Origin of the sequence: Stenotrophomonas sp. FR024 (assembly GCF_047500745.2) — a bacterium.
GTDB classification, from domain to species: Bacteria; Pseudomonadota; Gammaproteobacteria; order Xanthomonadales; family Xanthomonadaceae; genus Stenotrophomonas; species Stenotrophomonas maltophilia_A.
Map to the genome: position 1 here is coordinate 595 of NZ_JAXAXM020000008.1, position 57671 is coordinate 58265.

Here is a 57671-nt window from a genome sequence, read left to right on the forward strand (position 1 = left end):
CCCCCCCCCCCCCCGCCCCCCCCCCGCGACGATAATCAAGACGCCGCGGGGCAACGCTTTCGACTTAGAACTCTGCCGCCACCGTCATGAACAACTGCCGCGGTGCGCTCGCATGGATCGCATAACGCGTGCCCTTCGGATCAGTCGGTGCGAACGAACTCAGCTGGCCCGCATAGCGCTTGTTGGTCAGATTGGTCGCGTTCAACGACACCCGCACATTGCGCAGGCCCAGGCCCGGGCCGAAATCGTAGCCCGCACCGGCGTCGAAGGTAGTCACGCCCGGCACCGACTGGTCGTTGGTGTAAGTGTAGTAGCGCTTGCCGGTGTACTTGGCACGCAGGCTGGCGAAGAAGCCATCGCGGTTCCAGCTGATTTCACTGGAGGCCATGCGCTGCGGCGTATCCACGGTGATCTTGCCGGCCACCGGCACTACCGCGCCGCCGGACAGGTAGTCGTCCTCGTAGGTGGTCTTGTTCCAGGACAGCGCGTTGTACCACTGCAGGCCGTCGATCGGCTTGAGGATGAAGGTCAGTTCCGCGCCGTAGCTCTTCACCGAACCGACGTTGATGAAGCGCGTCACGCACTCCGGACGCGTGCCGACTTCGATGCTCGAGCACGGGTTCAGCGACAGCAGGCGGTTGTCGAACTTCACGTTGTAGCCCGCGATCGACGCCTGGTACTTCTCGCCGAAGGTACGGAAGCCGGCTTCCAGGCTCTTGGACTTCTCCGGCTCCAGCCCGGCACTGGCCGCGAACGATTCCGGCGACACCTGCAGCGGGCCGCCGCTGCCACCGCCGACGAAGGCGGCGATGTTTTCGGCATACGAGGCGAACAGCTCGTTGTTGGCGTTGAGCTTGAAGCCCAGGCCCAGCTGCGGCAGCACCGATTCCTTGGCAGTCAGCGTGCCTGAGGCGATGCTGGTTTCCACGCCCGGGTTGGCGGTGGCGCGCATGCGGGTGTTCGGGCTCTTGATGCCCACGTCCACGGTCAGGCGCTGGTCCAGGAAGCGCATGCGGTCCTGCGCGTAGAACTGGCGCGTGCGGATGTCGAAGTCCTGGTTGAACAGCAGGCGGTCCGGGTTCTTCAGGTACAGGTCGTCCAGGAACGGGCCGCTGATGTAGTAGAAGTTGCGCGACACGTTATGGTCGTTCTGCTCGTACCATAGGCCGGCTTCCAGTTCGTGGATGCCCACCGTCCACGACAGCGCGGCGGTCAGGCCATCGCGGTTGATCGTGTAGTTGGTGCTGCGGATCGAGATCGGCAGCATCCTGTCGGTACCCGGGTAGGACGGCTGGCCCGGTGCCCACCAGTGGCCCTGGCCACGGTTGTCGTGGTGATAGGCCAGCAGCTTCAGGCGGCCCTGCTCGCCCAGGCGCAGGTCGGCATCCACCGAATACAGGTTGTCGTCGCGCAGCGCACGGCTCTGGTAGTACGCATCGTCGATGCTGTTGACGCCGCCGCTGAATGCGCAGCGCGCCTTGTTGTAGGTGCCCGGCGCGCAGTACGCGGCGGCGACGGCGCGATCCCAGTCCGGTGCATAGATGTTCCAGTCATAGCCCAGGCCGCGGGCCAGCATGTCCTTGGACAGGTAGGCGTAGTTGGCCTGGCTGGCGCGCGAGGTGGCCACGAACGCACCGAAGCGGTGGTCGCCGACATTCCACACTGCCTTGGCATTGAACTGGCGGGTGGTCTGGTTCTGGTACGGCGCGGCCCACATGTCCTGGTCCTGGTGCACGCCGGACACATAGGCCGAGAAGCCGTTGATGTCGCCGGTATCCACGCGCAGGTAGCCACGGCGCTGGCTGTTGTCGCCGACGGTGACGCTGGCGCGGCCACCGAATTCGGTGGACGGGTCCATCGAGAAGTACTGGATGGTGCCGCCCAGGTTGCTGGTCGAGGCCACGCCCAGCGAACCGATGCCCTGCGACAGCTCGGCACCGGCCAGGTTCTCGGCGATGATCGCGCGGGCGATGCTCAGGCCGTTGTAGTTGCCGTAGCTGTTGTCGCCCAGCGGGATGCCGTCCAGCGTGTAGCCCAGGCGGCTCTTGTCGAAGCCACGCAGGCTGATGGTCTGCGATTCCTCGTTGGCACCGAAGGCGTCGTTGGACTGCACCGACACGCCCGGCAGGCGATCGAGGATCTTCTGGCCGCTGGTGCCCGGCGGCAGCACCTGCTTGTCGACGGTGGTGATGCGCTGCACCTGGCGGGTCTCGCCCTGGCCGATCACGGAGACGGTATCCAGCGTCTGCGCGCTCAGCGCGGCATCGGTGCTGGCGCCGGCATCGGCGGCGGTGGCGGCATGGGCGCTGGCGGCGGCGGAGAGCGCGATCGCCACGGCGATCGTCAGGTGTCGGGTCTGCATGGTGGTCCGTTGCATTGGGGGTGGTCACCGGCACGCGTGCGCGGTGCATGGCCACTATGCGAACGGAACATGAAACCTTCTTTACGGAAAACCAACGAACGGTGCAGGACAGTGGTGTGCGTCCTGCAACCTGTTCGTCATGGTGGTATGCCGGAGAGAATCAGAAGCGCTCACCGGGCCAGCTGAATTTGAGCTGGTCCATGCAGTCACGATCATGTTCGGAGAATGAGAACCCGATCTGGATGCCGTTCAGTACCGTGCCGAACACCGTCGACTCGTCCAGACTATGCCCTGACGGGACGGAAAGGACGTTGAAGTCGGGGTAGCGACGACCCATCTGCTTTCGCGAGATGCAGGCGCCGCCCAGCGACAGCGTAATGCCTTTGATGATTCGCCCCGACGCGTCGGTGTGGATCTGGCCAGAAGGCCCCTTGATCCTTCCGGCGACCACGAATGGCGCCAGATCGATGGTGGCGCTGTCGCCCCGGCCCCTTCCTGCTTCCGAACGCGAGCCGGCCGGAGCCAGTGGTGACAGCTGCGCGACAAGGTCAGAGCGTGCCAGTTGGAAGGACCAGCGCTCCACGAGCCGCCAGGTTGCGTCCGCCTCTTCTGCAGTGGCAGCGGGTGGGGTTGCCGCCAGTGGCGTGGTGGCGACCGCAAGAAGCGCAATCAGTATTGCACGCATGCCAACCTCCTTGATCCGCGATGTCAGCCGTTCGTCCATTGGGCGCGGCAAGCGCTGGCAGGTATAGCACCGGTTCTGCCGATGCATCGGGAAGTGCATCTCAGAAATGCAGAAACAAAAAGGGGCCGGATCCCCCTCGCAAGCGAAGGTTCACCGGCCCCGCGCACTCCGTGGGGGAGGCGGTCCACGCGCTGCGTGGAGACGGGCTCAACCCATGTACAGGCCACCGTTGACCGGATAGTCGGCGCCGGTCACGTACGAGGCTTCATCCGAGGCCAGCCATGAGCACAGGCCGGCCACTTCTTCCGGACGGCCCAGGCGTCGCACCGGCACCGAGGCGGCCAGCCGGTCCAGCACGTCCGGCGGGAAGCTGCTGATCGCCTGGCTGGCGATGTAGCCCGGCGACAGCGTGTTGACGGTGACCCCGCGTGAGGCCACTTCGGCGGCCAGCGCACGGCTGAAACCATGCATCGCGGCCTTGGCGGTGGCGTAGTTCACCTGGCCGATCTGGCCCTTGTGGGCGCTGACCGAACCAATGTTGATGATGCGGCCCCAGCCACGCGTGGCCATGCCATCGACCACCTGCTTGGTGAGGTTGAACAGCGCATTGAGGTTGGAGGCAATCACCGCGTTCCAGTCCTCCACCGTCATCTGCCGGAACAGCAGGTCGCGGCTGCCACCGGAGTTGTTGACCAGCACGTCCACTTCACCGACTTCGGCGCGGACCTTGGCGAACGCCGCGCTGGTCGAGGCCCAGTCGGTCGCGTTGCCTTCGGAGGCGATGAAGTCGAAGCCCTGTTCGCGCTGCTCGCGCAGCCAGTTGGCCTTGCGCGGTGAGTTCGGCGCGCAACCGGCAACCACGGTGTGGCCGCTGCGGGCCAGGCTCTGGCAGATGGCAGTACCGACACTGCCCATGCCGCTGGTGACGTAAGCGATTCGAAGCGTCATTGCAGAAGGCTCCTTTGGTAAGGGATCAGGCCGCGAGCGGGTACAGGCCGAACAGCAGGCTGCCGACCATCAGCAGCATCGAGATGGCGATGGCCCACTTCAGGGTGAACTTCTGGTGGTCGGCGAACTCGACCTTGGCCAGGCCCACCAGCAGGTAGGTGGACGGCACCAGCGGGCTGAGCAGGTGCACCGGCTGGCCGGCCAGCGAGGCGCGCGCCATCTCCACCGGGGTGATGCCGTAGTTGCCGGCGGCCTCGGACAGGATCGGCAGCACGCCGAAGTAGAACGCGTCGTTGGACATGAAGAAGGTGAACGGCATCGACGCTACTGCGGTGATCACCGCCAGGTACGGGCCCCACGATTCCGGGATCACCGCCAGGAAGCTGTGCGACATCGCTTCGACCATGCCGGTGTTGTTGAGGATGCCGGTGAAGATGCCTGCGGCGAAGATCAGCGACACCACCGACAGCACGTTGCCGGCGTGGTTGACTACGCGGCGGCGCTGTTCGGCCAGGTTCGGGTAGTTGATCACCAGGGCGATGGCGAAGCCGACCATGAACAGCACCGGCATCGGCAGCACGCCGATGATCAGCGCCGTCATCAGCGCCACGGTCAGGGCCAGGTTGACCCACAGCAGCTTCGGACGCTTGATGTCCTCGGCGTCTTCCACGGTCGGCAGCGGGTTGCTGTCGTCGGACACGCTGTTGTCCATCCAGCTGCCACCCTTGGGCAGGGTCACCACGCCGAGGCGACGGCGTTCCTTCAGGCCCAGGTACCAGGCCAGCAGCAGCACGCCGGCACAGGCGATCACCATCGACGGGATCAGCGGCACGAACACATCGGCGGGGTCCACGTGCAGCGCGGTGGCCGCGCGGGCGGTCGGGCCGCCCCACGGGGTCAGGTTCATCACGCCGCCGGCGAGGATGGTCACGCAGGTCATGTTCAGCGCGTTCATACCCAGCCGCTGGTACAGCGGCAGCATCGCCGAGACGGTGATCATGTAGGTGGTCGAGCCATCACCGTCGAGCGAGATCAGCATCGCCAGCACCGCGGTGCCGAGCACGATCTTCATCGGATCGCCCTTGACGAAGCGCAGGATCACCCGCACCAGCGGATCGAACAGGCCGGCGTCGATCATCACCCCAAAGTAGAGGATGGCGAACATCAGCATCACACCGGTCGGCGCGATCTTCTTGATGCCCTCCAGCATCATCTCGTCGATGTTGGCGCCGAAGCCGCCGATCAGCGCGAACAGGATGGGGATGGTGATCAGGGCGACGAGCGGCGACAGGCGTTTGCTCATGATCAAGTACATGAACGTAATGACCATGCCAAAGCCGAGGATGCTCAGCATCATCTGCGGACTCCTTGCGAATACAGGACGTGGGGGAGTGGAAGGGGCCCGGGCGGAATGCCCGGAATGTCGGGCTTAGAAGTCGTACTGCAGGCGGCCGGTGACCGCACGCGTGCGGTCCACCGTGACCCCGGCGAGGCGGTCGCGGTTGCGGCTTTCGATCACGTTGAGCATGAAGCGCAGGTTGTCGCGCAGGTACCAGTTGCCACCCAGCGTCCATGCTTCGGTGCTGCCGCGGCGCAGGTCGGGGGCACCGTCGAGGTGCTGTGCGCCCCACATCTGGTCGTAGCGCAGCGCCACTTCGAAGGCACCGGCCCTGTGGCGGATGTCCTTCACCCGCGCGAAGCGGCCGGTCTTGCGGTCGTAGGCGCGGCTTTCGCCGGTGATGAACCAGCTGAGCATGCCGTAGGCGGCCATCACGTCGCCGCGCTGCGCGCCGTCATCGAAGGTGGCGCCACTGAACTCGCCCTGCCACGACAGCGGGCCGCGCACCTGCGCGTATTCCAGCGACCACTTGTTGACGTCGGTATCGCGGCCGGCGGAGAAGTCGACCAGGGTCAGGCGGCTCTCGTCGGACAGGTGGCCGGCCGGGCGCGGGCGGATGCGCAGGCCAGGCACGCCATTGGCGCCGGGGTTGTCGTAGGCCTCACGGGCCAGCGACAGGCCCAGGTGCAGCACGTCGCCATCGCTGGGCGAGGGCGCCCAGGTGACGCGGCCACCGGCGGCGCGGCCCTTCACCTGCCAGGCGTCGATGCTTTCCAGGCTGTAGATGCTGGCCGCCCAGGTGAAGTCGCCGGGGTTGGCCTGCCACGATGCGCCCAGGCGATACAGCGGCGCCAGCGTGGTGCCGGCGTTGCCGCGCTCCAGGAAGCTGCCGTAGTTGGAGCTGGTGCGGTCATCCAGCGAGAAGTACTGCTTGAACTGGCCCACGGTGAGCTTGCCGGCCTTGCCGAAGCTGCGTGCCAGGTACACGTCCTTGGCCTCGACGCGGTCGCCGGAGAAATCGGCTTCCAGCTTGTAGTCGACCACGAAGAACTTGCCGGACACATCGACCCAGGCACGGCGGATCTCGGTGTCATCCTTGTTCGGCGTACCGCGGTTGTCGTTGTCGAAGGTGGCGAAGTCCAGGTGCAGGCGGCCTCCGAGCGAAGCCGTGACCGGACGATCGTCTTCGGCGGCAAAGGCCGGCGCCGACAGGGCAGCCAGCGCCATCATGGCGGCAGGGCGCCGCCAGGCAAACGTGAATTCCACAAACCCTCCCAGGTGCGCGCCAGGCGCGCGGCAATCGTGGGCACCGGACGGTGCGCGGCCGCAGTCTGGGTTGCCGTAGCTGTCATCGTCCTGTCAACGGATTGTGCGGTGCAGCGTAAAACCGGCCACTGCGCTCACTGGGCCACGCCCGGCAAGCGCGGCGGCGGCATGCGGTAGCATTCGTTTCCCCTCCCACCCCCGTGCCCATGCGCCTGCTGCTGGTCGAAGACAACCCGGATCTGGCCGATGCGATCATCCGCCGCATGCGCCGCAGTGGGCACGCCGTGGACTGGCAGGCCGATGGCCTGGCCGCCGCCAGCGTGCTGCGCTACCAGAGCTTCGACCTGGTGGTTCTGGATATCGGCCTGCCCAAGCTCGATGGCCTGCGCGTGCTGGCCGGCATGCGCGAGCGCGGCGACAGCACACCGGTGCTGATGCTGACCGCGCGCGACGGCATCGAAGACCGTGTGCAGGCGCTGGACGTCGGCGCCGACGATTACCTGGGCAAGCCGTTCGATTTCCGCGAGTTCGAAGCGCGCTGCCGCGTGCTGCTGCGACGCGCGCGCGGCCAGGCCAGCGAAGTGGTGCAGATCGGTGGCTTCCAGTTCGACAATGCCGCGCACCGGGTCAGCCTCGACGGCGAACCGATCGAACTGCCGAACCGCGAGTACCGGCTGCTGGAGATTCTGGTCGGCCGCCTCGGCCAGGTGGTCGGCAAGGATGAGATAGGCAATGGCCTGTTCGGCTTCGACGACGAGGCCGGCCCGAATGCCATCGAGCTGTATGTGGGGCGCCTGAGAAAGAAGCTGGCAGGTGCACCGCTGCGCATCACCACGGTGCGCGGCGTTGGCTACCTGCTGGAAGCCAGTGATGACAGCGCCGACGCCAATGGCTGACGCGCGGACCGCGAACGCCGCACCGGGCTCGCTGCGGCGCACGCTGCTGCTCTACCTCGGCGCGTTGCTGGCGGTGTTCGCGGTGGCTCTGCTGTTTGCCGCGCGCGGCTATGGCCAGCGCGCCGCCAACCGTTCCTACGATCACCTGTTGGTGTCCTCGGCGTTGTCCATTGCCGATTCGGTGGCCCTGGTCGATGGCCAATGGCAGGTCGATCTGCCCTATGCGGCGCTGGACCTGCTGGCGATGGCCCCGGAAGACCGCGTGTTCTATCGGGTCGCCGACAGCCGTGGCAACCTGATCACCGGCTATGGCGACCTGCCGGCGCCGCCGCGCCGGCCCGGCACGCAACCGCAGCTGTTTGATGCGGCGTACAGTGGCGAGACCGTGCGCTTCGTGGTGGTCGGCCGCAGTTTCGCCGCCGCCTCGGCGCAGGGCGAAGTACAGGTGCAGGTCGGCCAGACCCGGCGTGCGCGTGAAGCGGTCGCGCAGGACATGGTCAACCGCGCACTGCTGGCGGTCGGTGTGCTGTCCGGCCTGCTGCTGGCGCTGGTGGCCTTTGGCGTGCATCGCGCATTCCGGCCATTGGTGCGGGTGGAACGCGAGCTGTCACGCCGCGAGCCCTCTGACCTGAAGCCGCTGGATGCCCGTGTACCGCGCGAGATGGACCAGATGGTGGCGGCGTTGAACCGCTTCATGGAACGCCTGTCCAGCAGCAACGAGACCTTGCGTGCGTTCATGGCCGAGGCCGCGCACCAGATGCGCACGCCGTTGGCGGCATTGCGTGCGCAGGCACAGCTGGCGCTGGATGACGACGATCCCGAAGACATGCGGCGCAGCCTGCAGGCGATCGAGCGCAACGCCACCCACATGAGCCGGTTGTTGAATCAGTTGCTCAGCGATGCCAGCGTGATCCATCGTTCGCATCTGCAGCGCTTTGCTGCAGTGGATCTGGCCGAGACCGTGCACCAGGCCCTGCATGAAGCGCTGCCGCAGGCCGGCCCGGCGCCGCGCGTGCAGCTGGCGATGACCGCCGAGCCGGTACAGGTGCATGGCGATGCGCTGCTGCTGCGCGAGGCGATCAAGAACCTGGTCGACAACGCGTTGAAGTACGGTGGTGATGGGCCGTTGCAGATCGCATTGACCGTGGAAGGCGGGCAGGCCGTGCTGACTATCGCCGACCACGGTGCCGGCATTGCCGCCGCCGATGCCGAACGCGTGTTCGAGCGCTTCGCCCGTGGCGAGGGCGCGCCGTCCGGCGGCGCCGGGCTGGGCCTTGCCATCGTCAAGCGTGTGGTCGACAGCCACGGTGGCCGCATCGACCTCAGCAATCGTCCTCAGGGCGGGCTGATCGCCACCATCCGCCTGCCCCGGAGCAGTCCATGATCCGCCTGTTCACTGCTGCCGTTGCCTTGCTGTTGGCCCTGCCGGTGCTGGCTGCGCCCGGCGATGTGCGCCGTTTTCCCGCACAGGCAAAGACCACGGCGCAGCTGCGCATCCACGGCACCACCGACATCGAAGTGTTCGCGGTGGTCATCGCCGATTACCAGCGGCTGCACCCGGGCACCGAAGTGGTGTACGAGGACATCATCACCCAGGACCTGTACGCGCGGTACCTGCACGACCGCGGCGGACCGGCATCGCCGGACCTGCTGATCTCCAGTGGCATGGACCTGCAGACCAAGCTGGTCAACGATGGTCATGCACTGCCGCACCGCTCCGCGCAGACCGCCGCGCTGCCGGCCTGGGCGCAGTGGCGCAACGAGGCATTCGGCATCAGCTACGAGCCGGTGGTGATGGTCTACAACACCCGCGCGCTGACGGCTGCGAGGGTGCCGCACACGCGCCGGCAACTGCTGGACCGGTTGCGCGCCGAAGGCGCACCGCTGCGCGGCAGGGTCGGCACCTATGACATCGAACGCAGCAGCGTCGGCTACCTGCTGTCAACGCAGGATGCGCAGCGTGGCAGCATCGCCGGTGCGCTGCTGGGCGCGCTGGGCGACAACGATGTGGTGCGCGAGGAGCGCACCGGCGTGCTGCTGGACAAGGTGGCCAGCGGACAGCTGTCGCTGGTCTACAACGTGCTCGGCTCTTACGCGCAGGCGCGCATCGACGCGGGTGCTCCGCTGGCGATTGTGGAGCCCGAGGACTACACGCTGGTGGTACTGCGTACCGCGGTGATTCCACGCACCGGCCCACACCCGGAAGAAGCCCGGCGCTTCCTCGACTACCTGTTGTCGCCGCGTGGCCAGCAGGTGCTGTCACGCGAGGCACGGCTGATGCCGATCGTCACCGGCAGCGCACGTGGCGACGATGCGCCCGGCCGCAGCCGCCGCCCGATCCAGCTGGGCCCGGGCCTGCTGGTGTACCTGGATGCACTCAAGCGCCGCCAGTTCCTCGATGCCTGGCGCAGCAGCGTGGAGCCGGCAGGGCGCTGAGGCGACGGCCTGCCCGTACAATGGCGGCATGAGCGAATACACCATCCTGATCGCCGATGACCACCCGCTGCTGCGTTCGGCGGTGGTGCAGTCATTGCGGCAGAGCCTGCCGCTGGCGCAGGTGCGCGAGGTCGCCAGCGCCGAGGCATTGGCCGAAGCCCTCGACGCGCACCCGGACGTGGACCTGGTGCTGCTCGACCTGACCATGCCCGGTGCACACGGTTTCTCCGCGCTGCTGCACGTGCGCGGCTCGCATCCGGACATTCCGGTGGTGATCCTCTCGTCCAACGACCACCCCCGTGTGATTCGCCGCGCCCAGCAGTTCGGTGCCGCCGGTTTCATCCCGAAGTCGGCCCCGGCCGAGACCATTGGCGAGGCCGTGCAGGCGGTGCTCGATGGTGGATTGTGGTTCCCGGCGATGGCCGCCGAACGCTCCGAGGCCGACGCCCTGCTGGCCAGCCGCCTGGCCCAGCTGACCCCGCAGCAGTTCCGCGTGTTGCTGTGCCTGGCCGATGGCCTGCTCAACAAACAGATCGCCTATACGCTGGGATTGGCCGAGAACACGGTGAAGGTGCATGTCACCGCGATCCTGAAGAAGCTCGAATGCCATAGCCGCACGCAGGCGGCAGTGCTGGTGAAGGCGCTGGAGCCGGAAGGCGACGCGGGCATCGGGTTGTAGTTTCCAGCCAACGGCGCAGCCCCTCGTGGGTGGACACGTAGAGCAGTTCATGGGTGAGGCCGGGCAGGTGGACTGCACAGGGGCCGCTGCAAGTACGTCCATGTAAGCTCGGTCGCCGCTTGCTCGTGTGCGCAGTCCTGCGCACACGGCAAGACCGGGGTTGGGCGTCCTGCCCAACCCGCCCGAGGCATGCCTCGGGCCCATGCGGCTCACGCCCCTACGCAGCCCACCTGCCCGGCCACGGACAGGTTCCGTGCGCATCCATCCACGGAAGAGAAAAGAACATCAAAAGCAAAGGCAGCCTGGCAGGCCGCCTTTTGTAGAGCCGAGCCCACGCTCGGCTGCTTTGCGGCCGGTCCGCGATGCCGAGCATGGGCTCGGCTCTACACGAGCAAGCGCAGCGCGCGACCGGCTTTTGTTCTTCTTTTTCTTCTCCGTGGGTGGCAGGCCACCGAAATCTGTCAGAGGCCGGTCGGGTTGGGTTCGCGGGGGTGTCAGCCGCATGGATGCGGCTGCCAAGCCTCCAGGGATGGATTCACGGCGTCCCCCGTGCACCCAACCCGACCGGCCCACCACGGCTTCTGCTTTCCACGACCAACCAGACACCACCCACGAGGGGCTGCGCCGTTGGCTGGAAACTACCCGCGATGCCGGATCAACAACTGACTCATCAGCGCCCGCAGCGCCGGCGGCTTCACCGGCTTGGCCATCATTCCCCAGCCACGCTCGGCAGCCATCTCACGCAATCCCGCATCGCGCTCGGCAGTGACCAGCACCACCGGCGGGCGGGCCCGCCACAGCTCTGCCAATGTCTCGTACAGCACCGGCCCGTGGTGATCGCCCATGCGCACATCCAGCAGCACCAGCTCCGGCACGGTTGCCGTCGTGGCCAACTGCAGCGCTGCCTGCGGGCCATCGGCCAGCAGCACCTCGCAGCCCCAGCGCTCCAGCAGCGCGCGGCTGGCCGCGCACACGTGCGGATCGTCATCGATCACCCACACCCGGCGCCCTCGCAGCGGGTTGTCCGCCGCCGGTTCCTGCGCCAGCACCGGCGCGGGCGCGGTGGCGGGTATCGCGCTGGCGTCGCCGAACGGCACGCCCACGGCGAACACGCTGCCCTGGCCCAGCTGCGAGCGCAGCCGGATCGGATGTCCGAGCAGGCGGCCGATGCGGTCGACGATGGCCAGGCCAAGGCCGGCACCGCGCTGCTGGCCGTCGTGCAGGCGGCGGAATTCCTCGAAGATCTCGCCCTGCAACGCATCGGGGATGCCGGGGCCCTGGTCGTGCACTTCGATCCACAGCAGGCCTTCGCGGCGACGGCAGCCCAGAAGCACGCGGCCACGTTCGCTGTAGCGCAGCGCGTTGGACAGGAAATTCTGCAGGATGCGGCGCAGCAGCGCTTCATCGCTGACCACCACCGCATCGGTATCGACCCAGTCCACCACCAGGCCACGTGACTGCGCGGCGATGCCGAATTCGCGCGCCAGTGTCTGCAGCAGCGGCCCGAGCCGGAACGCCTGCACACGGGTCGGCAGGCTGCCCGATTCCAGCCGCGCGATATCCAGCAGGCTGTTGAGGATCGCATCCTGCGCGGCCAATGCAGCGTCGATGTGATCGCTGGTCTGCTGCTGCGCCGGGTCGCTCAGCTTGCCGCGCAGCACCGAGACGAACATGCGTGCTGCGTTGAGTGGTTGCAGCAGGTCGTGCACGGCCGAGGCGACGAAGCGGGTCTTGTAGCGGTTGGCCTGTTCGGCCTCGCGGCGTGCTTCGTCCAGGTCGTGGGTACGTTCGGCGATGCGGTGTTCCAGTGCATCGGCCAGCGAGCGCAGTTCGCGTGCAGCATTCTTGTAGCTGGTGATGTCGGCGTAGCTGGTGACGAAACCGCCGTCGGGCAGCGGGTTGCCGCGGATTTCCAGCACCGTACCGTCGTCCTTCTCACTTTCGCGCATGTGCGGACGGCCGCTGCGCAGGTGGTTGAGGCGACGCTCGATGGCCTCGTCGACTGGGCCGGGACCGAGCAGGCCACGGCGTGCGTTGAAGCGGAACAGTTCCTCGATGGGCCGCCCCACGCGCACCAGGTCCAGCGGGAAACGGAACAGTTCCAGGTAGCGCGAATTCCATGCGACCAGACGCAGGTCCCGGTCGATCACCACCACGCCCTGCGGCAGGTGTTCAAGGCTGCGGCTTAGGCCGCTGTCGGCATCGGTGGCGGCCTGCAGCAGGCCATCCTGTGCGGTGCGCAGTTCCTGTGCATGCTGCTTGAGCAGGGTTTCCAGCTCGCGGCGGCTGCGCAGGCGATGCTTGGCCAGGCGCCGGCGCTGCTGCACGAACAGCACCAGGAAGCCCAGCGCCAGCCACGCAGCACCTCCGGTAAGCGCGGCCGCGCGACCGGCGGCGGTGGCGGCGCTGGCGTCGTGCAGCAGATGCAGGTTCCAGCCTTCGGCGGGCAGCGGCAGGCTTTGCCACAGCATCGGCTGCGGCAGTGCGGGATCGAGCAGGCGCACCATGCGGCCACCATCGGCAAGCACGTCTTCAGTACGCGCGCGCAATGGCTGCAACGCGCGGTCGGCGTACTGGCGGGCGTCCAGCATTTCGCGGCGCTCATCGGCGCCCAGCGGGCGCAGCAGGCGGTAGCGCCAGCTGTCACGGTTGGCCAGGAACACCACGTCATGGTCGTCGCTGGCCAGCACCACGTCCGGGCTGCTCAACCATTCCTGTTCCAGCGCCGACAGCTCGACCTTGATCACCACCACGCCGAGCCGCTTGCCATCTTCCTCGATGGCCTGCGACAGGTAGTAGCCGGGTACGCCGGTGGTCATGCCGATGCCGTAGAAGCGGCCGCGGCCCTGCGCCAGTGCCTGCCGGTAGTAGGGGCGGTAGCTGTAGTTCTCGCCGACGTTGCTGGTCGGCTGGTCCCAGTTGCTGGCCGCCACTGCCACGCCGTCATGGCCGACCAGGGTCAGGGTCGAGGCACGGGTGACTTCATTGGCGCGTTGCAGCTTGAGGTTCAGCCGCTGCTGTTCGGTGGGCGAGGGCGGCACACGCAGGGCGTGCAGCAGATCCGGATCCAGCGCCAGTACCTGCGGCAACGTGCCGAAGCGGTCGATGCGCTGCTGCAGGCCCTGGCCGTACAGCTGCAGCTGGCGTTGCACCTGGCTGCTTTCCTCGCCGAGGGCGCGCCGCCAGGCGTAGTGGCCGGCGGCGACCGCACAAAGCACGGTGCCACCGACCATCACCAGGATGGTCAGCAACAGCATCCGATGGCGGCTGAGCCAGTACATGGCGGCAGTCTACGCAGGGCCGGCGGGCGTGACGTGCACGCCCGCCGGGATCTGACGTGGAAGGGGTCAGAAGTGCATCTGCGCGCGCAGCTCGAAGATCTCCGGCGTGCTGTGCACACCGCGACGGCTGGCGTCGACCTTCACGTAGTTGGCCTGGAACTTGAAGTGGCTGGTCAGGTACCAGTTCGCGCCCAGGGTCAGGTCGTGCTGGCGGCCACCAAGGATGCTGCCATCGTCCAGGTCCATGCGGCTGTAACGGGCCACCAGTTCCACCGCGCCGTAGTCGTGCGCCGGCTTGATGTTGGCCACGGCACCTGCGTTGTACGGGCGCGACTCGCCGGTCAGCACCCAGCTGGCCATCGCGTACTGGCCGCTGCCGGTGTAGTCGGGCTTGCCGTCATGGCGGGTGACCGTGGCGCGCAGGGCTTCGGCCTGCAGCGAGAACGGGCCGCGGATCCAGATGCCTTCCAGGCCGGTGCGGCGGATCTGGTCGGCGGTGACCAAGGCGCCGGAATCGACGTAGCGGATGTCGGTCAGGCCGGCTTCCGGGCGTGCGCGAAGGCGCGCGCTGGCCTCGTGGTGCACGTCACGGCCATCGCTGTAACCGCGCGGATTTTCCTGCGAGTAGGCCAGGCCCAGGTGGATCACGTCACCCGGCGCCTTCACCGGGGTCCACACCGCACGTACTGCCTGGGTGGTGCCGGGGTTGTCACCCTGCAGGTCCTTGCCGCCATAGGCGCCGGCCTGCAGAAGGTACTGCGGGCGCTCCAGCACCCATTCCACGCCGGTGCGGCGGCCTTCGTAGAAGGCCTGCACGGGCAGTGCGGTTTCCAGGAAACTGCCGGCGCGCGAAGAGGTGTTCGCATCCAGGCCGACCGGGGTCTTCATATAGCCGAAGCGGAAGCGACCGATGTCGCGACCGAAGAAGGCCTTGCTCTCGAAGCGCACGAACACGTCCAGCCAGGTATCGGACTGGAAGTCGTAGTAGACCATCGCGTCGTAGACCCCCTTCTTCTTCAGCGTCGCACCGAACTCCTTGCGGCGCACGGCGTCGTCGTCCTCCAGGCCGCTGCCCGAGGAGAAATCGTTGTAGTCGTAGGCGATGTTGGCGGTAGCGGCCAACTCGGTGCCGTCGCCGAAGGCGTACTTGGTCGGCCAGTTGTCGAAATCGGCAGCCGAAGCGAAGGCGGGAAGCGCGGCCAGCGACAGGGCCAGCAAGGTGGGAATCGGGCGCATGTTGGGTGCGGCTCTCTCAGATTGCGTGTGGACAGGACAACAACGGCCGCAGGGGCCGAAACTTTCGCAATGACGCGCCCGGCCGTTCAGCACGGGCCACCGGCCTCCCCAGGATCGGGCGGTGCGGCGCCAGTGTAGGCATCGCCGCCACCTGAACCGGGAGGCTAGTACCAATAGGTTATCTGCGCCGGCGTGCCCGGCGCGTACAAAGGCGTCCATTGGTCGCACCTCCTGCGCATGCAGCACAGGGCCTGCGATCAGTTTCCACGGTAACGGTTCCCGTGCTGTCCCGGGGCCGTACGTGCCTGAAAACGCCCCTTCCGGAGTCCGCCATGCACATCCCGACCGCAGCCCCGGCGCCTGCAAAGCCGTTGCCGATCTATCGCCAGCTGTATTTCCAGGTGATCGTGGCGATCGTCCTGGGCGCCATCCTCGGCCACTACGAACCGCTGATCGGCGAGAAGATGAAGCCGCTCGGCGATGCCTTCATCAACCTGGTGAAGATGATCATCGCGCCGGTGATCTTCCTCACCATCGTCACCGGCATCGCCAGCATGACCCACCTGCGCACGGTGGGCCGGGTGTTCGCCAAGGCGATGGCGTACTTCCTGTTCTTCTCCACGCTGGCACTGATCGTGGGCATGATCGTGGCGCACGTGGTACAGCCCGGCGCCGGCATGAACATCAACCCGGCCGAGCTGGACCAGACCGCGGTGCACAGCTACGTCGAGAAGTCGCACGACCTGACCCTGGTCGGTTTCCTGATGGACATCATTCCGAAGACGCTGGTGAGCGCCTTCGTCGACGGCAACATCCTGCAGGTGCTGTTCATCGCGGTGCTGTTCGGCATCGCGCTGGCCTCGGTGGGCGAGAAGGGCAAGCCGATCCTGAACTTCCTGGAGGCGCTGGTCGCCCCGGTGTTCAAGCTGGTGCACATCCTGATGAAGGCCGCCCCGATCGGTGCCTTCGGCGCCATCGCCTTCACCATCGGCAAGTACGGCGTCGGTTCGCTGGTCAACCTGGCGTGGCTGGTGGGCTCGTTCTACCTCACCGCGTTCCTGTTCGTGGCGGTGATCCTCGGTGTGGTCTGCCGACTGTGCGGCTTCTCGGTGTTCAAGCTGGCGCGCTACCTGAAGGCCGAGCTACTGCTGGTGCTGGGCACTTCCTCGTCGGAGTCGGCGCTGCCGTCGCTGATGGAGAAGATGGAACGCGCCGGTTGCAGCAAGTCGGTGGTGGGCCTGGTGGTCCCGACCGGCTACTCGTTCAACCTGGACGGCACCAACATCTACATGACCCTGGCGGCACTGTTCATTGCCCAGGCCACCAACACCGAACTGACCCTGGGCCACCAGATCGCCCTGCTGCTGGTTGCCATGCTCAGCTCCAAGGGTGCGGCCGGCGTCACCGGTGCCGGCTTCATCACCCTGGCCGCCACCCTTGCCGTGGTGCCGGAGGTACCGGTGGCCGGCATGGCGCTGATCCTGGGCGTGGACCGTTTCATGAGCGAATGCCGCTCGCTGACCAACTTCATCGGCAATGCGGTGGCCACCGTGGTGGTTTCGCGCTGGGAAGGCGCGCTGGACCGCAACCGCCTGCAGCTGGCGCTGGATGGCCGCGAAAGCGAGCTGCCGCCGCCGGTGGACGCACTGCCCGAGGCGCTGCCGGCCAAGGGCTGACCCAGGTGTGTGGTACCGCGGGGCCGATCACGACAGTGGTACGGCCCCGCGGCGTTTCAGGGCGTCCCATGGCTGTCATCGGGGGCGCCGATGCTGGCATCCCGGTACCGTCGCATACGGCACGGAATTGTGCAGTCGCAGCATGCCTGCGACAGGATAGCGACAGGTCCAGACGCTCCAACGGGGGTATCATCCCCTGTCCCTTCTGCCCATTCATGTAACCCACATCGATGTCCAACGAAGATTTCAAACAGGCCGCCCTCGATTACCACCGGATGTCCCCGCCGGGAAAGATCAAGGTTTCCGCTACCAAGCCCATGCTGACCCAGCGCGACCTGTCGCTGGCGTATTCGCCGGGCGTGGCGTACGCCTGTGAAGCGATCAAGGCCGACCCGCAGCAGGCCAGCGAGCTGACCGCCCGCGGCAACCTGGTGGCGGTGATCTCCAATGGCACCGCGGTGCTGGGCCTGGGCAACATCGGCGCGCTGGCCGGCAAGCCGGTGATGGAAGGCAAGGGCGTGCTGTTCCAGAAGTTCGCCGGCATCGATGTGTTCGACATCGAAGTGGATGAAACCGACCCGGACAAGCTGGTCGACATCATCGCCTCGCTGGAGCCGACCTTCGGCGGCATCAACCTGGAAGACATCAAGGCGCCGGAATGCTTCGTGGTCGAGCGCAAGCTGCGCGAGCGCATGAAGATCCCGGTGTTCCATGACGACCAGCACGGCACGGCGATCATCGTCGGCGCGGCCGTGCTCAACGCCATGGCGATCACCGGCAAGAAGATCGAGGACGTGAAGCTGGCGACCACGGGCATGGGCGCAGCCGGCATTTCCTGCGTGAACATGCTGGTGCAGCTGGGCCTGAAGCCGGAAAACATCCTCGCCTTCGACCGCGAGGGCGTGATCCACACCGGTCGTACCGACCTGGATCCGGAAAAGCAGCGCTATGCGCGCGACACCGACAAGCGCACCCTGGCCGAGATCGTCGACGGCGCGGACATCTTCCTGGGCCTGTCGGCACCGGGCATCCTGACTGCCGACATGGTCAAGACCATGGCGCCGGACCCGGTGATCTTCGCGCTGGCCAACCCGACCCCGGAAATCATGCCGGAGGTGGCGCGCGCCGCCCGTCCGGACGCGATCATCGGCACCGGCCGTTCGGACTACCCGAACCAGGTCAACAACGTGCTGTGCTTCCCGTACCTGTTCCGCGGTGCGCTGGACGTAGGCGCCACCGCGATCAACGAGGAAATGAAGATCGCCTGCGTGCGCGCCATTGCGGCGCTGGCGCGTCGTGCGGCCACCGACATGGGTTCGGCCTATGGCGGCGAGACCCCGAGCTTCGGCCGCGAATACCTGATTCCGCGCCCGTTCGACCGCCGCCTGCTGGTGGAGTTGTCGGCCGCCGTGGCCCAGGCCGCGATGGACTCGGGCGTGGCCTCGCGCCCGATCGAGGACATGGGCGCCTACCGTGACAAGCTGGCCCAGTTCGTCTACCGCACCAGCCTGATGATGAAGCCGGTCTACGACCGCGCGCGCAGCGACAAGCAGCGCGTGGTGTACGCCGAGGGCGAAGAGGAAGTGGTGCTGCAGGCGGTGCAGAACGTGGTCGACGACGGCCTGGCACACCCGATCCTGATCGGCCGCCCGGAAGTGATCGAATCGCGCATCGAACGCCTCGGCCTGCGCCTGAAGATCGGCGAGAACGTTGAAGTCACCAACATCAACGACGACCCGCGCTTCAACGAATACTGGCAGTACTACCACGGCCTGACCGGCCGTCGTGGCGTGACCGTGGCCGCGGCGAAGAACCTGATGCGTTCGCGCCCGACCCTGATCGCGGCGGTGATGGTGGCCCGTGGCGAAGCCGATGCGATGCTGACCGGCATCGTCGGGCGCTTCCACAAGAAGCTGGGCTACGTGCGCAGCGTGCTGCCGCTGGAGCCGAAGGTCACCTCGACCTCTGCGATGACCGGCGTGATCAACCAGCAGGGCGTGTTCTTCTTCGTCGATACCCACGTGCAGGAAGACCCGACCGCCGAGCAGCTGTGCGAAGCGACCCTGCAGGCGGCCTACCGCATGAAGCTGTTCGGCATCGAGCCGAAGGTGGCGCTGCTGTCGCACTCCAACTTCGGCAGCCACGATTCGAAGGACGCGCTGAAGATGCGCCAGGTACGCGAGCTGCTGCTCAAGCGCAACCCGCGTCTGAACGTGGACGGCGAAATGCAGGGCGACACCGCATGGGATGAAGCGCTGCGCCAGAAGCTGCTGCCGGGCTCGACCCTGCAGGGTCGCGCCAACCTGTTCGTGCTGCCGAACCTGGAAGCGGCCAACATCGCCTACAACCTGGTGCGTGTGTTCACCGACGGCGTGGCGATCGGCCCGATCCTGATGGGCGTGAACAAGCCGGTGCACATCCTGACCACCAGCGCGACCTCGCGCAGGATCCTGAACATGACCGCGATTGCGGCGGTCGATGCGCAGATCAGGAAGCAGCTGGAAGCGGAAAAGAAGGCGTAAGCCTTCTTTCCGGCGACAGCTGCAGAAACGCGCCCTACGGGGCGCGTTTCTGTTTCCGCAAAGCGGAAACGGGTAGTGCCGGCCGCTGGCCGGCAACCCCCAATGATGTTCAGGCGCACAACGGCAGCCGGCCAGCGGCCGGCTCTACCTCCGGGCTGTGCCGCACGCGCTACGCAACCCGGTCATTTCGCAATCGCCGCGGTCGCTGCGCGTTTCTGTTTCCGCAAAGCGGAAACGGGTAGTGCCGGCCGCTGGCCGGCAACCCCGATGATGTCCAGGCGCACGACGGCAGCCGGCCAGCGGCCGGCTCTACCTCCGGGCTGTGCCACACGCGCTACGCAACCCGGTCATTTCCCTGCAACGCCATTGCGGCCCAATACGCCCACGCGGCCCGGCCGTGGGAAGGGACCGGACCGGCCTTCCCACCCTGGGCCCGACCACCTCCCCATCGGCGAAAGTGTCATGCGCAATCGAGTGACCCGGCGGTATTTCCAGCAGCTGTTCGCGCTCTACGCAGGTTTCGTGCAGTCGCGCTGAGGCAGCAATGCGGTAGCGCCGGGCAATGCCCGGCGAACGTGCGGTGCGTGGGTGTCAGTGCCGCTTGCCGCGCCGTGCCGGCGCCGGCGGCGGTGCGTCCGAACGCGGCTTGGCGTACTGCGTCCACAGCGCCGGCAGTGCCTTGCCGGTGTGCTTCTGCCACAGCGCCGGCGTATAGCGGCCGTCGCGCAGGGCCTTGTCCAGTGCCAGCACCAGGCCGGGATGTTCCGCCTCCGCCCACTTCAGGAACGCACCGGTCACCCGGTAGCCGCTGTCCACGTTCTGCCCCTTCTCGACCTTGCCGGGCAGTGCCCAACCGGCCGCGGCATTGTCCATGCCGTAGCGGTCGCGCGCGTAGTCGGCGATGCCTTCCACCAGCCAGCCCGGTACCCGTGCATCGCCATAGCCGGGATACCCCTGCACGATGTGCATCGCCTCATGGGTGACCAGGTCGATGTCGTTCGGATGCTGCTCCAGCCAACCCGGATTGATGGTGATCGTCGCTGCCTGGTCCTTGTCGCCGACGAAGGCGATGCCGGTGTAGGCCGGATCGATCACGATACGCACCATTGACGGCGCAGCGGGATGGAAGTCCGCACGTTCGCGCAGGTACGCGAAGAAGAACGTATCGATCACCCGCTTGCGCTGCGGTGCGGCCAGGGCGCCACGGGCGTCCTGGTAGTTCAGCGTCACGCCGTCGCGGGTCAGCTGCGTATCGAACGCCTGGGTCTGGCCGAAGCTTGAGAAGGACAGGGCAACAAGGGCCAGAGGCAGTAGACGGAAGCGCATGCAGCTCATTGTACGGTGCCGGCCGCCAGCAGTTCGATCTCCGCCAGCGGCAGCCGTGCCGGTGCCGCCAGGCGCAGGCGGTACTCGCTGTAACGACCGGGTTTGGCGATGCGGAACGGACGGGTCTGGCGGGCGGATTCGAAGTCTTCGCCGCTGCGCTGGTCGAGCACGGCCCAGCTGCCGCCGCCGTTGCGCGCCTCCAGCGTCCACTCACCGCCCTGGATGCGGCCGTCACCGCTGGTCAGCGTGTACATCGTCGGGGTGCCCTCGGCCAGGCCGGTCAGCGCGATGGTTGCACCGGCGACCAGACCCACCGTGGTGCCGGCATCGTCATCGACCAGCGCGGGCAGGGCACGGCCATCGGCCAGCGTCGCCTTCGCGCCGCTGCCGAGCAGGTCGTGCAGCAGCTGCGGGTGCTGGCCGCGCGCGGTCAACGAGCGCGGCACATCGTCCACGCCGCTGCCCCAGCGCGAGGGGCGGGGTCCCATCACGAAGTCGAGGGTCGCGCCCTTGGCGATCAGGTCGTGCGGCACCCAGGTCTTCGTCCACGGCGTACCGTTGATCTTCAGCGACTGCACGTAGACGTTCTCACGCGAGTTGTTGGCCGCGTTCACGGTCAGCACCGCACCACCCTGCAGCTCCACCCGTGCATGCTCGAATGCCGGCGAGCCGATCACGTACTCCGGGGCGCCCATGCGCAGCGGGTACAGGCCCAGCGAGGCCAGTACGTACCATGCCGAGGTTTCACCGTTGTCCTCATCGCCCGGGTAGCCCTGGCCGATCTCGCTGCCGACGTACAACCGCGACAGGATCTCGCGCACGTGCTGCTGGGTCTTCCACGGCTGCCCGGCGTACAGGTACATCCACGGGATGTGGTGCGCCGGCTGGTTGCTGTGCGCATACATGCCCATGCGCACGTCGCGCGCTTCGGTCATCTCGTGGATGGTGCCGCCGTACGAGCCGGCCAGTGCCGGGTCCGCGGTTTCAGGTGTGGCGAAGAAGGTATCCAGCTTCGCCGCCAGCTTTTCGCGGCCGCCATACAACGCGGCCAGGCCTTCGCCATCGTGGGCGGCGGTGAAGGCGAAGGTCCAGCCATTGGATTCGGTGTAGTCGTGGCCCCACACGCGCGGATCGTAGGCCTTTGCGTCCACGCGCCAGCGACCATCGGCCTTGCGGCCCTGGAAGAAGCCTGCCGCCGGATCGAACATCGTCGCGTAACTGGCGGCGCGATGGCGGAAGTAGTCGGCCTCGGTGCTGTAGCGCTCGCGTGCGGCGGGCGCGGTCGCGCGCTTGGCCAGGGCATCGGCCATGTTGGCGATGCCAAAGTCATTGAGTGCGCCTTCCATCGTCCACGACATGCCTTCGTGCACGTCGGCACTGGCATAGCCGCGGAAGGTCGAACGGTTCATGCCCTTGCGGCCGACATGGCGGTCCGGCGGCACCACGGTCGCGTTCTTCAGCGCGGCGGCATAGACCTCGGCCGGATCGAAACCGCCGACGCCCTTCAGCCATGCATCGGCGAAGGCCACATCGGAGCTGGTGCCGACCATCAGATCAGCGTAGCCCGGCGATGACCAGCGTGCGATCCAGCCGCCGGCGCGGTACTGCTCGATGAAGCCCTGCACCAGCTGCCCGGCATCGTCGGGCGTGAACAGCGCATAGGCCGGCCAGGTGGTGCGGAAGGTGTCCCAGAAGCCGTTGTTGACGAATACCTTGCCGTCGCGCACGGCGGCATAGCTGCGGGTCGCGCTGCCCTCGGTGTTGTCATCGCTGGCGCTGGCCTGGTTGGCGTAGCGCCACTCCGGTGCGGCGGCGCTGCCCACGTTCTCATGGCCGGAATTGGGGTACAGGAACAGCCGGTACAGGCTGGAGTACAGCGTGGTCTTCTGGTCGTCGCTGGCATCGCCGATGTCGAAACGGGCCAGGCGCGCATCCCATGCATCCTGCGCACGGCCGGCCACGCTTTCCAGCGTATCGGCTGCGGCGATTTCCAGGGCAAGGCTGTGCCGTGCCTGCTCCACCGAGATCAGCGAGGTGGCGATGCGCATGGTCACCCGCCGGTCGCTGCCGGCATCGAACTTGATGTAGCCGGTCGGTCGGCCGGTGTTGAGGCGCCCACTGCTGCGCCACGGCCTGTCGAAGCTGGCCACCACGTACATGCGACTGGCGCCGTTGGACAGCCCGCTGCGCGTATCGGTGTAGCCGGACAGTGTCTGCGTGGCAGCGTCCAGGGTCAGGCCACCGCGTGCATCGACATTGTCGAACAGCAGGTTGGCGTCGCCGCCCTCGGGGAACTCGAAGCGGAACAGCGCGGCATGATCGGTCGGCGCGATGGCGGCCGCGATGCCGTTGTCGAAGCGCACGTCGTAGCGATACGGGCGCGCGCTTTCATGCCTGCGCTCGAATGACAGCGCGCGCTTGCGACGGTCGGCCTCCGGCACGCCACGGCTGGCCGAGGGCATCACCTGGAAGGTCTGGCGGTCGCCCATCCACGGGCTGGGCTGATGGCTCAGTGCAAGCGCCTGCAGCTGCGGGCGGTTCTGTGCGTCGTTCTGTTCGTTCCAGCGGTACAGCCAGTTCAGTGCGCCAGCATCGGTCACCGGGGTCCAGAAGTTGAATCCGTGCGGTACCGCGGTGGCCGGGAAATTGTTGCCGCGCGAGAAGGTGCCGTTGGCCTGGGTGCCACGGGTGGTCAGCACCCAGTCGGAGACGCGCGCTGGCTGCTGACGTGGCACTGTGTCCAGGCGCACGTCATCGATCCAGCCCGAGACCGGTGCACCGTCGGCACTGGCCACCTCCAGTTCGATCGCCAGCACGCGGCGGCCCTTCAGCGCGGGCACGTCGCCCAGCCGCACCGCCTTGCGTGCCCACTGCTGCGGATACAGCGTCTTCGAATCGCCCTGCGCGCGCGCACCGATGGCCACGCCATGCTGGTCGCGTGCAGCGCTGGCCGAAATGCGGCTGCCATCGTCCAGCAGCAGGTCCAGTGACACATAGGTCGAGGCCACGGTGTCCTTGCCGACGATCTCCGGCAGCACCAGCCACGACAGGGTGGTATCGGCCTCGATGGTCATGTCCGCCTTGAACAGCTCGCGTCGCGCGCTGCCGCCTTCGCTGCTGTAGCGCAGTGCATGCAGGCCGCTGTAGCCCGCATTGCGCTTGGCGGCGTAAGGCGCAGCAGGGCCGTTGCCGATCGTGACCTGCAGTGCGCCTGCGGCCGGTGCCGGCGCCGGCTGGCCCGGTTCGAACGAGGTCTGCAGTCCCTGTGCCAGCACCGGCATCGCGGTAGTCGCACAGGCCAGGGCCAGGGCGAGCGGAAGCAGGGCGCGGCGTGGATCGGACAGGGTCATGCAGGGGTCTCCCGGAAGGGCAGGCGGCGGGCAGAACCCGCATCGGCGGACACCACGGACAGCATCGCTCCGCCCGCCGGGATGGCAGTGGAAGAGGCGATGCCGGTCCGGTGGGGGCGGGCCATGCGATCGGGTCGGATTGGAGTGGGCCGGTTTACGACCTGGCCCGATCCTGCAACAGCCGTGGCAACCTGACAAGTGCCATTTAGTTCGATCCAAATGCGGGAAATATCGTTGTCGGCGGATTTTCGGCGTGAACCTGCAGGATCGATCGGGAATTTCCACCGGTACCCCGTCCCGAGGTGGCATGCAGGGCCGCAGGGAATCGGCCCGGTACGCGCAAAGACCCGTTGCGGCGCAATGTCGGGGCGGCCCAGATGCTAGAATCACAGGCCTCGCAACCCGTTCATCGACATCCGCCATGAGCCATACCGCCACTGCGCCCGCCAACGCCGAGAAGCGCTACACCGTGCACCGCAGCGATCTGCCGCTGAGCTGCCCGACCCCGGAAATGGCGCTGTGGAACTCGCATCCGCGCGTGTACCTGCCGATCGAAGACGAGCCCAACGGCGAAGCGCAGTGCCCGTACTGCGGTTCCGTGTTCGTGCTGGCCGACTAAGCGGCCGCCCCTTCGATGCGCCGATTGACCGTGGTGCAGTTGCTGCCGGCGCTGCACTCCGGCGGTGTCGAGCGCTCGACCCTGGAAATTGCTGCGGCCCTGGTCGCTGCCGGCCATCGTGCGCTGGTGGTCTCCGCCGGTGGCCGCCTGGTGCAGCCGCTGCTCGATAGCGGTGCCGAGCACCTCACCCTTGATATCGGCCGCAAATCGCTGCTGACCCTGCGCCACCTGCCGACCCTGCGCCGCCTGTTCGCTGAAGTTGGCGCCGACATCGTGCATGCCCGTTCGCGGCTGCCGGCCTGGCTGGGCCTGTACGCGATCCGCGCGATGCCTGCCGCACAGCGCCCGCATTGGGTGACCACCGTGCACGGGTTGAACTCGCCCAGCCGCTACAGCGCGGTGATGACCAGCGGTGAACGCGTGATCTGCGTGTCCAATACCGTGCGCGACTATGTGCAGCGGCACTACCCGACGGTTCCCGAAGCGAGGCTGCAGGTGATTCCGCGCGGCGTCGATGTCGCACAGTTTCCCCGCGTGGCCCGCGCCGACCGTCGGCCACGACTGGCGCTGGTAGCCGATTACCCGTGGCTGGCGCAGGTTGAGGGCCCGCTGCTGCTGCTGCCGGGGCGTGGCACCCGGCTGAAGGGGCATGCTCATGCGCTGCAGTTGCTGGCGGATGTGCGCACGGCCGGTGTGCCGGCACAGCTGTGGATGCTGGGCACCGATGAACCCGGCCGTGAAGCCTACGTGGCCGACCTGCGCCGGCAGGCGGCTGCTTTGGGCGTGACCGACGCCGTGCAGATCAGCACGCCGACCGCGCGCATCGCCCAGGCCTATGCGGCCAGCGATCTGGTCCTGCAGCTGTCGGACAAGCCCGAAGCGTTCGGCCGCACCGTGGTCGAAGCGTTGTCGGTCGGTCGCCCGGTACTGGGCTGGGACCATGGCGGCGTCGGCGAACTGCTGCAGCAGCTGCAGCCGGCCGGCGCCGTGCCGCTGGGCGATGCACGGGCGCTGGGTGAACGTGCGCTGGCCCTGCTGGCGCAGCCGCCGTCCTTGCCGACCCGCATCCCGTTTACCCTGCAGGCCATGCAGCGCGACACCCTCCGCCTCTATGCCGACCTCGTCGGCTGACCCCGCAACCCTCGTGCGCGAGGACCGCGCCGGGCGCTGGGCGCCCTGGTGGGTGCTGGCGTACGTGGCGCTGTGGCCGTTGCCGGGCATCGCTGAAACCGTGCTGGGTCTTGGTGCGCTCTATGCCGCGGTGCGCATGATCATGCGCCGCCTGCAGCGCCGCCCGCACCTGCTGACACCCGCCGCGTGGGCGCTGACCTCGATCCTGTTCCTCGGTTACTGGCTGCCGCAGGCGTTCTCCGCCTTCGATGCGATCGATCCGGCGGCGTCGTGGACCAAGGCGGCCGCCGGCCTGCGCTACCTGCCCTTCATGTGGCTGGTGGCGATCGCGGTGGCCACGCCGCAGCGGCGCCACCTGATCTTCGGTGGCCTGGCGCTGATCACCGCGCTGTGGACGTTGGATGCGCTGGTGCAGTCGGTGGCGGGTACCAGCCCGTGGTTCTGGTCGCTGCAGCAGCTGAAGCTCGCCGTCAGCGGCCATGCGCTGTGCCCGGCCGAGGAAGCCGCGCTGGCCGACCGCCTCAGTGGCGCGCTCGGGCCGTGCAACCTGAAGTTCGGCCAGGTGCTGGCCAGCCTTTCACCGTTCCTGTTGCTGCCGCTGGCGCGCCGCTTCGGCAATCCAGGGTGGGTCCTGGCTGCGGCGGCGCTGGGCTGCGTGCTGCTGCTGGCCGGCTCGCGCGCGTCGTGGATCACCTTCGCGCTGGTGCTGGCCTACAGCGGCGTGCGCCAGTTCGGCTGGAAGCGGTTGGTGCTGCTGGCGCTGGTCGCTGTGCTCGGAGCGGGTGTGCTGACCGCCAGCGTGCCGCAGCTGCGTGAGCGCTTCGCACGTACGGCGATGGCCTGGGAGGGGAGCGAACGCGGTGTCGACGAGGCGTTGTCGGGGCGCGCGCGGATCTGGGACGCCGCGGCCTGCATGATTGAAGAGCACCCGATCAACGGGGTCGGCGCGCGCGGTTTCCGCGATGCCTATCCGGCCTGCGTGTCTGGCGACGAACCGGCGGTGTGGGGCGATGCCCCGGCGTTGCATGCCCATCAGATCGTGCTGGAGATCCTGGCGGAAACCGGTGTGCTCGGCCTTCTGCTGTGGTTGGCTGCGGTGGCCCAGGCCTGGCGGGCCTGGCGATATGCACCGGCCGCCGCCCGTGAGCGTGCGCGCCCGGCGATGCTGGCGCTGGCGGTCACCGTGTTCCCGCTTAACACGCACCTGGCGTTCTATTCCGCGTTCTGGGGGGGGCTGACGGTGATGCTGGCCGCGTTGTTCGCCGGCAGCCTGTTGGCCCGCGAAACGGATGACACGCCGACGGTGGTGTGATCGTCCATCCACGCATGGCGTGGCTCTACTCCACGTACTGAACAAACGTCCCCATGGTGGATCCACGCCATGGCGTGCATGGGGCGGTCACCGAACGAACGTCGCCGTAGTAGATCCACGCCATGCGTGGATGGGGCTTTACCGACGCAAACACGCGCCAACCTCCACTAGCCGTGCCTCCGTGTGTATCGCACGCTGAGGCCATGGCCAGCCCAAGACTCCGCTACGGTCGTTACTCCTGCACCGGTAACGTCTATTCATTGACTACGGTAACCCTCGATCGTGAACCCTTCTTTGCCGATGCTTCCAACGTAGCGATTCTGGTTGAGGCACTGCGCTTCGTAGAGCGCAAGGGGGTGAGCCACAGCTTCACCTGGGTGGTGATGCCCGACCATCTGCACTGGTTGATGGAATTGCGCGGGGGAACCCTGGCCGAGTGCATGGCCCTGCTCAAATCACGCAGCAGCCGGCTGCTGAATCGGCGATTGGAGCGGCGAGGGTCGCTGTGGCAGCACGGTTACCACGATCACGCCGTACGCAGCGATGAATCCCTTCACGAGAAGGCGATGTACATCCTGGCCAATCCGGTCCGTGCGGGCTTGGCGTGCGTGATGGGGGAGTACCCGTACGCCTGGTGCCGCTGGCCGTTGTGAATCCCGGCACGGAATCGAAGAGCATCCACGCATGGCGTGGATCTACTTCAGAATGCCCCACGTCATTGAATCCACGCCATACGCGGATGAAGCCGGACAAGGCAGTAGATCCACGCCATGCGTGGATGAAGCCATCCCTCCCACCGCTACTTGTAGAAATCGCTCCGGCCGCCGGGCTGGCGCTTGAACCGCCGATGGATCCACAGGTACTGGTCCGGGGCTTCGCGCACCATTTCTTCGATGGCCTGGTTGACCCGCGTGGTATCGGCTTCCACATCCTCGCTGGGGAAATTCTCCAGCGGCGCGCCGATCTTCAGGAAGTACTTCCCGCCCTCGCGGCGGTGGAAGTACGGAATCACCGCGCAGCCGGTCATCCGCGCCAGCTGGTGGGTGGCGGTAATGGTGGATGCGGTATGGCCGAAGAACGGCACGAACACGGTGTCCTTGCCACGCATGTCCTGATCCGGCGCATACCAGAGGAAGCCGCCCTTCTTCAGGTGGCGCACGGTCGCGCGGATGTCCTCGTTGGCGAACATCGCCTTGGCATAACGCAGGCGGCCAAACTTCACCGCCCATTCGTACACCGGGTTCTTGTGCTTGCGGTACATGCCAGACAGGTCAACGTAGTCGCACAGCAGGCGGCCGCACATCTCCAGGGTCATGAAGTGGCCGGAGACCAGCAGCACGCCGCGGCCTTCGGCCTGCATCTGCCGCAGATGCTCGAGGCCTTCGATCTTCACCTGCGGGCGGATGCGGTCGATGCTGCCCCACCAGGCGCGGATGCACTCGAGCACGCCCACGCCCAGCGCGTCGAAGCTGTCGCGCACCAGGCGCTGGCGCCAGGCTTCGTCCTTCTCCGGGAAGCACAGCTGCAGGTTGACCTCGGCGGCGCGACGGCGGCTGCCGAGCAGGCGCCAGCTGATCCAGCCGACGCCCCGGCCGAGCGCACGCTGCAGCATCCACGGCAGGCGGGCGATGGCGAAGGCGCCGAGCATGGCGGCGAACATCGGCCAGTTGCGGGGATCGCGCAGCGACGGGCGGACGGCGGTGGTGGCATCGGACATGGCGCCATTCTACCAACCCGGTTGCGTGTCTTTCCCGGGGGGCTCCCGTATCCTTGCCGCATGCGTAAAGACCCTGTCGAATGGATCCTGCGCGGCCTGTACTCGGCCGTGCTCTACATCCTGCTGCCGATCACCGTGTACCACCTGGTCTGGCGCGGTTTCCGGGTCCGTGAATACTTCCGGCGCTGGGACGAGCGTTATGCCTCGTATCCGCAGCCGACCGGCCAGCCGCGGGTCTGGCTGCACGCGGTCTCGGTGGGCGAGGTCAATGCCGCCGCGCCGCTGGTGAATGCCCTGCGCCAGCAGCGTCCGGACATCCGCTGGGTCATCACCACCATCACCCCGACCGGCTCGGAGCGCGTGCGCGCGCTGTGGGGAGACGCGCTGGATCACGTCTATCTGCCGTACGACGTACCGGGCAGTGTCAACCGCTTCCTCGGCCATTTCCAGCCCAGCCTGGCACTGATCCTGGAAACCGAGCTGTGGCCGAACATGCTGTTCGGCTGCCGCGACCGTCGCATCCCGGTCTACATCCTCAACGCCCGCCTGTCCGCGCGTTCGCTGCGCGGTTACCGGGTGCTGGCGGCGCTGATCCGCCGTGCGCTGCGCACGGTCACCTGCGTGGCCGCGCAGTCGCAGGACGACGCCGAGCGCTTCGTGCAGCTGGGTGCTGCGCGTGAACAGGTGCAGGCGCTGGGCAACCTCAAGTTCGATATCGCCACGCCGGATGTGCAGGGCTTCGTCGAGCAGTTCCACGCCTGCGTGCCCGCCGGGCGCCCGGTGTGGATCGCGGCCAGTACCCACGATGGTGAGGAGCAGGCGGTGATCGACCTGCATCGGCGCCTGCGCCAGCAGCACCCCGACCTGTTGTTGCTGTGGGCGCCGCGGCACCCCGAGCGCTTCCCGAAGGTGGAGGCGCTGGCGCGCGAGCAGGGCTGGAACGTGACGACCCGTCGCGCGAAGCAATGGCCGGAGGCCGGCACGGATGTATTCGTCATCGACACCCTGGGCGAGCTGATGCCGTTCTATGCCTGCGCGCAGGTCGCCTTCGTCGGCGGCAGCCTGCAGCCGATCGGTGGCCACAATCTGCTGGAACCGGCGGCGATGGGCACTGCCGCTGTGACCGGTCCGCACCTGCACAACTTCGCCGAGATCTCACGGCGCATGCGTGAGGCCGGTGCCTTGCTGATCGGCGAGGACGTGCAGGCGGTAGGTGACCTGCTGCAGCACCTGCTGGGCGACGCAGCGGCGCGCGAGGACATGGCCCGTGCTGGATGCACGCTGGTCAGCAATGGCCGCGGTGCCCTGCAGCGCACGTTGGCGCTGGTCGCGCCACATCTGCCGCCGCCGCGCAGCTGAGCCGGGCAGCAACACCGCCAGGGCGGACACTACGTGGACCGACTGACGTGATCGACTGCATCAATTCTGCTTAGCAACCGGATTCCTGTCGCAGCAGGACCGGATGCGTGGCTGCGAACGTGTTTGTGGTCACATCGCGATGCGCACGGTACGGATTCTGATACCGCCCTTTGGCGCAGGCTGCCAGCCTGCTGTCGACCGCGCATGGGCGGAATCAAGAGGGCTTGCGATGGACAGCGACAACCGCCGTGGCCGGCACGCGCTGCTGGGAATGGATCACTTCGCGTTGGTGGCGTTGACCCTGGTGCTGGGGGGCAGCGTGATCGCCCTGGTCGGCCAGTACACCGCCGCCCAGGCCGGCCCGGCCATCGTACTGAGTCTGCTGCTGGCCGCACTGGGCACAGCGCCGATGCTGTATTGCCTGCACGAGCTGAACCAGCAGCAGCCGGAAGCCGATGGCCTGTACGGCCCGCTGCGGGCCGCCTGGGGCACGGCAGTCGCGCGCCTGCTGGGTGCTGTGCTGCTGCTGGAGCTGGTGGTGACCAGCGCCGGCGTGGCGCAGTCCATGGCGGGCCACGCGCGTGCGGTGTTTGCCAGTCGCGGTATTGAAACCGGCAGCGCATTGCCGGATCCGGTGATGGCCGTCACCAGCCTGCTGGTGCTGGGTGCGTTCGTGTTGCTGCCTCCGCGTCGCATCGCGCTGATGGTCTGCGTGCTGTTGACGGCGAAGATCGGTGTAGGGCTGTTGCTGCTGGCGCTGGCGGTCCGCCACGTGCACTACGCGAACTGGATCCCGTGGCTGCCGGACGCCACCGCGCCCTATCGGTTTGGACCCGGCGGGGTGCTGGCGGCAAGCGTGCCCTTGCTGGCGGTGTTTGCCAGTGTGGGTCTGGCATTGGGGTTTCCTGGGCGTGGCCCGCAGGTGCGTGCGCGGTCACCAGGGCTGCTGGCGGCCGCGCTGCTGCTGGCAATGCTGCTGCTGATCGTGCTGGCGGCGTTGCAGGCCGGCCTGGTCGAGTTCCCGGCATTGGCCAGTACGCGGCCGTTGTCGGTGGCATTGCAGGGCCATCCGCAGTTGCAGTGGCTGCTGCCGTTGCTGCCGCTGGCGGGCATGGCCGGGTTGGCAGCACTGTTGCTGGTGCTGTTGTCGTTGGCCACACATCTGGCAGCGCAGCTCTGGCCTGTGGCCGCGGATGAAGCGCCCGGGTTCCGGACGCGGCTGATACCAGTCACCGTGGTGCTGGCGGCGCTGCTGGCGTTGGGAACACCCGTCGATGCATTGCCGGTGCTGCCGGGCCCGGCCACCCTGCTGGTGATGGCGGCTTTGTGCCTGGCAGCACTGCGTGTGCGCGCGCCTATGCCGGGGGCTGCGATGGTGCTTGCGCCCCTGGCCGCGGCGCTGTGCGTGCTGGCCGCAGTGGAGCGGGCAGGCGCGTGGCCGGGCTGACGGCCGGCGGATCTGCGCCATGCCTGGGTGGGGCCGTACGCGCTGCCCACAAAAAAGCCACCCTCGCGGGTGGCTTCTTCGTTGCCGGCAGGGCGACGACTCAGTGCGTGGTCGTCGACGGGTTGCCCGCGTCCTGGGTCAGCAGGCGGTTCACGTCCTGCAGCTCGGCCACGTCCAGCGCACCCAGCGACTGGCTCAGCAGCAAGCGGTTCTGCAGGAAGGTGTAGCGGGCCTGTGCATAATCCAGCTGCGCCGAGAACAGGATGCGCTGGTTCTGGATCACGTCCAGCACGGTACGGGTACCGACTTCCAGGCCGACCTGCGACGCGTCGTACGCGCTCTGCGCCGAGACCACCGCCAGGCGGCGGGCTTCCACTTCGCTGATGCCCTGTACCAGGGTCTGGTAGGCATTGCGGGTGTTGCGGTCCAGGGCACGCTTCTGCTGCTCGTAGCCATCCTGGGCGATGTCACGCTGGGCCAGTGCCTGGCGGACGCCGGACTGGGTGGCGCCACCGGCGAAGATCGGCACGCTCAGGGTCAGCCCGATGCTGTTGGTGCGTGCATCCGGCGACAACGAGCCGGCACCGGTGCTGTCACCCCAGGTTGCGCTCTTGCCCCAGCTTCCGCCCAGCGACAGGGTCGGGTAATGGCCGCCACGAGCGGCCTGCACGCCAGCCTCGGCGGCGCTGACCTTCAGTTCCTGGGCCTTCAGCGCCGGATTCTGGTTGGTGGCCTGGTGCACCAGCTCATCGATGTTGCCACGGTTGGCCGGCACTTCCGGGCGGAAGTCCGCCGGCAGGCCGCGCAGGTTGACCACCGGCTGGCCGGTCAGTTCGGTCAGGGCCTGGTAGTTATCGGCCAGGGTGTTCTGCGCAACGATGGTGTTGGCACGCGCCTGGTCGTACTGGGCGCGTGCTTCGTGCACGTCGGTGATCGGCGCCAGGCCCACTTCCAGGCGCTTGTCGGCGAAGTCGAACTGCTTCTTCGCGGCCGCTTCATTGGTCTGTGCGGCGTTCAGCGATTCGATCGCCACCAGCACGTTGAAGTAGGCCGCCGAGGTGCGCACGATCAGGCTGTCGTTGGCCGAATCGAGGGTGAAGTCCGCCGCCTTGCTCAGCTCGCGCTGCGAACGCAGGTTGTTGATCTGGGTCCAGTTGAACAGCGTCTGGCTCCCTTCGATCGTGTAGTTGCGGCGCTTGCTGGTCACGGTGCCGGAGTTGGCGTCATGGTCCGCCTCGCTGCGCGAGCGGTTCAGCGTGGCCTGGCCGTTGATCTGCGGCAGCAGGGCAGCGCGGGCCTGCACGGCGCCTTCCTTGTCGTACAGCCGGGTGGATTCGGCGGCGGACAGCTGCGGATCGCCATTGCGCGCCATTTCGTAGACCTGCAGCAGGTCGGCGGCATGGGCGGACAACGGCAGCAGGGCAGTGGCCAGCGCAACAGCGAGGGATCGGCGGATCATTGCGGCTTCCTTGGACTCAGAGGTGGAACTGGGGGGCCGGGGCGGCACCACGCAGGTAATCGATATCGGTCTCGAACAGGGACTCGGTGCTGCCGTCGGCCGTGACCAGCAGGGCCTCCATCGCCGGCGAACGGCCATGGATCACGAACAGGCGACCACCCGGACGCAGCCACGAGGCGAACTGTGACGGCACCACGTCGACCGCACCAGTGACACAGATCACGTCAAAGCGGCGTTCGGTCTGCCAGGACAGGGCGTCGGCCACTTCCACGCGGACGTTGGTGCCCAGGCCGGAAGCGTCCAGGCGGGCACGCGCGGCGGCGGCCAGTTCCGGGTCGATCTCCAGGCTCAGCACGTCGCGCGCCAGCGCGCCGATGCAGGCTGCCAGGAAGCCGCTGCCGGTGCCGATTTCCAGCACTTCGTCACCCGGCTGCAGATCCAGTGCCTGCAGGGTACGGCCCTCGATGACCGGCTTCATCATCTTCTGGCCATGGCCGATCGGGAGTTCAACATCGGCATAGGCCAGTGCCCGGTGTGCATCGGCGACAAAGGCCTCGCGCGGCAGGCGGGCCAGGACGTCGAGCACCTTGATGTCCAGCACGTCCCAGGGACGGATCTGCTGTTCCACCATCAGTTCGCGGGCGTGGGCGTAATCAATCGTCATGAGGTTCAAATCCAGCGCAGTGGGCCGGCCATTTTACCGGTGCCGGAGGCCGGCGGCGCGCCCAGAGCATCAGCTGCCGGGTGGCCGGGGTCGCAGTGCCGGAAGTCATCGCGACCTCCGGTTCGTTCAGTTTTGGTTATCCGGCCGTCCCGGCCCCTCGCGGCGCATAGGCGCGCAGGAAGAAGTCGATGCTGGCGGTCACATGGGCAAGAGGGTCGCACTCCACCGGTGACAGTGGCATGCCGCACATCATATGCATGTGCACTTCGCCCTTGACCAGGGTCAGGAACTGCTGGCCAGCCAGGTAATAGTCGGGGATGTCCAGTTCGCCGCGTTCGCCGCGCGCGCGCAGGAAATCGGCCAGGGCCTCGCAGGTACGTTCCGGGCCGGCCTGCCAGAACAGCTCGCGCAGGCGTTCGTCGGTCTCCGGCGCCATCATCATGCGCTGGATCGAGATCGCTGCGTCGGAGGTGATCAGCTCGAAGAAGGCCAGGCCGATGCCGATCAGCTGGTCGCGCAGGGGGCCGTCCGCGTCGGCCACGAACAGCGCGTCAGGCAGCATTTCAATGCATTTTGACTGCACGGCCTCGGAGAACAGGGTTTCCTTGTCGCCGAAGTGGCTGTACACAGTCAGCTTCGAGACGCCGGCCTGAGCGGCGATGGTGTCCATGCTCACGCCGGTATAGCCCTGTTCGATGAACAGTGCCTTGGCTGCTTCAAGGATCGCCGCGCGCTTGCCGAGGTCCTTGGGACGCCCGGGTCCGGCGGCCTTGGCAGCGGGCTTGGCCGACGGCTTGCGGGAAGTGGGAGAACTCATCGCGACAATACTAGACCAAGCGGTTCGATATTTATACTATACCGGCCGGTTTATTAAATTGGGCCGGCAGTCGCGGCTCCCCCCTTAGTTGCAACCCTGCGTTTTCAGGACGTTGACCGATGAAGATCGTGCGCTGGATGGGCGGTATGGTGTGGGTGGCTGCGCTGGCAGCCTGTTCGGGACAGGAACAGGCGCCACAGGCGGCCGTACCGGTGCTGGTGGTTCACCCCGGCGAACAGGCCGGGCAGGCCCCGGCGGCGTTCCCGGGCACGGTGCGTGCCCGGCAGGAAAGCCCGCTGTCGTTCCGCGTCGGTGGCAACCTGGTCAAGCGCCATGTCGATGCCGGGCAGCGGGTCAAGAAGGGCGATGTGCTGGCCGAGCTGGACGTGGCCGACTTCGCGCTGCAGGCCCGCGCCTCGCAGGCGCAGCTGGCTGCGGCCGAAGCCGATCTGGTACGTGCCCGCGATGACCTCAAGCGCTACCAGGTGCTGGCCGACCAGCAACTGGTCAGCCGCTCGCAGCTGGACCAGCAGTCCGCCGCCTTCAAGGCCGCGCAGGGCCAGGCCAACGCCGCCCGCGCCAACCTCGATGTGCTGCGCAACCAGGCCGATTACGCCCAGCTGCGCGCACCGGCCGACGGCGTGATCGCCAGCCGCGAGGCCGAGGCCGGGCAGGTGGTGTCGGCCGGCCAGACCATCTTCAACCTGGCCGCCGATGGCGGGCGCGAAGTGCTGATCGACCTGCCCGAGGCCACCATCCGCGACTATGCGGTGGGCCAGCCGGTCGAGGTGGAGCTGTGGAACCGTCCTGGCCAGCGCCTGCCGGGCACGATCCGCGAGATCGCCGCCGCCGCCGATCCGCAGGCACGTACCTACGCGACCCGGGTCAGCCTGGCCGCCGATGCGCTGGCCGATGTCGAACTGGGCCAGAGCGCACGCGTCTACAGCAGCGCCGGCCGCCACGGCACCCTGCAGCTGCCGCTGGGCGCGCTGCAGCGCGGTGCCAACGGTACCGCCAGCGTGTGGCTGGTCGACCCGGCCAACAGCACGCTGAAGGCTGCAGCGGTCACCACCGGTGCGTTTGGCAGTGAGACCGTGCCGGTGCTGTCCGGCGTGAGCGCAGGTGACTGGGTGGTTGCTGCTGGTGGCCATCTGCTGCGTGCCGGTCAGCCGGTGATCGCCGTGGACCGGCAGAACCGTCCGGTGCTGAAGCCGGCCGCGCCGGCCGCAGCCGCCAAGGCCAAGGAGTAAGCCGGTGCGCCGCTTCAATCTCTCCGAGTGGGCGCTGGCCAACCGACCCCTGGTGCTGTTCGCGATGCTGGCGTTCGCGCTGATCGGCGCGTGGTCGTACAAGCATCTGGGCCAGTCCGAGGATCCGCCGTTCACCTTCAAGGCGATGGTGGTGCGCACGCTGTGGCCGGGCGCTACCGCCGAACAGGTCTCGCGGCAGGTGACCGAGCCGCTCGAGAAGGCGCTGATGAATACCGGCGAGTACGAGTTCATCCGCTCGTATTCTCGGCCGGGCGAGTCGCAGATCATCTTCATGGCGCGCGACAGCCTGCGGTCCAAGCAGATCCCCGACCTCTGGTACCAGGTGCGCAAGCGTGTGGGGGACATCCGCCCGACACTGCCGCGTGAAATCGTCGGTCCGTTCTTCAATGATGAGTTCGGTGATACCTACGGCAACATCTATGCGTTGACCGGCAAGGGCTTCGACTACGCGGTGATGCGTGATTACGCCGACCGTATCCAGCTGGAGCTGCAGCGCGTGCCCGACGTCGGCAAGATCGACCTGGTCGGCCTGCAGGACGAGAAGGTGTGGATCGAGCTGTCCAACACCCGCCTGGCCACGCTGGGTGTGTCGATGCAGCAGGTGCAGCAGGCACTGGCCGACCAGAACGCGGTCACCGGCACCAGCTTCTTCGAGACCGCCACCGACCGCGTGCAGCTGCGCGTGACCGGCCAGTTCAACGACATCGACGCCATCCGCCAGTTCCCGATCCGCGCTGGCGACCGCACCGTGCACCTGGGCGACATCGCCGAGGTCAAGCGCGGCTTCGCCGACCCGGCGTCGCCGAAGATGCGCTTCATGGGCGAGGAGGCGATCGGCCTGGCCGTGGCAATGAAGGACGGCGGTGACATTCTCAAGCTTGGCGCCAACCTTGATGCCGAGTTCGAACGCCTGCAGAAGACCCTGCCGGCCGGCATGCAGCTGCGCAAGGTGTCCGACCAGCCGCAATCGGTGGAGGAGTCGGTCGGCGAGTTCGTGCAGGTGCTGACCGAAGCGGTGGTGATCGTGCTGCTGGTCAGCTTCTTCTCGCTGGGCCTGCGCACCGGCCTGGTGGTGGGCGTGACCATTCCGCTGGTGCTGGCGATGACCTTCTTCGTCATGCACTACTTCGACATCGGCCTGCACAAGATCTCGCTGGGCGCGCTGGTGCTGGCGCTGGGCCTGCTGGTGGACGATGCGATCATCGCGGTGGAGATGATGGCCACCAAGATGGAGCAGGGCTACGACCGCCTGCGTGCGGCCAGTTTCGCCTGGGAGTCGACCGCGTTCCCGATGCTGACCGGTACGCTGATCACGGCGGCCGGCTTCCTGCCGATCGCCACGGCGGCATCGAGCACGGGTGAGTACACCCGCTCGCTGTTCCAGGTGGTGACTATCGCACTGGTGGTGTCGTGGATTGCCGCGGTGCTGTTCATCCCGTACCTGGGCGACAAGATGCTGCCGGACCTGTTCAATCCGCAGCCGCCGAAGCCGGGCAGCCTGTCCGCGCGCTGGCTGGCCAAGCGCCAGCAGTGGGCCGACCGCTATCCGGCGCTGGCCAACCTGATCGCGCCGCCGCAGCACGGGCACGACCATGATCCGTACCAGCGCCCGTTCTATCGCAGCTTCCGTCGCTTCCTCGATGGCTGCCTGCGCCACCGCTGGTGGGTGATCGCCGCGACCATCGCCCTGTTCGTGTTCTCGCTGATGATGTTCCGCTTCGTGCCGCAGCAGTTCTTCCCGGATTCGACCCGGCCGGAACTGATGGTGGACATCGAGCTGGCCGAGGGTGCGTCGTTGCGCTCGACCCAGGCCCAGGCCGAGAAGCTGGAGAAGCTGCTGTCCAACCGCGATGGCATCGCCAACTACGTGTCCTACGTGGGCACCGGTTCGCCGCGCTTCTACCTGCCGCTGGACCAGCAGCTGCCGGCCACCAACTTCGCCCAGTTCGTGGTGCTGGCCAAGGACATCAAGTCGCGCGAAAGCACCCGTGACTGGCTGCTGCATGAGGTGATCCCGAAGTTCCCGGACGTGCAGATGCGCGTGACCCGCCTGGAGAACGGCCCACCAGTCGGCTATCCGGTGCAGATGCGTATTTCCGGCGAGCACATCGAGAAGGTGCAGGCGATCGCACGACAGGTCGAGGCCAAGGTGCGTGAGAACCCGCACGTGATGAACGTCAACCTGGACTGGAGCGAGCCGAGCAAGGTGGTGCGGTTGGTGATCGACCAGGAGCGTGCGCGCGCGCTGGGTGTGAGCAGTGCCCAGGTCAGCCAGTTCCTGTCCAGCTCGCTGGCCGGGCAGTCGGTGAGCGTGTATCGCGAAGGCAACCGCCAGATCGAGATGCTGCTGCGCGGGCCGGCCGATGAACGCAACCAGCTGGAGCTGCTGTCGAGCCTGTCGATGCCGACCGCCAACGGCGGCAGCATCACGCTGTCGCAGGTGGCGACGATGGAGTACGGCTTCGAGGATGGCATCATCTGGCACCGTAACCGTCTGCCGACGGTGACCGTGCGCGCCGACATCAGTGATGGCATGCAGCCACTGGACGTGGTGCATCAGATCCTGCCGACGCTGGATGGCATCCGTGCCGAGCTGCCGAATGGCTACCTGCTGGAAACCGGCGGTACCGTGGAGGATTCGGCACGTGGCCAGAACTCGATCAAGGCCGGCATGCCGCTGTTCCTGGTGGTGGTGGCCACGCTGCTGATGCTGCAGCTGCGCAGCTTCTCGCGTGCGGCGATGGTGCTGGTGACCGCGCCGCTGGGCATCATCGGTGCGACCCTGTTCCTGCTGCTGTTCCGCGCCCCGTTCGGCTTCGTGGCGCTGCTGGGCACGATTGCACTGGCCGGCATGATCATGCGCAACTCGGTGATCCTGATCGACCAGATCCAGCAGGACATCGATGCCGGGCATGACCGCTGGCATTCGATCATCGATGCCACGGTGCGCCGCTTCCGCCCGATCGTGCTGACCGCGCTGGCGGCTGTGCTGGCGATGATTCCGCTCTCGCGCAGTGCGTTCTATGGCTCGATGGCGATTTCGATCATGGGTGGCCTGATCGTGGGCACGGTGCTGACCCTGGTGTTCCTGCCGGCGCTGTACGCCGCGTGGTTCCGGGTCAAGCCGGACGAATCCGGGGCGTAACGCCCCGGGTTCGGCGGCCACTGCCCTGGTAGGTGCCAACCTTGGTTGGCACTGATGCACGCATCCACGCATGGCGTGGATTTACCGCAGCGGGTCTTGGCCCTGGTAGGTGCCAACCTTGGTTGGCACTGTTGCACGCATCTACGCATGGCGCGGATTTACCGCAGCGGGTCTTCACCCTGGTAGGTGCCAACCTTGGTTGGCACTGTTGCACGCATCCACGCATGGCGTGGATTTACCGCAGCGGGTCTTGGCCCTGGTAGGTGCCAACCTTGGTTGGCACTGATGCGTGCATCCACGCATGGCGTGGATCTACCGCAGCGGGTCTTGGCCCTGGTAGGTGCCAACCTTGGTTGGCACTGATGCACGCATCCAAGCATTGCGTGGATTAACCGCAGCGGGTCTTGGCCCTGGTAGGTGCCAACCTTGGTTGGCACTGTTGCACGCATCCACGCATGGCGTGGATTTACTGCAGCTGCAGGCCGCTCCGCAGCACCGGCAGCAGCCATTCGATGAACACCTGCACGCGTTGCGCGCGGTGCTGCCGATGCGGTTGCAACAGGGTCACCGGCAGCGGTTGCGCCACGTGCTGTGGCATCACTTCCACCAGCGCACCGGATTGCAGTTCGACCTGCACGTCGTAGCGCGGAATCTGCAGCAGGCCGAGCCCCGCCACGCAGCACGCGATCGAGGCCTCGGCGCTGTTTACCCGTACCCAGCCAGGCATTGGCAGCGTGCGCAGCTGGCCACCGTCCTGCCATTCCCACGGTTCCACCCGCGCCGTGGTCGGCGATGCGTAGTTCACCGCGCGGTGCTGCTGCAGGTCGGCAGGATGCTGCGGTACGCCGTGTTCGCGCAGGTAGGCCGGCGCGGCGACGTTGACGAAGTCGAGCTGTCCCAGCATGCGGGCCACCAGGCTGGAGTCACCCAGCTGGCCGACCCGCAGCACCGCATCACAGCCGTCTTCGATCAGGTTCACCGCGCGGTCGGTCATGCCCAGGTCCACTTCCACCTGTGGATGGCGCGCGAAGAAGTCGGGCAGGGCCGGGGCGAGGATGCGGCGGCCGATCCGGCTGGGCACATCGATCTTCAGCAGGCCCACCGGCTGCGCATCGTCTTGCCGGAACAGCGATTCGGCGTCTTCAACCTCGGCGATCAGGCGCAGGCAGCGGGCATGGAACACGTCCCCATCATGGGTGGTGGACACCCGACGGGTCGATCGCTGCAGCAGGCGGGTGCCGAGCCGCTGCTCCAGTTCGGCGATGGCCGCCGATACCGTGGAGCGGGGCAGGCCGAGCTGGTCGGCGGCGCGGGTGAAGCTGGCGCACTCCACCACCCGGGTGAAGATGCGGAAGCGATCGATCCGGTCCATTGTTCGCTGGCTCTGGAAGGTTAAGTCAATGCGGCGGGCTTTATCCGCATTTTCTGCACGATATCGTCGTCAGGGCAGGGTTGCCACCCCGGGCAGCCCCCTCCTGAGACAAACGCCATGACCGACCATTCCCTCAAGGGCAAGACCGTGCTGATCGCCGGTGGCGCCAAGAACCTGGGCGGCCTGCTGGCCCGCGACTTCGCCAGCCAGGGCGCCAAGGCCATCGTCATCCACTACAACAGTGCCGCCACCCAGGCTGATGCGGAAGCAACGGTCGCCGCCGTGCAGGCCGCTGGCAGCAAGGCGGTGGCGCTGCAGGGCGACCTGACTTCGGCCGCAGCGATGGAGCGCTTGTTCGCCGATGCCGTGGCTGCAGTCGGCCGGCCGGACATCGCCATCAATACCGTCGGCAAAGTGCTGAAGAAGCCGATGCTGGAGATCAGCGAAGCCGAGTACGACGAGATGAGCGCGGTCAATGCGAAGTCCGCGTTCTTCTTCCTCAAGGAAGCCGGTCGAAACGTCAATGACGGCGGTCGCATCTGCACCCTGGTCACCTCGTTGCTGGGCGCGTTCACGCCGTTCTATTCCAGCTACGCCGGTACCAAGGCGCCGGTCGAGCACTTCACCCGTGCGGCGTCGAAGGAGTTCGGTGAGCGCGGCATCTCGGTGACGGCGATCGGCCCCGGTCCGATGGACACGCCGTTCTTCTATCCGGCCGAGAGTGCCGATGCGCAGGCGTACCACAAGACGGCTGCGGCACTGTCGCCTTTCACCCGTACCGGCCTGACCGACATCGCCGACATCGTGCCGTGGATCCGCTTCCTGGTCACCGACGGCTGGTGGATGACCGGGCAGACCATCCTCGTCAATGGCGGTTACACCACCAAGTAACGCAGCCACGCAGGGCGTGGCTCTACTGCGGTGGTGAGTGCCAACCTTGGTTGGCACGGATGGCGCATCCACGCATGGCGTGGATCTACAGTAGAGCCACCCCATGGGTGGCTGCGCACAATGTCCAAAGGGAGGGGCGCCACGCATGGCGTGGCGCTATCGGATCAGTTGAGTTTGGCCAGCACCGCGTCGGTGGCGGCAGCGGTGCTGACGGCCTGGCCCTTCGCCGCCAGGTCGGCGGTGAACACACCATCATCCAGCACGGCGTGCACCGCCGCTTCCACCGCAGCGGCTTCCGCTTCCAGCCCCAGCGAATGGCGCAGCAGCATCGCCGCGCTGAAGATCGTTGCGTAGGGATTGGCGATGCCCTTGCCGGCAATGTCCGGGGCCGAACCGTGGATCGGTTCGTAGATGCCGACCGCACCCGGCTCGCCCAGCGAGGCCGACGGCAGCAGGCCGAGCGAGCCGGCCAGCATCGACGCCTCGTCGGTGAGGATGTCGCCGAACATGTTCTCGGTGACGATCACGTCGTACTCGCGCGGCTTGGCCAGCAGGTGCATCGCCATCGAATCAACCAGCTGGTGCTCCAGCGCTACATCCGGGAACTCCTCGCGGCCGATGCGCGCGGCCACGTCACGCCACAGGCGCGAGGTTTCCAGCACATTGGCCTTGTCCACCGAGGTGACCTTGCCGCGACGCTGCTGCGCCAGACGGAACGCACTGCGCAGTACGCGCTCGATCTCGGCCACGGTGTAGCGGCACAGATCGCTGGCGCTGTCGGCGTCGCGGGTCTTGTCGCCGAAATAGATGCCACCGGTCAGCTCGCGCACCACCACGAAGTCCACCCCCTGCAGCAGCTCGGCCTTGATCGGCGAGGCGTGCAGGGCGGCTTCATGGGTACGCACCGGGCGCAGGTTGGCATACAGGCCCAGCGCCTTGCGTATCGCCAGCAGGCCCTGCTCCGGGCGCACCTTGGCATTCGGGTCGGACCACTTCGGGCCGCCGACTGCACCCAGCAGTACGGCGTTGGCGGCCTGGCAGGCGGTCAACGTAGAGGCGGGCAATGGCTCGCCATGGCGATCGATGGCGACGCCACCGATGTCGTGCTCGCTGAAGGTGAAGGTGTGGTTGAAGCGTTCGGCGACGGCCTTCAGGACGGCGGCTGCTGCGGCGGCCACTTCCGGGCCAATGCCATCACCGGGCAGGACAACAATTTCAGCGTGCATGCTCACTCTCGTAGCGTTCGATTTCAGGGACACGGCCCAACAGATACCCCAACTGGTCGACACCTTCCAGCAGGCAGGTCTGCGAGAAGCCATCCAGCGGGAAGGAATAGACGCGACCATCTGGCGTGCGCAGTTCGCGCGCGGCCACGTCGATGGTCAGCTCGTCGTCCGGGCGCTGCATCAGCGCCTGCACATCGGCCTCGTCCAGCACGATCGGCAGCAGGCCGTTCTTCAGCGCGTTGCCGCGGAAGATGTCGGCGATCTCGCTGCTGACGATGGCACGCAGGCCGAGGTCGGTCAGCGCCCATGGTGCATGCTCGCGCGAGGAACCGCAGCCGAAGTTGCGGCCCGCCAGCAGGATGCTGCGGCCGGCGTTGTGTGGCTGGTTGAAGGCGAAGTCGGCCACCGGGGAACCGTCGGCCTGCCAGCGCCAGTCATTGAACGCGTTGCGGCCCAGGCCGGCGCGTTCGGTGGTGGACAGGAACCGCGCCGGAATGATCTGGTCGGTGTCGATGTTGGTCTGGCGCAGCACCACGCTGGCCGAGGTCAGGGTACGGAAACCGGCCATCACGCCACCTCCTGTGCGAACAGTTCGCGGGTATCGGCGACGTGCCCGTTCACCGCGGCCCACGCCGCGCTCATCGGTGAGGCCAGCAGCGTGCGCGAACCGGGTCCTTGGCGGCCTTCGAAGTTGCGGTTGCTGGTGCTCACGGCCAGCTGCCCGGGCGCGACCAGATCGCCGTTCATGGCGATGCACATCGAGCAGCCCGGCTCGCGCCACTCGGCACCGGCCGCGCGCACGATCTCGTGGATGCCTTCGGCCTCGGCCTCGCGCTTGACGATCTCCGAGCCCGGCACCACCAGCATGCGCACCCGGTCAGCGACGCGACGGCCGCGCAGTACCTGCGCCACTTCGCGCATGTCGCTCAGCCGGCCGTTGGTGCACGAACCGACGAACACCACGTCCACCGGCGTTCCGGCCAGCGCCTTGCCGGCCTGGAAATGCATGTAGTCCAGACCCTTCTGTGCGGCGGCATCGTTGGCGGCGGGGATCGGTGCATCCACCGCGATGGCGGTGCCCGGATGGGTGCCCCAGGTCAGGGTCGGGCGGATGTCGGCAGCGTCGATGTGCACTTCGCTGTCGAAATGCGCGCCGTCATCGCTGCGCAGCTGCTGCCAGCGTGCCACGGCGGCGTCGAAGTCGGCGCCCTTGGGGCCGCGCGGGGTCGCGGCGACGAAGTCGAAGGTGACCTGGTCCGGGGCCACTATACCGGCGCGTGCGCCGGCCTCGATCGACATGTTGCACAGGGTCATGCGCTGTTCCATGTCCATCGCTTCGATGGTGCTGCCACGGAACTCGATGACGTGGCCGGTGCCACCATTGACGCCGATCACGCCGATGATGTGCAGGACCACATCCTTGGCGCCAACGCCGGGTGCCAGCGGCCCATCAACGGTGATCGCCAGCGTCTTCGCCTTGCGCTGCAGCAGGCACTGCGTGGCCAGCACGTGGCCGACTTCACTGGTGCCGATGCCGAACGCCAGCGAACCGAACGCACCATGGGTGGAGGTGTGGCTGTCGCCACAGACGACGGTCATGCCGGGTTGGGTAAAGCCCTGTTCCGGCGCGATCACGTGGACGATGCCGCGGTTGTCCGAGGCCATGTCGAACAGCTCGATGCCGTGCTCGGCACAGTTGCGTGCCAGCGTGGCGACCTGCGCTTCAGAGGCGGCGCTGGCGTAGGGCAGCGTGCCGTCGGCAGAGGCCGGCAGGGTCGGCGTGGAGTGGTCCATCGTCGCCTTGGTGCGATCCGGGCGGCGCGGCGACAGGCCGCGCTCACGCAGTTCGGTGAACGCCTGCGGCGAGGTGACCTCGTGGATCAGGTGCAGGTCGATGTACAGCACGGCGGGCGCGCTGTCGGATTCAGGGACAACCACGTGGGCGTCCCACAGTTTGTCGTACAGGGTGCGGGGTGCGGAAGTCATGCGTGTGCCTGGCAGAAGTACGAAATAGCGAACATCAGTAAAGAAAACGGAACGGTCAAGTCAGCGGCGACGGGCAAGCACCCGCAGCCGCACGTAGTCGGCCAGCGGCTGGCCGCTGGCGTTGCGCGGCAGCTCGGCCAGCAGAACGGTGGCGGCCTCGCGCACGGTGGCGCGTGCCTCGGCCGGCAGATCGTCCAGCAGCGGTGCGGCGAACACACGCAGCCAGCCGGCCACGCCGGTCGGCAGAGCAGTCGGGCGCGGCGTGCACTCGATCAGCTGCACCTGGAAGCCATGCTGGCGCAGGCGGTCGGCGTAGGCATCGGCAGTGGGGAAGTACCACTGGAATGCGCTGGCGCCGTGGCCATGGGCCGCGCGTGCAGCCTGCACCGCCGCGATGATCGTGGCCACGTTGCCATGCCCGCCGAACTCGGCAACGAAGCGGCCGCCCGGGCGCAGTGCGCGGCGCACACCTTCCATCACCCGGTCGGGGTTGCTCATCCAATGCAGCGCTGCGTTGCTGAATACCGCATCGAACTCACTGTCGAACGACAGCGCGTGGCCATCCATCACCTGCGCATCGACGCCGCGCGCACGCGCGGCGATCACCAGTTCCGGTGAGGCATCCACACCGTGGATGTGCGCGCCGCTGAGCGCCAGCTCGGTGCTGAGCACGCCATCGCCACAGCCCAGGTCGAGGATGCGTTCACCGGCGCGCGGGTCGAGCAGGCGCGATACCGCGCCGCCGAGCAGCGGCACGAAGCCGGCGTCGATCGCATAATCCTGGGCGTTCCACTGCTGGCCAGCGGCGCTGGCCGGGGTGGGGGTGTCGAAGGCGCTCATGGCGGGGTCCTCAGGCGGTGGCGGGGGTGGCAACGTCGGTGTTGCTGTGGGCGGCAGCCTGGCGCTGGCGCAGCAGGCGGTTGGCCACATCCAGCCAGGCCAGCGCGGAGGCTTCGATGATGTCCTTGCTGGTGCCGGTGCCGTCGTACTCCACGCCCTCGTGGCGCACGCTCAGATTGGCTTCGCCGCGCGCATCGGCGCCGATGCCGACGCTGTGCACGTGGTAGCTGTCCAGCATCAGCTGCACGCCGGTAGCGGCCGACAGCGCGCCGAACAGTGCATCGACCGGGCCATCGCCCTGCGCGGTCTCGGCTACGCGGTTGCCGTCCGGGTCGGACAGTTCGACCAGTGCATTGGCGCGGCTGCCGACGTCGCTGATGGTCATCGACGCCAGGCGATAGCCCTGCGCGTTGGAGCCACCCTGCATCAGCGTCTGCAGGTCGGCATCGGTGACCACGCGCTGCTGTTCGCACAGGCCCTTGAACTGCTCGAACACCAGCTTCAGTTCGTCTTCGTCCAGCCAGAAGCCCAGCGCACGCAGGCGCGCTTCAACAGCGGCGCGGCCACTGTGGCGGCCCAGCACCATCTGCGAATCCTCCCAGCCCACGTCTTCCGGACGCATGATTTCATAGGTGCCGCGGTGGCGCAGCATGCCATGCTGGTGGATGCCCGATTCGTGGGCGAAGGCATTGGCACCGACGATGGCCTTGTTGCGCTGTACCGGCATGCCGACCAGGCGCTGCAGCAGCTGCGAGGTGCCGACGATGCGCGGGGTGTTGATCGAACTGTCCTGCTCGTAGAAGGCCTGGCGCACCTTCAGCACCATCGCGATCTCTTCCAGCGAACAGTTGCCGGCGCGCTCGCCGATGCCGTTGACGGTGCACTCGACCTGGCGTGCACCGCCTTCGATGGCGGCCAGCGAGTTGGCCACGGCCAGGCCCAGGTCGTTGTGGCAGTGCGCGCTGAAGATCACATTGGCGGCATTCGGCACGTCGGCGACGCCGGCGATGACCTGCTGGAACATCGCGCGGATCTCTTCCGGCGTGGTGAAGCCGACGGTGTCGGGCAGGTTGATGGTGGTGGCGCCGGCAGCGATGGCCACGCGCGCGACTTCGATCAGGTAGTCCAGCTCGGTACGGGTGGCGTCCTCGGCCGAGAATTCGACATCGTCGATATAGGACCGGGCCAGCGATACGTGCTTGCGGACCGACTCCAGTACCTGCTCGCGGGTCATCCGCAGCTTGTGCTCGCGGTGCAGCGGGCTGGTCGACAGGAACACGTGCAGGCGCGGGTTGGCAGCGGCCTCCAGCGCACGTGCCGAGGTTTCGATGTCGGCCTGCAGGCAGCGCGACAGCACCGCCAGGGTCAGGCTCGGGCGGCGCAGTTCGCGGCCGATCAGTGCCATCGCCTCACGGTCGGACTGCGAGCTGGCCGGGAAGCCGGTCTCGATGATGTCCACGCCCAGTTCGTCCAGCGCACGCGCCATCACCAGCTTCTGCGGCGGGCTCATGCTGCAGCCGGGGGACTGCTCGCCGTCACGCAGGGTGGTGTCGAAGATGCGGATGCGCGGGGTGGTAATTCGTTCGATGGTGGTCACAGGGAAATCTCCTCGACAGCGGGTGCGACGGCTTGCAGGGGGGAAGGGGAAGAGGTGGGGGAAGCGATGGCGCTGGCCTTGGCGGGCGAGCGCGGTGTTTCGCTGCGCCGTCGCCGTGGTTTGCGTGGCGGGCGCGGGCGGATGTCGGTGAGCAGGCCGGCCAGGACGCCGGCATCGATGTTGCCGCCGGAGACCACCGCGCACTTGCGGCGGCCGGCGACGCGGCGGCCGGCGGCCAGCGCCAGCGCACCGGCGCCCTCGGCGATGATGTGTTCTTCCAATGCCAGGCGGACCAGGGTTTCGCGCAGTTCGGCTTCGCGCACGATCACCACATCGTCCAGCAGCGAGGTGCACAGGCGGCGGGTCAGGAAGCCGGGAATCTTCACCCGCACGCCGTCGGCCAGCGAAGCAACGGGGGCGATCTCGCGCACGTCACCGTGGATCGCGCGGGCCATCGAATCGACGCCTTCCACCTGCGCGCCAACGACGCGGACGCCCTGCGATTTCAGCGCCAACGCAACGCCGGAGGCCAGGCCGCCGCCGCCGATCGGTACGATCACTACATCCGGCGCGTGCGCGGCCAGCTCGATGCCGACCGTGCCCTGGCCGGCGATCACATCGGCATCGTCGAACGCGGACAGGAAGCGGTAGCCGTGGCGTTGTGCCAGTTCGACCGCGAAGGCGTAGGCCTCGTCATAGCTGGTGCCGTGCTGGCGCACGGTCGCGCCCCAGTGGGCGACGCCGGCGATCTTGGTGGCGGGCGCGCCATGCGGCATCACGGTGATGGCCGGCACGTCCAGGCGGTAGGCCGCCCACGCCACGCCCTGGGCATGGTTGCCGGCCGAGGCGCAGATCACTGGCCGGGTATCGCCGCGCTCGCGGCCGGCCAGCAGCGCATTCAATGCGCCGCGTACCTTGTAGGAACCGGTGCGCTGCAGGTTCTCCAGCTTCAGCCAGGTACCGAAGCGTTCGGCATGGTGCAGCGGGGTGGGCGGCAGGAAGCGGCGCAGACGAGCCTGCGCCGCCAGTACGTCGGCGACGCTTACGTCGCCGACATCGCTTTCCTGGCTGGTGTCAGCGGCCGGCATGGGCCACCAGCGCAGTGCAGAAGACCGCCGCATGCGGGCACGGGCGGCGAAGAAGACGCCTCCGTACCGGCACCGTGGTCGCTACGGTACGGGTGTTCATACGGATGCTCCTTCCACGGCGGTGACCTGCACGGACACGCAGTCGTAGATCTTCTCGATCTGCCGGCACAGCGTTTCCGCCGGACGCTGGCCATCCACCACCAGCTGCAGGTGCCAGCGGCCATCGTCGGCGGCCACCGGCGCACCACTGATCGCACGCGGCGCGAAGCCACGGCGTTCGGCCATGCCGATCACGCGCAGCAGCGCGCCTTCGGCCGGGTGCAGCACCAGGTCAAGCCGGTATTGCATTGGGGGTCTCCTGGCGGGCATGGGCGGGGTTGCTTTCCAGCATCGTGCTGTTGGCGGTGTTCGGCGGCACCAGCGGCCACACGTTGGCGCGTGCATCGATGGCCACGTGCAGCAGCGCCGGGCCTGGTTCGGCCAGCAGTGCGGCCAGGCCGCCTTCCACGTCGTCGCGGTTGTCGATGCGGGTGGCGGCGATGCCGAACACCTGTGCCAGTGCCACGAAGTCCGGGTTGTCGGACAGGTCGATCTCGCTGTAACGCTCGGCGAAGAACAGCTCCTGCCACTGCCGCACCATGCCCAGCGAACTGTTGTCCAGCAGCACGATCTTCACCGGCAGGCGGCAACGCGCGATGGTGGCCAGCTCCTGCACGTTCATCATGAAGCTGCCGTCGCCGGAGACCAGCACCACGGTGCGCTCGGGGCATGCGAACTGCGCACCCATCGCGGCCGGCAGGCCGAAGCCCATGGTGCCCAGCGCGCCACTGGTCAGATGATTGCGCGGGTGGTTGAAACGGCAGTGCTGGGCGACCCACATCTGGTGCTGGCCGACATCGCAGGCGATCACCGCATCGGCCGGTGCCAGCTCACTCAGGCGCTTCAGCAGGGCCGGTGCGTAGATGTGCTGGCCCGGCGCGTCGTAGCGTGCGGCGAAACGATCGCGATGCTGTGCACAGCGCTTGCGCCATGCGTCCTGGTGGGCCTTGGGGGAGGGGAAGGCCGCACGCAGGGCGCGGATGGCATGGCCGACGTTGCCGGGCACGGCGACGTCGGCGCTGCGCAGCTTGGAGATCTCGTAGGCGTCGGCGTCGATGTGGACGACGCGGGCGAACGGTGCGAACTCGGCCAGCTTGCCGGTGGCACGGTCATCGAAGCGCGCACCCAGCACCAGCAGCAGGTCGCTTTCCTGCACCGCCATGTTGGCCGCGCGGGTACCGTGCATACCCAGCATGCCCAGCGACTGCGGGTGGTTGGCCGGCAGTGCGCCCAGCCCACGCAGGGTCATCACCGTGGGGATGGCACTGGCCTCGACGAAGTCGCGCAGGTCCTGCACCGCGTCGCCCAGCGCGATGCCCCCACCGGCGTAGACCACCGGCTTTTCGGCGGCTGCCAGTGCGGCGATGGCCTCGGCGATGGCCGCTTCGGCCGGCGCAGGCGGCGGCTCGATGCTGCTCGGCACGTGCGCTGGCAGATGACTGGCATCGGCCAGCTGCACGTCCTTGGGCAGGTCGATCAGCACCGGGCCGGGCCGGCCTTCGCGGGCGATGCGGAACGCATCGGCGACCACGCGCGGCAGGTCATCGACGCTGCGCACCAGCCAGCTGTGCTTGACGATCGGCATCGTCAGGCCGAACACATCCAGTTCCTGGAAGGCGTCGGTGCCCAGCAGCGGCGTGCCGACCTGACCGGTGATGCAGACCATCGGTACCGAATCCAGCATCGCATCGGCAATGCCGGTGACCAGGTTGGAGGCGCCCGGGCCGGAGGTGGCCACGCAGACACCCACCTGGTTGCTGGCGCGGGCAAAACCGTTGGCGGCCAGCGCCGCGCCCTGCTCATGGCGTACCAGGATGTGCTTCAGCGACGAATCCACCAGCGCGTCGTAGAACGGCATGATGGTGCCACCGGGATAGCCGAACAGCGTGCGGACGCCTTCGGCCTCCAGCGCCTGGGTCAGCCAGCGCGCGCCGTTGGGCGGCGCGCTGCGATGTGTCGAAGAGTTCATGGGGGAACCTTGCAAAGCGGGTGGGGGAGGGCCGCGCGGTTACGCGGCCTGTCCTTGCAACCAGACCATCTTGGCGCGCAGTTCCTTGCCTACCTTCTCGATCGGGTGCTCCAGGTCGGCCTGCTTGAACCTGTTGTAGTTCGGCAGGCCCGCTTCGTACTCGGCCACCCAGTTCTTGGTGAAGGTGCCGTCCTGGATGTCCTTCAGCACTTCCTTCATGCGTGCCTTGGTGCCGGCGTCGATCACGCGCGGGCCGCTGACGTAGTCGCCGTACTGCGCGGTCTCGGAGATGAACTCCAGCATGCGCGAGATGCCGCCTTCGTAGAACAGGTCCACGATCAGCTTCAGTTCGTGCAGCACTTCGTAATAGGCGATCTCCGGCTGGTAGCCGGCTTCGACCAGGGTTTCGAAACCGGCCTGCACCAGCGCCGAGGCACCACCGCACAGCACCGCCTGTTCGCCGAACAGGTCGGTCTCGGTCTCTTCCTTGAAGGTGGTCTGGATCAGGTTGGCGCGAGCGCCGCCGAGGCCGGCCGCATAGGCCTGCGCGTGCTGCGCAGCCTTGCCGCTGACATCCTGGTAGACCGCCCAGATGCACGGTACGCCGCGCCCGATCTCGTACTCACGACGCACCAGCGCACCCGGGCCCTTCGGCGCAACCAGCACCACGTCCAGGTCGGCGCGCGGCTCGATCATGCCGTAGTGCACGTTCAGGCCATGCGCGAACAGCAGGCAGGCGCCCTGCTTCATGTTCGGCGCCAGCACGTCGTTGTAGAGCTTCTTCTGCACCATGTCCGGGGTCAGCACGGCGACCAGGTCGGCGTCTTTCACCGCTTCAGCGGGCGCGATCACGGTGAAGCCATCGGCCTGCGCCTTGGCTTCGGTCGGGCCGCCCGGACGCAGGCCTACCACCACGTCGAAGCCGGATTCGCGCAGGTTCAGTGCGTGGGCGCGGCCCTGGCTGCCGTAGCCGATGACGGCGATCTTGGTCTGGGGCAGGTCGTTGGTGCTCATGGGGGAGGTTCCTTGCGGTGGGAAGAAAAAAGAACGGCCGGTCGTCGAGGTGACGTGCCGGCCGGTCAGGGGAAAGCGGTGGAGGAGGCGCCGCGCGTTGCACAGGCACAGCCACCACGAGGCGTCGCGGTGGTGCAGGTCCGGGTTGTGTGATCGGCGTTGTGCATGGTGGTTGCGTCTGAAACCAGGTTCTGAAATGAAAAAACCCGCACCGGGGCGGGTGCGGGTTTTTGAAGAGTTCCGGTGTGTTTGTTGCTTACACGCTGGCTCGTCCCGCACCTGTTGGTTGGGTAATAAGTACGAGCACAAGAATCGAACGCAGCGAGGCGGCGCCGGTGTCGGCGGCTACGATGTGTGTTCGCGGTGGCGTGTTGTGATGCAACATGTGATCGAGAGAAACACAGCCATTTCGGCGCTGTCAACCCTCGCGACGGATTTTCTATCGGTTTCCGGCGCATCCAGCGCAATCGCTTGCGGCACAAGGATGGTTGCCGCTGAAAGTGTTTCGATGAACCCGAATTCACTCCTTTCAGAGCGGTTTCTGCGCGGAATCCGGGCTGTTTTCGCCTTGGTGGGTGCGGGCCTGGGTCCGCACCCACCGAAAGACCATCGCCCATGACCTCTGCCCGATACCGCGTGAAGGCCGCAGCGGCGAAGATCGGAGCACCACCCTTCCATCGGAACCCGACCGTGTCCCGACGCCTTGCCCGTTCCCTGCTCGCCACCGCCGTGCTCGCCGCCATGCCTGCACTGTCCTTCGCCGCCGACCGCATTACCGGCCAGACCTTCGCCACTCGTTCGGAGGTGATCGCCCCGCACGCGATGGCCGCCACGTCGCAGCCGCTGGCCACCCAGATCGCGCTGGACGTGATGAAGGGCGGCGGTTCGGCAGTGGACGCTGCGATTGCCGCCAACGCCGCGCTCGGCCTGATGGAGCCCACCGGCAACGGCATCGGCGGCGACCTGTTCGCCATCGTCTGGGACCCGAAGACGCAGAAGCTCTATGGCTACAACGGCTCGGGCCGCTCGCCGAAATCGCTCACCCTGGCCGAGTTCCAACGCCGTGGCCTGAAGGACATCCCGCCTACCGGCCCACTGCCGGTCTCCGTGCCCGGCGCAGTCGACGGCTGGTTCGCGCTGCACGACCGCTTCGGCCGCAAGCCGATGGCCGACAACCTGGCGCCGGCGATCCGCTACGCCCGCGAGGGCCATCCGGTGGCCGAGGTGATCGCCTACTACTGGGACCGCTCGGTGCCCAAGCTGTCGCAGTACCCGGGCTTCAAGGAACAGTTCACGATCAACGGCCACGCCCCGCGCAAGGGCGAGATGTGGAAGAACCCGAACCTGGCCAGCACGCTGCAGAAGGTCGCCGACGGCGGCCGCGATGCCTTCTACAAGGGCGATATCGCCCGCACCATCGGCGACTACTTCAAGGCCAACGGTGGCTACCTGAGCTACCAGGACATGGCCGACCACCACGGTGAGTGGGTCGAGCCGGTCAGCAGCAACTACCGTGGCTACGACGTGTGGGAGCTGCCGCCGAACAGCCAGGGCATCGCCGCGCTGCAGATCCTCAACGTGCTGGAAGGCTACGACTTCTCGAAGATCCCGTTCGGATCGCCGGAACACGTGCACCTGTTTGTCGAAGCGAAGAAGCTGGCCTTCGCCGACCGTGCGCGCTTCTATGCCGACATGGCGTTCCAGCCGGCGCCGGTGCAGAAGCTGATCTCCAAGGAGTACGCCGCGCAACGTCGCGCGCTGATCTCGATGGACAAGGCGCTGAAGGAAGTGCAGCCGGGCACGCCGAAGCAGTTGGAAGAGGGCGACACCATCTACATGACCGTGGCCGACGCCGACGGCATGATGGTGTCGCTGATCCAGTCCAATTACCGCGGCATGGGCAGCGGCATGGCGCCGCCGGGGCTGGGCTTCATCCTGCAGGATCGTGGCGAGATGTTCGTGCTGCAGAAGAATCATCCCAACGGCTATGCACCGGGCAAGCGGCCGTTCCAGACCATCATTCCGGCCTTCATCACCAAGGGTGGCAAGCCGTACGCCAGCTTCGGCGTGATGGGCGGCGCGATGCAGCCGCAGGGCCACGCGCAGATCGTGATGAACCTGGTGGATTTCGGCATGAACCTGCAGGAAGCCGGTGATGCACCGCGCATCCAGCATGAAGGCTCGACCGAACCGACCGGGCAGGCCACGGCGATGACCGACGGTGGTGAGGTGAATCTGGAAACCGGCTTCCCGTATGAGACGGTGCGTGCGTTGATGCGCAAGGGACATCGCATCGTGTTCGCCGATGGTCCGTATGGCGGGTATCAGGCGATCATGCGTGATCCGGAATCCGGCGTTTACTACGGTGCGTCTGAGAGTCGAAAGGATGGGCAGGCGGCGGGGTATTGAGGTTTCCCGGCCACCGGGCGCAGCCCCCTCCGCGGTGATGGTTCAGCGATGCTTGGCTTGACCGGGCGGGTGGGCTGGTCGGGGGACGCCGTGAATCCGTCCCTGGAGGCTTGGCCGCGGCATCCATGCCGCGGACACCCCCGCCCAGCCCACCCGCCCGGCCCCTGACAGTTTCCGTGTCCATCACCGCAGGAAAAGAAAAAAGAAGATCAAGAGCAAAGGCAATGGCAACAGCCGCGTGCCGTGGGTTGGGGGCGGATCCATTTTCCGGAGGAAAACGAATCCGACCCCTTCTTGTTTTCCGATACACATCATCCACGCATGGCGTGGATGGACCAACCGTCACACGTAACCTGTCGGGGGTGGGGCGGTGTGGGTGGGCAGGACCGTTGGCGCCATGGATGGCGCCATCGAGCCCCCAGGGACGGGTTTACGGCGTGTCCTGCCTACCCACACCGCCCCGCCCAACCAGCAGAAACCCAGAGCTGCCCTGGCTTTTGAATTTGCACTTGCTTGAAAAAGCGGTGCAGCCGCAGGCTGCAAAACCCCCTCAATCCTGATCGTGCGCGCGCGCCGCCTCCGCCTGGGTCTCCTCCTGCGCCGCCATCTCGCGCGCGATCCACGCATCGATCATGTGCCGCTGGCGCTGCGCCTGCCGCCGCTCGCGCGTGTACTCCTGGTCCAGCACCCGGTACAGCGACACCATCACCAGCACCATCAGCAGCGCGAATGGCAACGCCGCAATCGTGATCATGCCCTGCAGTGCATCCAGGCCACCGGCCAGCAGCAACGCCGCTGCAATCAGCGCCACCGCGATGCCCCAGGCCAGCTTGCGCTTCAACGGCGGATCGCCTGCCTCGTCAGTGGACATGCTGGCCAGTACCAGCACCGCCGAATCGGCTGATGTCACGAAGAAGATCATCAGCAGCACCAGTGCGATGCAGGAAAGCAGCAAGGGCAGCGGCATGCTGTCAAACAGGGTGAACAGCACCGTTTCATAGCCATTGCCCAGCGCCTGCACCAGGTCGGCGTGGCCGAAGATCTGCGCCCACAGCGCAGTACCACCAAACACCGCGAACCAGAAGAAGCCCAGCACCGTGGGTGCCAGCACGACGCCGATGACGAACTCGCGGACGCTGCGCCCACGCGAGATGCGCGCGATGAACGAGCCGACGAACGGGGCCCAGGAAATCCACCACGCCCAGTAGAAGATGGTCCAGTCCGCCACCCATGTGCTGCCCGAGAACGGCGACATGCGCAGGCTCATCGTCACCAGCTGGTTGAGGTACGACCCCAGTGTGGTGGTGAACGTATCGAAGATGAATCCGGTCGGACCCAGCACCAGTACGGTGGCCGCAAGAAGCGCGGCCAGCGCAAGGTTGAAGTTGGACAGCCACTTCACCCCGCGCTCGACTCCGCTGGCGGTGGACGCCATGTACAGCACGAACGCGATGGCGATGATGGTCAGCTGCAGTGGCACACCCGCGTGCAGGCCGAACACGCGTTCCATGCCGGCAGCGATCTGGATGGTACCGAACCCCAGCGTGGTGGCCACGCCAATGGCAGTGGCAACAACCGCGGCGATGTTGACCACGCGTCCGATCCAGCCGCGATGGTGCCGGCCGATGATCGGTTGCAGCATGTCACTGACCAGTCCACGGCCATTGCGGTTGAACTGGAACCAGGCCATCGCCAGGCCGATCAGCGCGTAGATTGCCCATGGATGCAGACCCCAATGGAAGAATGCATAGCGCATCGAAGCCCGCGCCGCGTCCATGCTCTGCGGTGCGAGGCCTTCTGGAGGCTTGGTGAAGTGGGAAATCGGCTCGGCGGCGCCCCAGAACACCAGGCCGATGCCCATGCCGGCGGCGAACAGCATCGACATCCAGCTGGCGCGCGAGAACTCCGGCTCGGCATCTTCACCGCCGATGCGCAGGTTGCCGAAGCGACCGAATGCCAGGTACATCAGGAAAGTCAGCGCCAGGAACACGACCAGAAGATAGAGCCAGCCGACACTGCGGATGACATCGGCCAGTACCGACTGCACCACGGTATTGAAGGGGCCGGGTGCAACACCGGCAAGCAGCACCAGAAGCAGAACCAGTGCGATGGAAACGCGAAACACCATGAAGGAGCTTCTCCGATCAAGGGATTGAGGGGAGCGAGCAGAGCTTGCTGCGAGGGGCCGGCGACATGCAGCACAGACCGGGCAGGGGCCGCGGAGGCGGCGGGGAAACACCGGCCGCAGCGGCACGATGCGCGTGCACGTTACTGAATGCGATGTCACGGTTCTGTTAATACAGAAACAGCAGATCCACGCCGTGCGTGGATGGAACCACCAGGAGCTGCAGTGCGTTCTATGCTCTAATGCACACCAAGAAGCGGGGGTACCGCGGCCATGTGGCCACGGTTGAGACAGTCCCTTGGAACCTGATCCGGCTCATACCGGCGTAGGGAAGCTTTGCAGTGCAGCCATGCCCGGACTCCGCCCAAGGACCGTCCTGGCGCGGCAGCAGTGCGCCGCCGCTTCGTCCCTGACCTTCCTGGACGATGCCCGATGAACGCACAGCTCTCCGCCCTGCAGCAACAGGCCCAGCAACTCTCCGAATCCGTGACCCGGCCCATTCCCGGCTCGCGCAAGATCCACGTGCCCGGTTCACGCCCGGATCTGCAGGTGCCGATGCGCGAGATCGCGCTGACCCGCACGCCGACCTTGTTCGGCGGCGAAGAGAATGCACCGGTGACCGTTTACGACACGTCGGGCCCGTACACCGATCCGGAGGTGCGCATCGATCTGTCCGCTGGTTTGCCGGCACTGCGTCGCGGCTGGGTGGAAGAACGCGGTGATACCGAGCGGCTGGAAGGACTGAGTTCTTCGTTCGGTCGCGATCGCGAGCATGACCCGAAGCTCGATGCGGTGCGCTTCCCCGCGCGCAGCCTGCCACGCCGTGCGCGTGCAGGTGCCAACGTCACCCAGATGCACTACGCGCGCCGCGGCATCATCACGCCGGAAATGGAATTCGTCGCCATCCGCGAGAACCAGCGGCTGGACGCGATCCGCGATGCCGGCCTGCTGCAGCAGCACCCGGGCGAGGCGTTCGGCGCTTCGATCCAGAAGATCATCACCCCGGAGTTCGTGCGCGACGAAATCGCCCGCGGCCGTGCGGTGCTGCCCAACAACATCAACCATCCGGAAAGCGAGCCGATGATCATCGGCCGCAATTTCCTGACCAAGATCAACGCCAACATCGGCAACAGCGCTGTTTCCTCGGGCATTGCCGAGGAGGTGGAGAAGCTGGTGTGGGCGATCCGCTGGGGCGGTGACACGGTGATGGACCTGTCCACCGGCAAGCACATCCACGAGACCCGCGAGTGGATCATCCGCAACTCGCCGGTGGCGATCGGTACCGTGCCGATTTACCAGGCGCTTGAGAAGGTCGATGGCCGCGCCGAAGCACTCACCTGGGAGATCTTCCGCGACACACTGATCGAGCAGGCCGAGCAGGGCGTGGACTACTTCACCATCCACGCCGGCGTGCTGCTGCGCTATGTGCCGCTCACCGCCAAGCGGGTCACCGGCATCGTCAGCCGTGGTGGCTCGATCATGGCCAAGTGGTGCCTGGCGCACCACAAGGAGAATTTCCTCTACACGCATTTCGAAGAGATCTGCGAGATCATGAAGGCCTATGACGTGACCTTCTCGCTGGGTGACGGCCTGCGCCCGGGCTGCATCGCAGATGCCAACGACGCGGCGCAGTTCGGTGAGCTGGAGACGCTGGGCGAACTGACGAAGATCGCCTGGAAGCACGACGTGCAGACCATGATCGAAGGCCCCGGCCACGTGCCGATGCAGCTGATCAAGGAGAACATGGACAAGCAGCTGCGCGAGTGTGGCGAGGCGCCGTTCTATACGCTGGGCCCTCTGACCACCGACATCGCACCGGGCTACGACCACATCACCAGCGCGATCGGTGCGGCAATGATCGGCTGGTTTGGTACGGCCATGCTCTGCTACGTGACGCCGAAGGAACACCTCGGCCTGCCCAATCGCCAGGACGTGCGCGACGGCATCATGGCCTACCGTATCGCCGCGCATGCGGCGGACCTGGCCAAGGGACACCCCGGCGCGCAGGTGCGCGACAACGCGCTGAGCAAGGCGCGCTTCGAGTTCCGCTGGGAAGACCAGTTCCATCTCGGGCTGGACCCGGAGAAGGCCAAGGAATTCCATGATGAGACC

At 67.0% G+C, this 57671-nt stretch carries 41 protein-coding genes and 1 riboswitch (1 of these 42 running past the window's edge); of the genes, 17 read left to right on the forward strand and 24 right to left on the reverse strand.

Annotated elements, in window-relative coordinates; translation table 11 throughout:
- Positions 1–64: 64 nt before the first annotated feature.
- From ACMZ91_RS10645 to ACMZ91_RS10665, 5 genes are all read right to left on the reverse strand, one after another.
- Entirely contained in the window at positions 65–2362 is a 2298-nt protein-coding gene (locus tag ACMZ91_RS10645; RefSeq protein ID WP_414577983.1) for a TonB-dependent receptor, read from the reverse strand.
- 160 nt (positions 2363–2522) lie between these two features.
- Positions 2523–3047: a hypothetical protein gene (locus tag ACMZ91_RS10650; protein WP_049400271.1), complete on the reverse strand. Its 525-nt coding sequence runs from the start codon at positions 3045–3047 to the stop codon at positions 2523–2525.
- A 207-nt stretch (positions 3048–3254) separates the two neighbouring features.
- Complete coding sequence (gene phbB, locus ACMZ91_RS10655; protein ID WP_049463659.1) at positions 3255–3995, reverse strand: acetoacetyl-CoA reductase; 741 nt, start codon at positions 3993–3995, stop codon at positions 3255–3257.
- Positions 3996–4020: 25 nt separating this feature from the next.
- Entirely contained in the window at positions 4021–5349 is a 1329-nt protein-coding gene (locus ACMZ91_RS10660) for a CitMHS family transporter (protein ID WP_032130486.1), read from the reverse strand.
- A gap of 75 nt (positions 5350–5424) precedes the next feature.
- Positions 5425–6564: an OprO/OprP family phosphate-selective porin gene (locus ACMZ91_RS10665; protein WP_414577987.1), complete on the reverse strand. Its 1140-nt coding sequence runs from the start codon at positions 6562–6564 to the stop codon at positions 5425–5427.
- Between the two features lie 242 nt (positions 6565–6806).
- Here ACMZ91_RS10665 and ACMZ91_RS10670 point away from each other — a divergent pair, with 242 nt between their 5' ends.
- The 4 genes from ACMZ91_RS10670 to ACMZ91_RS10685 are packed head-to-tail and all read left to right on the forward strand — an operon-like array spanning position 6807 to position 10611.
- Entirely contained in the window at positions 6807–7496 is a 690-nt protein-coding gene (locus ACMZ91_RS10670) for a response regulator transcription factor (protein WP_134950964.1), read from the forward strand.
- Complete coding sequence (locus ACMZ91_RS10675; RefSeq protein WP_414577985.1) at positions 7489–8880, forward strand: sensor histidine kinase N-terminal domain-containing protein; 1392 nt, start codon at positions 7489–7491, stop codon at positions 8878–8880. Before ACMZ91_RS10670 ends, ACMZ91_RS10675 begins: the two co-directional genes overlap by 8 nt.
- Positions 8877–9932 (forward strand): ABC transporter substrate-binding protein, encoded by a 1056-nt coding sequence (locus tag ACMZ91_RS10680; RefSeq protein ID WP_049400238.1) that lies wholly within the window; start codon positions 8877–8879, stop codon positions 9930–9932. Before ACMZ91_RS10675 ends, ACMZ91_RS10680 begins: the two co-directional genes overlap by 4 nt.
- A gap of 28 nt (positions 9933–9960) precedes the next feature.
- A complete protein-coding gene (locus tag ACMZ91_RS10685; RefSeq protein WP_005414428.1) occupies positions 9961–10611 on the forward strand; it encodes a response regulator in 651 nt (216 codons plus the stop codon).
- Between the two features lie 638 nt (positions 10612–11249).
- On the opposite strand, the gene ACMZ91_RS10690 is transcribed toward ACMZ91_RS10685, so the two are convergent.
- Both ACMZ91_RS10690 and ACMZ91_RS10695 read right to left on the reverse strand, forming a co-directional pair.
- Positions 11250–13892, reverse strand: coding sequence for a hybrid sensor histidine kinase/response regulator (locus tag ACMZ91_RS10690; RefSeq protein ID WP_414577980.1), 2643 nt, complete (start codon positions 13890–13892; stop codon positions 11250–11252).
- 66 nt (positions 13893–13958) lie between these two features.
- Positions 13959–15128 (reverse strand): OprO/OprP family phosphate-selective porin, encoded by a 1170-nt coding sequence (locus ACMZ91_RS10695; protein ID WP_005414426.1) that lies wholly within the window; start codon positions 15126–15128, stop codon positions 13959–13961.
- Between the two features lie 332 nt (positions 15129–15460).
- On the opposite strand from ACMZ91_RS10695, the gene ACMZ91_RS10700 reads away from it, so the two are divergent.
- Together ACMZ91_RS10700 and ACMZ91_RS10705 are read left to right on the forward strand one after the other, a co-directional pair.
- On the forward strand, positions 15461–16804 hold the full coding sequence (locus tag ACMZ91_RS10700) for a dicarboxylate/amino acid:cation symporter (RefSeq protein WP_005410972.1): 1344 nt from the start codon (positions 15461–15463) through the stop codon (positions 16802–16804).
- A 230-nt stretch (positions 16805–17034) separates the two neighbouring features.
- Positions 17035–19326, forward strand: a complete 2292-nt coding sequence (locus ACMZ91_RS10705) for an NADP-dependent malic enzyme (protein WP_005410971.1) — start codon at positions 17035–17037, stop codon at positions 19324–19326.
- A 591-nt stretch (positions 19327–19917) separates the two neighbouring features.
- Here the strand turns inward: ACMZ91_RS10705 and ACMZ91_RS10710 are convergent.
- Positions 19918–20661 carry a basic secretory protein-like protein gene (locus ACMZ91_RS10710; RefSeq protein WP_414577977.1) on the reverse strand — a complete coding sequence of 248 codons (744 nt, stop codon included), beginning with the start codon at positions 20659–20661 and terminating at the stop codon, positions 19918–19920.
- Positions 20658–24002: a GH92 family glycosyl hydrolase gene (locus tag ACMZ91_RS10715; RefSeq protein ID WP_414577975.1), complete on the reverse strand. Its 3345-nt coding sequence runs from the start codon at positions 24000–24002 to the stop codon at positions 20658–20660. The genes ACMZ91_RS10710 and ACMZ91_RS10715 overlap by 4 nt, the downstream gene beginning before the upstream one ends.
- A gap of 421 nt (positions 24003–24423) precedes the next feature.
- Between ACMZ91_RS10715 and ACMZ91_RS10720 the strand changes: the two genes are divergently transcribed.
- From ACMZ91_RS10720 to ACMZ91_RS10735, 4 genes are all read left to right on the forward strand, one after another.
- On the forward strand, positions 24424–24621 hold the full coding sequence (locus tag ACMZ91_RS10720; protein WP_005410967.1) for a zinc-finger domain-containing protein: 198 nt from the start codon (positions 24424–24426) through the stop codon (positions 24619–24621).
- Between the two features lie 15 nt (positions 24622–24636).
- Positions 24637–25752 carry a glycosyltransferase gene (locus ACMZ91_RS10725; RefSeq protein ID WP_414577973.1) on the forward strand — a complete coding sequence of 372 codons (1116 nt, stop codon included), beginning with the start codon at positions 24637–24639 and terminating at the stop codon, positions 25750–25752.
- Positions 25733–27064: an O-antigen ligase family protein gene (locus ACMZ91_RS10730; protein WP_134951504.1), complete on the forward strand. Its 1332-nt coding sequence runs from the start codon at positions 25733–25735 to the stop codon at positions 27062–27064. Before ACMZ91_RS10725 ends, ACMZ91_RS10730 begins: the two co-directional genes overlap by 20 nt.
- Before the next feature lie 203 nt (positions 27065–27267).
- The gene (locus ACMZ91_RS10735) at positions 27268–27717 is read left to right on the forward strand and encodes an REP-associated tyrosine transposase (protein WP_121504416.1); all 450 of its coding nucleotides are present in this window, start codon (positions 27268–27270) and stop codon (positions 27715–27717) included.
- 146 nt (positions 27718–27863) lie between these two features.
- On the opposite strand, the gene ACMZ91_RS10740 is transcribed toward ACMZ91_RS10735, so the two are convergent.
- Positions 27864–28781 carry an LpxL/LpxP family Kdo(2)-lipid IV(A) lauroyl/palmitoleoyl acyltransferase gene (locus ACMZ91_RS10740; protein WP_049398382.1) on the reverse strand — a complete coding sequence of 306 codons (918 nt, stop codon included), beginning with the start codon at positions 28779–28781 and terminating at the stop codon, positions 27864–27866.
- A gap of 60 nt (positions 28782–28841) precedes the next feature.
- Between ACMZ91_RS10740 and waaA the strand changes: the two genes are divergently transcribed.
- Both waaA and ACMZ91_RS10750 read left to right on the forward strand, forming a co-directional pair.
- Positions 28842–30140 (forward strand): lipid IV(A) 3-deoxy-D-manno-octulosonic acid transferase, encoded by a 1299-nt coding sequence (waaA, locus tag ACMZ91_RS10745; RefSeq protein ID WP_049398381.1) that lies wholly within the window; start codon positions 28842–28844, stop codon positions 30138–30140.
- A 229-nt stretch (positions 30141–30369) separates the two neighbouring features.
- Entirely contained in the window at positions 30370–31587 is a 1218-nt protein-coding gene (locus ACMZ91_RS10750; RefSeq protein ID WP_049460785.1) for an APC family permease, read from the forward strand.
- A 100-nt stretch (positions 31588–31687) separates the two neighbouring features.
- Here the strand turns inward: ACMZ91_RS10750 and ACMZ91_RS10755 are convergent, their stop codons facing one another.
- From ACMZ91_RS10755 to ACMZ91_RS10765, 3 genes are all read right to left on the reverse strand, one after another.
- Entirely contained in the window at positions 31688–33046 is a 1359-nt protein-coding gene (locus ACMZ91_RS10755) for a TolC family outer membrane protein (RefSeq protein WP_049460783.1), read from the reverse strand.
- A gap of 16 nt (positions 33047–33062) precedes the next feature.
- Positions 33063–33710, reverse strand: a complete 648-nt coding sequence (locus ACMZ91_RS10760) for a protein-L-isoaspartate O-methyltransferase family protein (protein WP_049460781.1) — start codon at positions 33708–33710, stop codon at positions 33063–33065.
- A 136-nt stretch (positions 33711–33846) separates the two neighbouring features.
- Positions 33847–34527, reverse strand: coding sequence for a TetR/AcrR family transcriptional regulator (locus ACMZ91_RS10765; protein ID WP_049398377.1), 681 nt, complete (start codon positions 34525–34527; stop codon positions 33847–33849).
- A gap of 119 nt (positions 34528–34646) precedes the next feature.
- Between ACMZ91_RS10765 and ACMZ91_RS10770 the strand changes: the two genes are divergently transcribed.
- Positions 34647–35777 (forward strand): efflux RND transporter periplasmic adaptor subunit, encoded by a 1131-nt coding sequence (locus ACMZ91_RS10770; RefSeq protein ID WP_032129094.1) that lies wholly within the window; start codon positions 34647–34649, stop codon positions 35775–35777.
- Positions 35778–35781: 4 nt separating this feature from the next.
- The gene (locus tag ACMZ91_RS10775; protein ID WP_100437662.1) at positions 35782–38943 is read left to right on the forward strand and encodes an efflux RND transporter permease subunit; all 3162 of its coding nucleotides are present in this window, start codon (positions 35782–35784) and stop codon (positions 38941–38943) included.
- Between the two features lie 466 nt (positions 38944–39409).
- Here ACMZ91_RS10775 and ACMZ91_RS10780 read toward each other — a convergent pair whose 3' ends face one another.
- Entirely contained in the window at positions 39410–40315 is a 906-nt protein-coding gene (locus tag ACMZ91_RS10780; RefSeq protein WP_414578487.1) for a LysR family transcriptional regulator, read from the reverse strand.
- Between the two features lie 117 nt (positions 40316–40432).
- On the opposite strand from ACMZ91_RS10780, the gene ACMZ91_RS10785 reads away from it, so the two are divergent.
- Positions 40433–41206, forward strand: a complete 774-nt coding sequence (locus tag ACMZ91_RS10785) for an SDR family oxidoreductase (RefSeq protein ID WP_100435221.1) — start codon at positions 40433–40435, stop codon at positions 41204–41206.
- Positions 41207–41370: 164 nt separating this feature from the next.
- On the opposite strand, the gene leuB is transcribed toward ACMZ91_RS10785, so the two are convergent.
- From leuB to ilvC, 9 genes are all read right to left on the reverse strand, one after another.
- On the reverse strand, positions 41371–42432 hold the full coding sequence (gene leuB / locus ACMZ91_RS10790; RefSeq protein ID WP_414578486.1) for a 3-isopropylmalate dehydrogenase: 1062 nt from the start codon (positions 42430–42432) through the stop codon (positions 41371–41373).
- Positions 42422–43000 carry a 3-isopropylmalate dehydratase small subunit gene (gene leuD / locus ACMZ91_RS10795; RefSeq protein WP_058983536.1) on the reverse strand — a complete coding sequence of 193 codons (579 nt, stop codon included), beginning with the start codon at positions 42998–43000 and terminating at the stop codon, positions 42422–42424. Before leuD ends, leuB begins: the two co-directional genes overlap by 11 nt.
- Positions 43000–44418 (reverse strand): 3-isopropylmalate dehydratase large subunit, encoded by a 1419-nt coding sequence (gene leuC / locus ACMZ91_RS10800; RefSeq protein WP_414578484.1) that lies wholly within the window; start codon positions 44416–44418, stop codon positions 43000–43002. The genes leuD and leuC overlap by 1 nt, the downstream gene beginning before the upstream one ends.
- A gap of 60 nt (positions 44419–44478) precedes the next feature.
- Positions 44479–45258, reverse strand: a complete 780-nt coding sequence (locus tag ACMZ91_RS10805; RefSeq protein ID WP_049462526.1) for a class I SAM-dependent methyltransferase — start codon at positions 45256–45258, stop codon at positions 44479–44481.
- Positions 45259–45268: 10 nt separating this feature from the next.
- Positions 45269–46855, reverse strand: coding sequence for a 2-isopropylmalate synthase (locus ACMZ91_RS10810; protein ID WP_049462523.1), 1587 nt, complete (start codon positions 46853–46855; stop codon positions 45269–45271).
- Positions 46852–47943, reverse strand: a complete 1092-nt coding sequence (locus ACMZ91_RS10815; protein WP_049462521.1) for a threonine dehydratase — start codon at positions 47941–47943, stop codon at positions 46852–46854. Before ACMZ91_RS10815 ends, ACMZ91_RS10810 begins: the two co-directional genes overlap by 4 nt.
- A gap of 96 nt (positions 47944–48039) precedes the next feature.
- Positions 48040–48291: an ACT domain-containing protein gene (locus ACMZ91_RS10820; protein WP_014038403.1), complete on the reverse strand. Its 252-nt coding sequence runs from the start codon at positions 48289–48291 to the stop codon at positions 48040–48042.
- On the reverse strand, positions 48275–50011 hold the full coding sequence (gene ilvG / locus ACMZ91_RS10825) for an acetolactate synthase 2 catalytic subunit (RefSeq protein WP_049462520.1): 1737 nt from the start codon (positions 50009–50011) through the stop codon (positions 48275–48277). Before ilvG ends, ACMZ91_RS10820 begins: the two co-directional genes overlap by 17 nt.
- A gap of 39 nt (positions 50012–50050) precedes the next feature.
- On the reverse strand, positions 50051–51025 hold the full coding sequence (gene ilvC, locus ACMZ91_RS10830; protein ID WP_032130453.1) for a ketol-acid reductoisomerase: 975 nt from the start codon (positions 51023–51025) through the stop codon (positions 50051–50053).
- Between the two features lie 690 nt (positions 51026–51715).
- Between ilvC and ggt the strand changes: the two genes are divergently transcribed.
- A complete protein-coding gene (ggt, locus tag ACMZ91_RS10835; RefSeq protein WP_495497663.1) occupies positions 51716–53434 on the forward strand; it encodes a gamma-glutamyltransferase in 1719 nt (572 codons plus the stop codon).
- Positions 53435–53984: 550 nt separating this feature from the next.
- Here the strand turns inward: ggt and ACMZ91_RS10840 are convergent.
- Positions 53985–55562: a BCCT family transporter gene (locus ACMZ91_RS10840; RefSeq protein ID WP_049400562.1), complete on the reverse strand. Its 1578-nt coding sequence runs from the start codon at positions 55560–55562 to the stop codon at positions 53985–53987.
- A 245-nt stretch (positions 55563–55807) separates the two neighbouring features.
- A riboswitch (TPP riboswitch) is annotated at positions 55808–55909 on the forward strand.
- An 82-nt stretch (positions 55910–55991) separates the two neighbouring features.
- On the opposite strand from ACMZ91_RS10840, the gene thiC reads away from it, so the two are divergent.
- On the forward strand, positions 55992–57671 hold the 5' portion of the coding sequence (gene thiC, locus ACMZ91_RS10845) for a phosphomethylpyrimidine synthase ThiC (protein ID WP_032128403.1). Its footprint extends 165 nt past the window's final position; only the first 1680 of its 1845 coding nucleotides appear in the window; it begins with the start codon at positions 55992–55994; its stop codon lies beyond the right edge, outside the window.

Bases quoted from the DNA above. Each gene is read 5' to 3' on its own strand.
- ACMZ91_RS10645 (WP_414577983.1), bottom strand. From the start codon at position 2,362: ATGCAGACCCGACACCTGACGATCGCCGTGGCGATCGCGCTCTCCGCC.
- ACMZ91_RS10650 (WP_049400271.1), bottom strand. From the start codon at position 3,047: ATGCGTGCAATACTGATTGCGCTTCTTGCGGTCGCCACCACGCCACTG.
- phbB (WP_049463659.1), bottom strand. From the start codon at position 3,995: ATGACGCTTCGAATCGCTTACGTCACCAGCGGCATGGGCAGTGTCGGT.
- ACMZ91_RS10660 (WP_032130486.1), bottom strand. From the start codon at position 5,349: ATGCTGAGCATCCTCGGCTTTGGCATGGTCATTACGTTCATGTACTTG.
- ACMZ91_RS10665 (WP_414577987.1), bottom strand. From the start codon at position 6,564: ATGATGGCGCTGGCTGCCCTGTCGGCGCCGGCCTTTGCCGCCGAAGAC.
- ACMZ91_RS10670 (WP_134950964.1), top strand. From the start codon at position 6,807: ATGCGCCTGCTGCTGGTCGAAGACAACCCGGATCTGGCCGATGCGATC.
- ACMZ91_RS10675 (WP_414577985.1), top strand. From the start codon at position 7,489: ATGGCTGACGCGCGGACCGCGAACGCCGCACCGGGCTCGCTGCGGCGC.
- ACMZ91_RS10680 (WP_049400238.1), top strand. From the start codon at position 8,877: ATGATCCGCCTGTTCACTGCTGCCGTTGCCTTGCTGTTGGCCCTGCCG.
- ACMZ91_RS10685 (WP_005414428.1), top strand. From the start codon at position 9,961: ATGAGCGAATACACCATCCTGATCGCCGATGACCACCCGCTGCTGCGT.
- ACMZ91_RS10690 (WP_414577980.1), bottom strand. From the start codon at position 13,892: ATGTACTGGCTCAGCCGCCATCGGATGCTGTTGCTGACCATCCTGGTG.
- ACMZ91_RS10695 (WP_005414426.1), bottom strand. From the start codon at position 15,128: ATGCGCCCGATTCCCACCTTGCTGGCCCTGTCGCTGGCCGCGCTTCCC.
- ACMZ91_RS10700 (WP_005410972.1), top strand. From the start codon at position 15,461: ATGCACATCCCGACCGCAGCCCCGGCGCCTGCAAAGCCGTTGCCGATC.
- ACMZ91_RS10705 (WP_005410971.1), top strand. From the start codon at position 17,035: ATGTCCAACGAAGATTTCAAACAGGCCGCCCTCGATTACCACCGGATG.
- ACMZ91_RS10710 (WP_414577977.1), bottom strand. From the start codon at position 20,661: ATGAGCTGCATGCGCTTCCGTCTACTGCCTCTGGCCCTTGTTGCCCTG.
- ACMZ91_RS10715 (WP_414577975.1), bottom strand. From the start codon at position 24,002: ATGACCCTGTCCGATCCACGCCGCGCCCTGCTTCCGCTCGCCCTGGCC.
- ACMZ91_RS10720 (WP_005410967.1), top strand. From the start codon at position 24,424: ATGAGCCATACCGCCACTGCGCCCGCCAACGCCGAGAAGCGCTACACC.
- ACMZ91_RS10725 (WP_414577973.1), top strand. From the start codon at position 24,637: ATGCGCCGATTGACCGTGGTGCAGTTGCTGCCGGCGCTGCACTCCGGC.
- ACMZ91_RS10730 (WP_134951504.1), top strand. From the start codon at position 25,733: ATGCCGACCTCGTCGGCTGACCCCGCAACCCTCGTGCGCGAGGACCGC.
- ACMZ91_RS10735 (WP_121504416.1), top strand. From the start codon at position 27,268: ATGGCCAGCCCAAGACTCCGCTACGGTCGTTACTCCTGCACCGGTAAC.
- ACMZ91_RS10740 (WP_049398382.1), bottom strand. From the start codon at position 28,781: ATGTCCGATGCCACCACCGCCGTCCGCCCGTCGCTGCGCGATCCCCGC.
- waaA (WP_049398381.1), top strand. From the start codon at position 28,842: ATGCGTAAAGACCCTGTCGAATGGATCCTGCGCGGCCTGTACTCGGCC.
- ACMZ91_RS10750 (WP_049460785.1), top strand. From the start codon at position 30,370: ATGGACAGCGACAACCGCCGTGGCCGGCACGCGCTGCTGGGAATGGAT.
- ACMZ91_RS10755 (WP_049460783.1), bottom strand. From the start codon at position 33,046: ATGATCCGCCGATCCCTCGCTGTTGCGCTGGCCACTGCCCTGCTGCCG.
- ACMZ91_RS10760 (WP_049460781.1), bottom strand. From the start codon at position 33,710: ATGACGATTGATTACGCCCACGCCCGCGAACTGATGGTGGAACAGCAG.
- ACMZ91_RS10765 (WP_049398377.1), bottom strand. From the start codon at position 34,527: ATGAGTTCTCCCACTTCCCGCAAGCCGTCGGCCAAGCCCGCTGCCAAG.
- ACMZ91_RS10770 (WP_032129094.1), top strand. From the start codon at position 34,647: ATGAAGATCGTGCGCTGGATGGGCGGTATGGTGTGGGTGGCTGCGCTG.
- ACMZ91_RS10780 (WP_414578487.1), bottom strand. From the start codon at position 40,315: ATGGACCGGATCGATCGCTTCCGCATCTTCACCCGGGTGGTGGAGTGC.
- ACMZ91_RS10785 (WP_100435221.1), top strand. From the start codon at position 40,433: ATGACCGACCATTCCCTCAAGGGCAAGACCGTGCTGATCGCCGGTGGC.
- leuB (WP_414578486.1), bottom strand. From the start codon at position 42,432: ATGCACGCTGAAATTGTTGTCCTGCCCGGTGATGGCATTGGCCCGGAA.
- leuD (WP_058983536.1), bottom strand. From the start codon at position 43,000: ATGGCCGGTTTCCGTACCCTGACCTCGGCCAGCGTGGTGCTGCGCCAG.
- leuC (WP_414578484.1), bottom strand. From the start codon at position 44,418: ATGACTTCCGCACCCCGCACCCTGTACGACAAACTGTGGGACGCCCAC.
- ACMZ91_RS10805 (WP_049462526.1), bottom strand. From the start codon at position 45,258: ATGAGCGCCTTCGACACCCCCACCCCGGCCAGCGCCGCTGGCCAGCAG.
- ACMZ91_RS10815 (WP_049462521.1), bottom strand. From the start codon at position 47,943: ATGCCGGCCGCTGACACCAGCCAGGAAAGCGATGTCGGCGACGTAAGC.
- ACMZ91_RS10820 (WP_014038403.1), bottom strand. From the start codon at position 48,291: ATGCAATACCGGCTTGACCTGGTGCTGCACCCGGCCGAAGGCGCGCTG.
- ilvG (WP_049462520.1), bottom strand. From the start codon at position 50,011: ATGAACTCTTCGACACATCGCAGCGCGCCGCCCAACGGCGCGCGCTGG.
- ilvC (WP_032130453.1), bottom strand. From the start codon at position 51,025: ATGAGCACCAACGACCTGCCCCAGACCAAGATCGCCGTCATCGGCTAC.
- ACMZ91_RS10840 (WP_049400562.1), bottom strand. From the start codon at position 55,562: ATGGTGTTTCGCGTTTCCATCGCACTGGTTCTGCTTCTGGTGCTGCTT.